The sequence below is a fragment of the Rhizobium sp. WSM1274 genome, from assembly GCF_025200775.1.
GTDB classification, from domain to species: domain Bacteria; phylum Pseudomonadota; class Alphaproteobacteria; order Rhizobiales; family Rhizobiaceae; genus Rhizobium; species Rhizobium leguminosarum_I.
Genome location: NZ_CP104141.1, coordinates 55,509 through 112,254, shown reverse-complemented (window position 1 = coordinate 112,254; position 56,746 = coordinate 55,509). Strand labels below are relative to the sequence as shown.

The window sequence follows — 56,746 nt, the reverse complement described above, 5'->3', positions numbered from 1 at the left end:
TATCTTCGCGGTTCACCTGGTTGACCAGCGCCTTGATGTCGGTGCTCGCCGGCAGATTTCCCCAGCGGATGTTTTCCGTCATGAACCAGGTATCGTGGCTCTTGAACGGGTAGGAGGCGCCGTCTTTCCAGAACTTCATATAGAGGTCGGTGGCTTTGACATCGCGGCCATTGCCATAATTGATGTCGCCCTTGAGGCGGCCGAGTACGTCCTTCGTCGGAACGTTGAACCATTGGCGCTTGCCGAGAATCTCAGCCATCTCGGCCTTGTTATCCATGCTTTCGCACCACTGCTGAGCCTCCATGACGGCCATCAGCAGGGCCTTGGCAGCATTGGGATTCTTTTCGATCCAGTCGGCGCGCAGTCCGAGCGCCTTTTCAGGATGACCCTTCCAGAGCTCGCCGGTAGTGGCTGCGGTAAAGCCGATGCCCTGGTTGACGAGCTGCTCGTTCCATGGTTCGCCCACACAGAAGACGTCCATGTTGCCGACCTTCATGTTGGCAACCATCTGCGGCGGCGGCACGACGATCGTCGAAACGTCCTTATTCGGATCAATGCCGCCGGCGGCGAGCCAGTAACGGATCCAGAGGTCGTGGGTGCCGCCCGGGAAGGTCATGGCGGCCTTGATCTCCTTGCCCTCCGCCTTCTTTTTCTCGAATGCGGCTTTCAGCTTGGAGGAATCGAGCTGCACGCCGGTTTCGGCATATTCCTTGGCGACGGAAATACCCTGGCTGTCGAGGTTGAGCCGGGCGAGGATCGCCATCGGCACCGGTTTATTGTTCTGCGTCACCTTGCCGGTATGCATGAGATAGGGGAGCGGCGACAGGATATGCGCACCGTCGATGCCGTTTGCCGCGCCGCCCAGCACGAGATTGTCGCGGGTCGCACCCCAGGAGGCCTGTTTGGCCACATCTGTTTCCGGAAGGCCATGCTTGTCGAAAAAGCCCTTTTCCTTGGCGATGATCAGCGGCGCGGAATCCGTGAGCGCGATAAAGCCGAGCTTGACACCTGTCACTTCAGGGCCTGCTCCGGCTGCGAAGGCGCCGGACGGAAAGGCCGTCTTGACAGCGCCGATGAGGGCGGCCGCTGCGGTCGTCTTGAGCATGCTGCGGCGGGTCATGCCGGTTGTAAAAATCCCAGTCTGCAAATTCTTTGTCATGCGCAGGTTCCCTCTGCTGGCTGAATTTGGACACAAAAAAAACGCCGCCGGAAATTGCGTCCAGGGGATGGGAGAATCCCGGAGCAAAAACCTTGCGACGTCGGTGTCTATTGTAGGCGCTTATGCCGCGCCTATCCGCGCCGGTCGCCATTGACCGATGCGTCTTAGGACCTGCAAGCAGTGTGCCAATTCCAGAGGAAATGGTAACGGCATGAAGCAAAAGGAGAAATGCGAAGAATTGACGAATGCCTATTTCTTAGGCTTTGTTATTTTCTGCTTCTGTTTTGTGCGACTGCCAAGTAATCGCGGCCATGAGAGCGTTCTATTTGTGCAGTGCACGCAATATGGCAGTAGCGACCACGCAGACCGCAGAGTGGATTCTACGCGCCTTATTCTGTCGGGAATGCCAGCCGGAAAGCTCAAGAAGGGAAGGTCAATGCGTGGCGATTGCCTCGCCGTCATCTCATTCATTGCAGCAAAGAGACGAGGCCGTAGAACGCTGCAGATATTGCTGCAGCCGCCGGCATCGTGACGATCCAGGCTATCACGATGTTGCCGGCCAATCCCCAGCGCACGGCTGAGACCCGACGAGCCGCGCCCACTCCAACGATTGCTCCGGTGATGGTATGCGTTGTCGAAACCGGAATACCGAGCCAGGTCGCTCCGAAGAGCGTCAACGCTCCGCCGGTCTCTGCGCAGAAACCTTGCATGGGATTGAGCCGGGTGATCTTCGACCCCATGGTATGAACGATCCGCCATCCGCCGAAGAGCGTTCCGAGAGCCATTGCCGATTGGCAGGAAATGACCACCCAGAACGGCACGTAGAATGTCGGGCCGAGATATCCCTGGCTGAACAAGAGCACCGCGATGATGCCCATCGTCTTCTGCGCATCGTTGCCGCCGTGGCCAAGCGAATAAAGCGAAGCGGATACGAACTGCATGGTGCGAAATGTCCGATCCACGGCAAACGGCGTTTGCCGGACGAATAGCCAGGAGACGGCGAGCACCAGCACCAGGGCAAGCAGAAAGCCGATGGCTGGCGACAGGAAAATGGCACCGACGGTCTTTAGAAGTCCGTTCCAGACGATCGAGCTGAAGCCGACCTTTGCCAGACCGGCCCCCACCAGCCCACCGACAAGCGCATGCGACGAGCTCGATGGAATTCCGAAGATCCAGGTCAGAATATTCCAGATGATCGCGCCCATGAGTGCGGCGAAGATCACTTGGGGCGAAACGATCGCGGGATCGATGATGCCGGTCCCCAGTGTTTCGGCCACATGCAGGCCGAAGAACAGGAATGCGATGAAATTGAAGAACGCCGCCCAGACGACCGCATATTGTGGCCGCAGGACACGGGTCGAGACGATCGTGGCGATCGAATTGGCCGCGTCATGCAGACCATTGAGAAAATCGAAGAACAGGGCGACGACGACCAGGCCGACCAGCAGCGGCAGAGCGAGGGAGGCATCCATTAGACGTTCTCGATGAGAATGCCGCTGATTTCGTTGGCGACATCCTCGAAGCGGTCGACGACTTTCTCCAGCTCTCCGTAGATTTCGCTTCCGATCAAGTAGGCCATCGCATTGCCGCCGGCGCCATGGCGCATAAACAGATCCTTCAAACCCTGGTCGTGGAGTTCATCGGAACGTCCCTCCACTCGGGTGACCTCCTCCGCGATGGCCGCCAGACGCTGCGCATTGGCTCCCAATCTGTCGAGGAGGGGTATCGCTTCCGCAACAAGGTTTGCCGCTTTGACGATTTCACCGCCCATCTCCTGTATGAGCGGATCGAAGCTCGTTTGCTCGAACAAGCGGATCGTCTTGACTGTCTTGTGCATCATGTCGATCGCATCATCCATCGACTGAACGAGGTCCTTGATGTCACCGCGGTCGAAGGGCGTGATGAAGCTTCGTCGAACGGCAAGAAGAACGTCACGCGTGACGTCGTCCGCCTCGTTTTCCAATGCGACGATTCGTTCGCAGTTTTTCTCAACGTCATTGCCCTTCAGGAGTTGATCGAGGGCATGGGCCGCGGCAACGACGGTCTTCGAGTGTTTGGAAAACATTTCAAAGAATCTGTCTTCCCGTGGCATCAGCTTGCGAAAAATGCTCATCATGCCTGCGAACCTTCCTCGTGCGGCCGATTGTCATAAATCTGTCATAAACACGCTCAGGCAATTGAAGCAACAAGCAAATTCGGTAATTCATTCCTTATGACGCCCAGCAAAAAAGGCAGGAAGCCGCGACCGGACAAGTCCCAGCCACTGCTGCGACAGCTCGCTGCTGTTCCTGAAACGCTGTTCGCCGGTTCATTCCGTCAACAATACGGCGCACTTTGCTTCCGCCACGGCAATGGCGGATCCGAGGTCGAAATCCTGGTGATCACATCGCGCGAGAGCGCACGCTGGGTCATCCCGAAAGGGTGGCCGATGAAAGGGAAAAAGCCTTTCGAAGCAGCAGCAATCGAGGCCTGGGAGGAGGCAGGCGTGCGCGGGGTGGTGAAGAAGAAGCCGGTCGGCCGCTATACCTATCTGAAAGAACTCGACAATGGCGATGTTGTGCCCTGTATCGTCGACATATTTCAGATTGAAGTCACGGACATCAGCGGCGATTTCAAGGAGCGGAGTCAGCGTATTCTCGAATGGGTGAGCCCCGATGAAGCGGCAAGACGCGTTCGCGAGATCGAGCTCAAGTCGCTGCTCGTCCAATTTGAGGCGCACGGCCGCAGGAAACGCGATCGCGGCTGACCACGGGCTTCTTCGCCGGCGCTGCAGCGCCGCGCGTCTTTATCGCTCGAATGGTTCGCCAAGCGATGCCACGCCGTTCAGTTTCAGCAGGCGGCGGTCAGCGGAGATGATGCCGAGCACGATGATCGTAACGAGATATGGCAGGCTGGAGAGCAATTGCGAGGGAACGTCCAGTCCGGTTGCCTGAGCTGCAAGCCCCATCAGCGACACCGCGCCGAAGAGGCAGGCGCCGAGGAAGATACGGCCGGTGAGCCAAGTCCCGAAGACGACGAGGGCAATGGCGATCCAGCCGCGTCCGGCGATCATCCCGTCAGCCCAGAGCGGGGTGTAGACCACCGACGCGTAGGCGCCGGCGAAGCCGGCCATCGCACCGCCGAAGGCGATGGCGAGGATCCGGACCGATATCACCGAATAGCCGATGGCGTGAGCGGCCTTCGGGTTCTCGCCGACGGCGCGGACGATGAGGCCAAGCTTGGTGTAGGCAAATATGACCCACAAAGCCAGCGTCGCGGCAAGCGAAATCCAGACGACGATGTCCTGGAGGAAAAGGCCACCGATAACCGGCAACTCCGAAAGCCCCGGAAGAGCAAGCTTTGGAAGCCCCCTGACCGTGAGGCTTTCATAGGTCTTGCCGAAGAGCGCGGAAAGGCCTTGACCGAGAATGCCGATGGCAAGGCCCGCCGCCACCTGGTTTGCCCGGAATCCCAGCGTGACGAAGGCGAAGAGCAGCGAAAGGACAGCGCTGCCGAGCCCGGCTGCGACGAATCCCAGGAGATGTCCGCCACCCTGGTAGACGATGATGAAGGCGAGCACGGCACCAAAGGCCATCAATCCCTCGACCCCGAGGTTGAGGACGCCGGCACGCTCGGCCACCAGCTCGCCGAGGGCTGCGAGAAGAAACGGTGTCGCAGCCGCAAGCATGCCGGCAAGAATGAACTCGATGGCGTTCATGACGGGCTCCGGTGGGCGGCGCGGCGCCATTCAAGTCGATAGCGCACGAAGGCGACGGCGATCAGATAGGCAAGCAGCAGGCTGCCCTGGAAGACACGGACGGCGGCAATCGGCAGGTTGGCCGAGACCATGGCATTGTCGCCGCCGATATAGATGACCGCCATGACCAGTCCAGAGATCACGATGCCGATCGGATGCAGGCCGCCGAGATAGGCGACGATAATGGCCGCATAGCCATAGCCACTCGCGACCGAACGCTGCAGCTGGCCGAGCGGACCGGCGACTTCGGCAGCCCCTGCAAGGCCGGCGGCAAAGCCGCCGATCAGCAGCGAAAGCCAGATCGCCCAACCTTCCCTGAAGCCGGCATAGCCGGCAGCCCGCGGCGCCAGACCGCCGACCTGCAGCTTGTAACCGATGAAGCTCCTCTGCATGAAGACCCAGGCCGCAACCGACAAAGCCAGCGTGATGAGGAACGAGACATTGACGCGGGTACCGGCAATCAGGGTCGGCACCATCGCATCGTACTGAAACATCACCGACTGGGGGAAGTTGAAGCCGTTCGGATCCTTCCAGGGGCCGAGCAACAGATAGTTCAGCAGCTGCGCCGCAACGAGGCTCAGCATCAACGAAACGAGGATCTCGTTGGCGTTGAGGCGCACGCGCCAGAAAGCGGTGAGAGAAGCCCAAAGTGCGCCGCCGATGGCGCCGAGCAGCAGCATTGCCGGCCAGATCCACTGGCCCGTCGCCTGAGGAAACCAGACCGGGATGGCAGAGGCGAAGATCGCGCCGAGTATGAACTGGCCCTCGGCGCCGATGTTGAAGACCTTGGCGCGAAAGCCGATCGCCAGCCCCTGTGCAATCAGAAGGAGCGGTCCCGCCTTTAAAAGCACCTCCGAAAACGAGGCCCAGGAAAGGAAGGGCTCGAAAAGCATCGCATAAACGACCGCGACAGGGTCGCGACCCATCAAGATGTATAGGCCGAGGTTGAGCGCGATCGCTATGACGAGTGCCATGACCGGCGCGAGCAAGGTCGCGGCAAGCGAGGCGCGCTCCCGGCGGACCAGGGTGGGAACGAAAGCAAGGGACCAAGCGCTCATTGCTAGACTTTCTCAGGCGAGGCTTGTGCCCCGATCATGTATCGGCCGATCTCCTCGGGTTTGGTGTCCCGTGTCGCGAGCGGCGGGCTGAGCCGGCCGTGATGCAGCACCTGGATGGAATCACAGAGCTCGAACAGTTCTTCCAGCTCTTCGGAAATGACGAGGATCGCCATTCCCTGATTGCGCAATGCGACCAGACGGCTGCGGATGGCGGATGCGGCGCCGATATCGACGCCCCAGGTCGGCTGCGCCACGAAAAGCAATTTCGGAGACAGCATGATTTCGCGGCCAACGATGAACTTCTGCAGATTGCCACCGGATAGAGTGCCGGCTTCCGCATCCGGGCCTGAAGTGCGGACATCGTACTGACGGATGCAATCCTTGGTGAACGCCAACGCCCGCGCCCTGTCGACGAGACCGTGCCGCAAAAGTTTGAGCGGATGGGCCGTCAGCAGGCTGTTGAGGGCGAGCGACATTTCGGGGACGGCGCCACGTCCGAGCCGGTCTTCCGGAACGAAAGCAAATCCGAGCATCCGCCGCGCGGCGGCGTCGAGCCTGCCGACATCGATCCCCATCATGTAGATCCGGTCGCGTTGGTCGCGCCCCAGCACCGTTTCGCCTGAAATCAACGCGGCAAGTTCGCTTTGGCCGTTGCCCGAAATACCGGCGATCCCGAGGATTTCGCCGGCACGCACTTCAAGGCTGATGCCGGAGAGCGGCACGGCAAAGGGATCGTCTGGCTGATAGTCCAAACCGATGATCTCCAGCCGCTTTTCACCGCCGGATAGCGGCAGCGCCGAGATGGGAGCGGGCATATCGCGGCCGATCATCATGCGGGCAAGGTCGTGGGCATCATGGTCACGCGGGTCGACATCCCCGGTCACCCGTCCGCCGCGCAGGATCGTCGCCCGATCGCAGATCGCCCGGATTTCCTCGAGCTTGTGGGAGATCAACAGGATGGAAACGCCGCCGTCGCGCAGCCGGCGCAGCGTGTCGAAGAGCTTCTCCACCAGTTGCGGCGGCAGGACGGAGGTCGGCTCGTCGAGGATCAAAAGCTTCGGATTGGTCATCAGGCTTCGGAGGATCTCCACCCGTTGCCGCTCGCCGACGGACAACGCATGCACATGGGCGAGTGGGTCGACTTCGAGCCCGAACTCCTGTCCAAGCGTCCGAATGCGGTCCTTGAGCTCAGCCTTGCGACCCGGCACGACCAGCCGAATATTCTCCAGGACGGTCAGGGTCTCGAACAGCGAAAAGTGCTGGAAGACCATGCCGATGCCGTGGCGCCTCGCCTCGGCAGGGGAGGCGAGGTGCAAGGGTTCTCCTTCCCATACGACGTCTCCGTCGTCCGGTTGCTCGACGCCGTAGATCAGCTTCATCAGCGTCGATTTTCCCGCCCCGTTTTCGCCGAGGATCGCATGGATCGATTGCGGGGCCACGTCCAGATCGATTGCCTGATTGGCATGGATCTGGCCGTAGCTCTTCGAAATACCGCGCAGCGACAGAAGCGGGGTCGTCATCACTTATTTCGGCAGCGGCGTGGACACGCCCTTGACGTGCCAGTTCATGGCAATGATTTCGGCGTCGGCCATGGCCGCACCCGATGCGACACCTTGGCTGCCGTCGGCCTTGATGATCGGCCCCGTGAAAGGCGAGAAGCTACCGTCAGCGATCTTTGCCTCGATCTCCTTGATCTTGGTCATCACGTCAGCCGGAACATCCGGGCTCCAGTCGACCACTTCGACGACCTTGTCGGCGACGCCGAGGAACGCATTGGCGCCCTTGAACGTGCCGGCGAGATGGGCGTCGACCGATGCCTTGAAGAACGGCGACCAGTCCGTCGAGATGCATCCAAGATAGGTTTTCGGCGCATATTTCTTCATCGAAGAGTTGAGGTTGAAGGCGTAGACGCCGGCTTCTTCGCAGGCCGAGATGACAGACGGCGTGTCCTGGGCGTTGGAGAAGATCACGTCGCATTTCTGCGCGATCAGCGCCTTGGCGGCCTCCTGCTCCTTGGCCGGGTCGAACCAGGAGTTCACCCAGACGACCGAGACTTCGATATCGGGCTTGACGGCCCGGGCGCCGAGGGTGAAGGCGTTGATGGAGGTGATCAGTTCGGGAATGGCGAAGGCGGAGACGGAACCCAGCTTGCCGGTCTTGGAAAGGGCTGCGGCAGCCATGCCGAGCAGATAGGTGCCCTGGAAATATTTGGCGGCGAACGGCGAGAAGTTCGGAGCAACCTGGAAGCCGGAGGCGTGCAGGACCGTGACGCTCGGATCGCGGCGGGCGATCTGCAAGGCGCCGTTCTGATAACCGAAGGAACCGGCGACCAGGAACTTGTTTCCGTCGGCGACGGTCTTGTTCATGATGCGGTCGGCATCCGGGCCTTCCGCGATATTCTCAAGCACGGTGATCTTGACCTTGTCGCCGTAAGCAGCCTTGATCGGCTCGAGACCGGCGGCAAGTGCATGTCCCCAGCCGACGTCGCCGATCGGCGACGGGACGACGAGCGTGATGCCGAGCGGCTCGTCGGCGGCCAAAGCAAGGCGGCTGCCGAGCACGCCGGCAAGGCCGGTGGCGGCAGCGGCCGTCATCAGGTTTCTGCGGGTCAATTTGGTCATGTTCTCAGTTCCCTCTTTTGGTTTTTTAAAATTCCACGGTGGATAGTGCGGCCTCGGCATCGGCAGCCAGCTTGGCCTCGTCGAGACCGGGAAATTCGCCCTTCTGCCAGACGATGCGGCCATTGATCATGGTCATGTCCGTCGCCATACCGATGCCGACGCGGGCAATCAGGCTCAGCGGATCGTGCCGCGTGCCGACGTAGTCCATGCGCCGGGTGTCGATCGCAAACAGGTCGGCGGCCATGCCGGGCGCCAGCCGGCCGATATCGCGCCGGCCGAGCAGGCTGGCACCCCCTGACGTGCCGTAGCCGAGGAAATCGACCGGCGGCGGCACGGGATGGGCGCGGCCGGAGGCGACGAGGCACTGCAGCATGTAGGCGGAATGCAGGCAGTGCATCAGGTTGGAATTGTCGTTGGAGGCGGCGCCGTCGCAGCCGAGGCCGATGCGCAGGCCGAAGGCGGCCATGGCGGGAATGTCGGTGACCTCAGCGCCGACGAGATAGACCGGTTCCGGGCAATGCGCGACACCGGTGTCGCTGGCGGCCATTGTCCTGAGTTCGTCGTGAGTGAGCTCCCAGCAATGGGCATAGAAGGCATCGGCCCCGGCAAAGCCAAGTTCTTGCAGATAGTCGACCGTGCGCATGCCGTGGCGAGCCTGGATGACCGGGCTTTCGCCTTCGCCGACATGGGTATGCATCATGACGCCGCGATCACGCGCCAGCGCCACCGATTCCACGAAGGTCTCGCGGTAGCAGTTCACCGGCTGGCAGGGCGCGACCACGACCTGGCGCATGCTGAAGGGGCTCGCATCATGATAGGTGTCGATCAGCCGCGCGCAGTCGGCGATGAACTCGTCGGTCGTTTCCAGCATCTCGTCCGGGATGGTCGAACCTTCCGACTTCGGCAGGGTGTTGCCGCCGCGGCCGGCATGGAAACGCATGCCGAGCAGCTCGGCTGCTTCGAACTGACGGTCGATCAGCCGCTTCCCGGCGTGCCGGGGGAAATTGTACTGGTGGTCGAAGGCCGTGGTGCAGCCATGCTTGATCATCTCGGCCATCGCCGTGACGGAGGCGTGATAAAAGCACGCCTCGTTGAGCTGCGAAAAGATCGGGTAGATGCGGTCCAGCCACTCGATCACCGAGAGCTTCGTCCAGTCGAGATCGGCGCGGTTGCGCACGAAGCACTGAAAGAAGTGATGATGGGTGTTGACGAGGCCCGGATAGACAAACCAGCCGCCAGCATCCTGCACGGTCGTGCCGGCAGGCAGTGCGTCCGCCCCCAGATTTTCGCCGATCGCCACGATCGCCGGACCGCTGGTCAGGAGATCGACATTGCGATGGACGACCGGTCCCTTGCCCTCGTCGACAATCACGGCCGCGCAGTTCTTCAGGAGATATCCAGCCATCTCACGCCTCGCCCGGTTCGATATGAGGTTCGGGCTTCAACTCGTGCAGCCGGTGAATACCTGGCATCTCGATAAATTTGTCGAGGGCGCGCAGCGCCCGTGACCAGAGCCGGATCGCAGGATAAGCATCCAGCGTGACGCCCCCATCGGGCGCCAGCGCCACATAGGGAAAGCAGGCGATGTCGGCAATTGTCGGCCGGTCGGCGGCGAGGAAGCGCATGCCGCCAAGACCCTGCTCCACAAGCCCGGCTTCAAGCTCGCGAAGGGCGGCGATGCCCAGAGCCTGCAGCGCGCCGATATCGCCGGGACGCAGCAGCATCTCATGGAGCCGCGCTGCCCCGAGACTTGCTGTCAGCCGGCCGGAGAAGGACAGCCATTGCTGTACCCGCGCCGCTTCCTCGGCCTTGCCGCTGCCGAGCCATTCGGGTGCTGCCTTGGTGGCGAGATAGACAAGGATCGCCGACGATTCCGTCAGGATCAGGTCGCTATCCTCCAGGATCGGAATGGAGCCTGCCGGATTGAGCGCAAGCAGTTCGGCGCCGCGATGCTCGGCGCCGGGATGGAAATCCACCGGCCGCAGGTCAAGCTTCACGCCGGTCAGCGCCGCCATCAGGCGCACCTTGTAGCAACTGGGCGAGAGAATGTAGTCGTAGAGCTTCATTGCGCCACCAGTTGTGCGCCATAGGTATAGTTGTGGCGCTTCAGCCAGCGCCGGTAGGCGATCGATGTCAGATCGGCCCGCGTCGGGATTTCCATGCCGGGGTCGAGCGGCAGCAGCCGCGGGATCTGGTTTTCGAGGATCGAACGGTCCTGCAGAAAGATCGTCTGCTGGAAGTGGATGAGGTCGATCATCGCGGTCTCGTCGTCGAAGAGCGCCATCCATGGCCAGACGTCGCACAGGTCCTCGGCCAGCGGCTGCACGAAGAGCGTGATGACATCCCATTCGCTCGGGCGCGGCGGGCAGGTCTTGTAAAGCACCGAGCAAGTGGGCGCCGGCACGCGGTACATGTATTCCGTGGTGATCCCGCCGCTTGCCGACTTCGAGGCCTGCGGCTGGTAGAACTTCACCTGCGTTGCCCAGACCTCGTCTTCTTCCTCGCGGATCTCGACCTTGTAGTTCTGGACCTCCGTATGCGGCTCTGCGCCGAGAATATCGGTATGGACGAAGGGGAAATGGGCGATGTCGAGGAAGTTCTCGACGGCACGCAGCGGCGAGCAGCGCACCCGCACCACGCCGACATCGACGAAGCGGCGACCGGGCTGGTCAGCCTCGGGAATGGGAAAAAGTTCCTTCTTCGGCTCGCCGAGGGAGGACCAGACATGGCCGTAACGGACGCGCACCGGCAGAACACGGCCATCTACGCCCGTCACCTTCGCATTGCCATCGGCATCGCGCGCCACTTCGATCGGCTCGCCCATCAGCGCCGTCGTGCGGCCGGCGCTGTCGAGCTGGCTGAAAAGCCCGACCGGATACCATTCGTCGATCATCGCCTGCATGGTCATTGCGCGATCTTCCTCTGAATATCCTCGGCCCGGCGGCGCAGGCTTTCGGCGGCCCGTGAAGCTCCGATACCCGCGGCAGGGCCGGCATCGCCCTTCAGCAGCACATGGATCAGCGTCTGTCCGTCTTCTTGGGCGGATAATAGCAGACAGACGGCCCCGGTGGATGCGTCGATCTCGACAAGACCATCAGCGCTCGTCTTGCCGCCGGCCGCCGCCTCGATCGCGGCGATGCCGGCGAACGCTGTCAGGGAGCGCAGGGGAACGAGGCCCTCCAGCCTCGGCGGCTTCGATGTGGGCGTACCCACGGCCACCCAGATCACGCTGCCCGCTTCCTCGACATCATGGGTGGCGACGCGGATGGTTTCCGGCGGCATCAGCCCCGGATGGGCCGGGATGCGGAGACAGTTTCCGGCCTGGCCATAGCTCCAGCCGTGATAGATGCAGGAAAGCGCCTCGCCGCGCACGAAGCCGTGAGACAAGCGCATGCCGCGGTGCGGACAGCGATCTGCCGATGCCGATATGCGCCCCGAAGCGCTGCGCCACAGGGCAATCGATCCGGCGGCCGTCCAAGCCGGCATCACGGTTCCGGCCGGCAAATCCCGGGAAAGGGCGACTGGCGTCCAAAAGCCCGTCGTATCGGAAGGCATGACTAGAATTCCCAAACAAAACCAAATGCTTGCCGATCAAGTCCAGCATCGGCGCCGAGGCTATTCCGCCGCAACCTTATCAGGTTTGCATAATTATTTCGCATTGGCAATATTGAGTAAATAATATGCACCGATGAAATGCGCGAGAGCCCGGACTAGGTCCTTTCGCCGCTGATCGCCGTTCGATCTATCCTCTCGACCCACACGTCGATAGGCCCGAGAGAGCATCCCATCTCCAGCATGTCGATCAACTCCTCCGGCCCAGCAACCTCAAGTTCGATCCGCATGGAACTCGTATGAGATACGGTGTGCGAGAGGCCAAGCTTGGCGGCATGACGCCGGATCCAGGGAACGAAGGAGGCAACCTCCAGATCACCGACAATCGTCATCCGTTCTAGAAGGTAGCTTGTATCTTGTCCCATGCTCACACTTGTTTTCCTACACCATAGCGCTTGAATGAACTTCGGGAAGCGGTCGCCGTCAAGGCGAGAATATGGCGTCGGAGTTTCCTTTGCAAAGCCCTGCGACGGCATACCAATTCCCCGGCACTTAAGGCTGCTTCGGAGCAACTCAAGCGGGCGGGCGACCGTCCGTAAGCATTGCGACAAAGGCCGTGACTTTGGGAGTGCGGAACCGAGCTGCCGGATAGACGACATAGATTCCTCCGGCCGGCAGGCTCCAGTCCGGCAACAATCTTGTCAATCGGCCGGCGTCTATATGCTCTCCAGCCAGAAAATCCGGAAGCACGGACATGCCTGCTCCAGCAAGCGTGGCCGCGAGAACCGCAGGCGTCGAATTGCTCATTAGGCTCTGCTGCATCCGCACAGTCCGCCGATCGAAATCGCCCTGGATAAACCTCCAGACCACCGGCTCCTTGAGGGCCAGGTTGGCGATAAACGGCTGGCCCGCCGCATCCTCTGGGCTATTCAAATTGAGCGTGGAGGAGAAGCTGGGGGACGCAACAAGAAACTGCCGGAACGAACCGATCCGTCTCGCTTGATGACTGGAGTCATCGAGCCAACCAACGCGGATCGACAGATCGATCTGATTGGCGAGCAAATCCATCTTCGTATCGGCGAGCAGAAGCTCCACCCTGCAAGCGGGGTACTTCTGGATAAACGCCCCAGCAATCGGAGCGATCGTGCTCGCACCATAATCGTTGGGCGCAGCAATGCGTAGCATGCCGGTCGGCTCGGCATTTGCGCGGGTGATTTCACCGACCGCGTCCTCGGCTTCGCGGAAGATCATGACGCAGCGCGCGTAGAGAAGCTTGCCGGCCTCGGTCGGCTCGACGCGTCGCGTTGTTCGCAGGAGCAAGCTGGTTTTCAACTCAGCTTCCAGCCGGGCAACCTGCTGGCTGACGACCGTCTTTGTGATCGCGAGGCGCTCGGCAGCTTTCGTGAACGAGCCGGTATCGACGACGGCTGCGAAATAGGCAAGCCGATTGAGGTTGACAGCCTCCATGACCTTCTTCCCCTTGATTGTAAGCTTTTGACATACATTCTGTCACATTTAACAATATTTATCACTCAATAGAAGTGCGCTATCTGTTGCCCATCGCTTCAAGGATGGTCCGATATGCATCTTACCTATCTCTACGATCCGCTTTGTGGCTGGTGTTATGGTGCGGCGCCGGCGCTCGACAATATGGCCAAGCTCGACAATCTCACCGTCGAGCTTGCGCCGAGCGGACTCTTCGCGGGCGAAGGCGCGCGGCCGCTGGATGAACGTTTCGCAGCCTATGCCTGGCATAATGACCAGCGGATCAACCGGCTCACGGGACAGGTCTTCAGCCAACTCTATCGCGATCAGATTCTCGGGGGCGCGGACACTATGTTCGACTCCGCCCCTGCGACGCTCGGGCTCATTGCGGTCGGCCTTACGCAACTCGACAGAGAGCGCGAAGCTCTGACGGCACTTCAAATCGCCCGTTATGTTGACGGCCGCAATACTTCGGAGATCGTTGTCGTGGCCGACGTTCTCGATCAGGCTGGGTTTTCCGATGCGGCCGCTCGTGTCCGGGCTCCGGACGAGGTTCTGCTCGACGCCTACCGCAACAGGATCGGGAAGTCCCGCCAACTGATGGATGCATTCCGGATGGATGGTGTCCCGGCGCTATTGATCAGCGACGGCGACAAGCGCCGCGTGCTGCGCAGCGATGCCTTGTTCGGCGGCTTTGACCAACTTGCTGCCGAGCTTCAGGCGGCGTGATCGTTCATTGTCAGCAGACCGTTCCATGAACTACCGACAAAGCCTGCCGGGGGGCAACGCTCACGGCAGCAGAAAATCGAAACTGGCGATCATCGGAGACAACCATGTATTCAAGGAGAGAAATCATGAAAACCACACTCGCAGCCGGCGCGGTGGCCGTTTTCGCGCCTGCCGGTCTCGGCAACGCAGCCGGATCAAAGCTGGCCTGGAAGCACTTCCCCGCCGGCCAAAATGGCTTCTTTCGCGCTCCGGTGCTGCTGACCGGCCCCAGCGAAGCGTTGCTGATCGACGGCGGCTTCAGCTATCCCGACGGCCATGCGCTGGCGGAAGCCATCAAGGCCACGGGCAAGACGCTGACCGCGATTTATGTCAGCCAGTCCGATCCCGACTATTACTTCAGCCTCAAGCCGGTCCTCGAAGCCTTTCCCGGCACAAAAGTGCTGGCCGCCTCCGATACGATTGCAGCGATCAAGGGCAACGTCGAGAAAAAGCTTGCCGTTTGGGGGCCGCAGCTCAAGGAGAACGGCCCGCAGACCCTTGCAGACATCGTCATGCCCGAAGCCTTCGACGCTCCAAGCCTCACAGTCGATGGTGAGACCGTCGAGATTGTCGCGGCCGAGGCGGGGTTAAGCAATCGCCGGTACCTGTTCGTGCCGTCGCTGAACGCCGTTTTCGGGGGCGTCATGATTTTCTCCGGCGTCCACGTATGGACGGCCGACACCCAGGCATCGGAGCAGCGTGCCGCTTGGGTGGCCACCCTCGACAAGATCAGCGCCCGCAAGCCGACGATTGTCGTTCCCGGTCACATGATGCCGGAAGCGGCAACCGATCTGTCCGCCGTCGAACACACGAAGAGCTATCTGCTCGCTTTTGAGGAAGAACGCGCCAAGGCCGCCGATTCCGCCGCGCTGAAGGCCGCCATGGAAGCCCGCTTCCCGGGTCTTGGTATGGGCGTTGCGCTCGACATAGGCGCCAAAGTCGCCAAGGGAGAAATGAAGTGGGGCTGAACAGCCGATCTTTAAACTGATCCGAAGGGCCTGGGAGGGCCCTTCACCTCCGGCAAGGCCGCAAAAGTGGTGATGCAGTCGTCAGGTCCGCATCTCATCAAGGCGTTCGATCCTTTGACAAACTTTGCCAAAATCGGTTATATTGCCTTCAAATGGAGGTTATCAATGGCCACGATGAACGTATCTCTTCCGGGCGCGATGAAGGATTGGGTGGAGGCCCAGGCCAGGACCGGGCGATATTCGAATGCTAGCGACTACGTGCGCGACCTGATCCGACGCGACCAGACGCGAAACGACAAGATCGCCGCCATGCAAAGCTTCGTCGAGGCCGGGCTCCAAAGCGGTGTTGGCGTTCGATCAAAGGATGAACTCTTTGCTGAGGCGATGGCTCGTACCAGCAAGTCATGAGTTTTAGGCTTTCTGCCGAAGCGGAAGAGGACATCATTGCGATCGCCGAGCAAGGTGTGCGTCTGTTCGGGGCAGGCCAAGCAAAGCGATACCACGATGAACTTTTCGCATTATTTGATCTGATAGCTGCCAATCCACGCATCGCGCGCGAACGGGATGAGATCGATCCGCCCGTTAGAATTCATCCCTTCAAAGCGCATCTAATCGTTTATCGGATCGAAAATGATGAAACAATTTTTGTAATACGAATTCGCCACGCGCATGAAGACTGGGCAACTGATTCAATTTAGCGCACCTCGGATGGAGCTGTGGGATTTGGTGTGTCTCAGCTTCGAATCGGGGAGGGCCAAGACCCGATCCCGAAGAGAAGCAAGGCCCCGTGAACGACATCAGATGCGATGTAAATGGAAGCTCGACAGCGCTTGACTTCAACACGCCGAATAGAGAAGTTCCATAATTCAGCTTATGCCATTTTACACAACCCGTGATTGTAGCCGCAAAGTTGAAGTGTCCTGTTTCTGCAAAGTTGGAATGTCATTCTCCCCGGGTTTGATGACGGTGGAGATTGCGGATGGGACTGATAGCGATGAGCGAGCGCGACCTGCAGCGGATCGAGATCCTATCGAAAGTGATCGCCGGCCATATGATGATGGTGTCGGCGGCGCATGTGCTTGATCTGAGCGAGCGCCAGGTGCGACGGCTGTTGGAGCGGATCCGCACTGGTGGTGCGGCGTCGATCCGGCACAAGGCGATCGGTCGGCCGTCGAACAACCGGATTAGTGACGGTGTTCGAGATTACGCGGTGACGCTGGTTCGCGAACGCTATGCAGACTTCGGGCCGACATTGGCGGCTGAGAAGCTTGCCGAGCGCGATGGACTGCATGTGTCGCGCGAGACGTTGCGCGGCTGGATGACAGGGGCCGGCCTTTGGCTGTCGCGCAAGCAGCGGCGGACGTTCCATCAGCCACGCTTGCGGCGCGAGGCCTATGGCGAGCTGATACAGATCGATGGCTCCGAGCACCGCTGGTTTGAGGACCGCAGTGACCCGTGTTCGCTGCTGGTGTTCGTCGACGATGCGACGGGCAGGTTGATGCAGTTGCGCTTTGTCCGTTCGGAAAGCGCCTTGGCCTATATCAAGGAGCGCCAGGAGCAGCAGTCGCAGCCTGATGTAAAGACCAACAGCGAGAAGAACGGCTATGTGCGACGTGCTCGCGGTCCGGGACGGCGGAAGGATTTCATGAACGATCCCGCCGTCATTGCCCGCCGGCGACAAGCGCTCTCTGACCTCGATGCGGCGGAATGACCGGCTGCTCCAACTGTCCAAGCTAAAGCCGCAGGGGAGCATCTCACCCGCCCCCTCCCTTCCCTTGCAACCCGGTCCAGCCGGTCCGGTCGGGGGCTTGCCTCAGCGCAAGTGGACATGCCGAGTGTCGCATTTCTAAATAGCTGAAGACGCGTCCGAAGTGACACTTCTACTTTGCACACAAACGGACATTCCAACCTTGCCGCCACATACACAACCCGTGATTGCTTTACCTTCGACTGGCTCATCGCGAGAACTCCAGCAAAGCGTATGCGGTGCCTAGCCTGGGTCCAGGAAAAGCTGCGGCCGCGGGCGAAGGAAGCTCCGGCGACCATTTTTCCACCCGGCGCTCGCCGGCGCGATTGTCGCGACGGCATCGGCAGCCGAGGGGGCGTCGAAGAGGACGATATCTGCCGCGCTGCCTATCGCAATGCCGTAAGCCTTTCTTCCCAGGAGGGTGGCAGCCTGTGTCGTGATCATGGCGAAGACGCCGTCGAGGCCACCGGGAGTGCCGATCTGGGCGATGTTGGCGTAAAGATTGGCCATGCGCATCAGGTTGACGTCGCCGAACGGCGTGAACGGATTCAGGACATTGTTGGTGGAGATGGTCGCGACGACGCCGAGCGTTGCTAGCCGGTGAGCGGGTGTCACGCCGCGCGGCACGAGATGGGTCGAACTCCGACCGGTCAGGAAGAGATCGGTGGCCGGCAGGACGGTCAATGCGATGCCAGCCTCGGCGAGACGGCGGCCGATCGGCTCCAACTCTTCCGGCGGCAAAGCAGAGAGCTTGGTGACGTGGCCGACCGAAACGCGCCCCTGGTAGTGGCGAGCGAGTGTCTCGGCTATGACGACAGGGAGATTTGAGCCTGCGGGATCGAGGTCGAAATCGAGATGGAAATCGACGGCGACGTCGTGGCGCACGGCGAGGTCGAAGATGCGGCGGATGTGTTCGGTCGGTTCCGGATCGGTGTAGGGGCAGCCCCCCACCAGATCGGCCCCCACCTTCAGCGCCTGTTCGAGCATGCCCTCCGTACCGGGATCGTTCGTCAGACCTTCCTGCGCGAATGCGCAGATTTCGATGTCGATGAGGCTGGTATAGTCGGCCTTCAATTTTCTGATCGCCTCAAACGAGCGGAAGCCGGCGCGCGGGTCGATCTCGACGAAGGTGCGCAGGCGAGTGGTGCCGTTGACGATCGCCTTTTCGATGACCGCGGCAGCGCGGGCATAGACATCTTCCTCGGTGAAGGCCGCCTTGGCCCTCGAGGTCTCGCTGACGGCCTCGGCGAGCGTCCCGGTGCAGAGATTGCAGCGGCTGAAAATGCCGGCCTTGTCGAGGTGAATGTGGGTCTCGATCAGGCCGGCGCAGGCGAATTTCCCTCCGGCATCATGGTGCGGCGCGTCGCAGACGAAGCGAGGTGCGATTGCCGCGACGCGGCCTGCCTCGAATGCGATGTCGGTCGGTTCGGTCAAGCCGGCCATACGGACATTGCGGACGACGAAATCGATCGCCATGGGGCCTCCTCAGACCGACAGAAGAAAATTGCGGGCGACGCGGTTATGATCGGCAATCAGCGCCTCGATATCGACACCCTCCGGCATGCCGTCGGTGACGCGCCATTCGCCTGCGATCATGACGCGATCAGCCGTGGTCGCGCCGCAGAGCACAAGGGCTGCCAGCGGATCGCCAGCACCGGAGAAACGCAATTCATCGAGCTTGTAGAAGGCTAGATCCGCCTGGCGGCCCGGCGCGATGATCCCGATGTCGTCGCGACCGAGCAGCCTTGCCGAGCCAGCGCTTCCCCAACGCAGCGCGTCGAGATGGGTAACGGCTTCGGCGCCATAGGTCAGACGGTTCAGCATCAGGGCATGGCGCACGCTTTCCATCAGGTTGGAATTGTCGTTGGAAGCCGAGCCGTCGACGCCAAGGCCGACTGGCACTCCTGCGGCTTCCAGCTCGCAGGTGCGGCACATGCCTGATGCAAGCACCATGTTGGATGTCGGACAATGGCAGATGCCGACGCCGTGCCGGCCGAGTTCGACGATCTCGGCATCGTCGAAATGAATGCCGTGGGCGAGCCAAGTGCGGGCACTCAGCCAGTTGCAGCGGTCGAGATATTCCACTGGCGTGCAGGCGAATTTGCTGCGGCAGAATTCTGCTTCCGCCCTGGTCTCGACCAGATGGGTATGAAGACGGCAATCGTAGCGTTCCGCCAGTGCCGCCGATTCGCGCATCAGTTCCAGCGTGACGTCGAAGGGCGCGCAGGGCGCGAGCGCCACCTGCGTCATCGCCCCTTCGGAGCGGTCGTGATAACGCCGGAGCACACGCTCGCTGTCGGCAAGGATCACATCGTCATCCTGCACGACATTGGCGGGCGAAATCACGCCTTGCTGGTCCTTGATATTGAGACTGCCCCGCGTCAGCGTGATGCGCATGCCGAGGCGAGCCGCCTCCTCGGCTTCGACATCCATCGCGTCTTCGAGACCGGCGGCATAGAGATAGTGGTGATCGGAGGTGGTGGTGCAGCCGGAGAGGAGGAGCTCGGTCAGCGCAAGACGGACGGCAAGACGGAAGGCTTCGGGCGTCATGTGCCTCGCCCAGATTGGATAGAGCGCACGGATCCATGGCCAAAGCGACTTGTTGATCGCAGCCGGATGGGCGCGCGTCAGCGTCTGGAACATATGGTGATGGGTGTTGACGAGACCGGGGATGACGACATGCCGGCCGGCGTCGAAGTGTGCATCGACGGGGGTCGAAGGCTGCCGTCCAGCTGCGACCAGCTCGACGATGCGGCCATTCTCGATGACGATACCTCCTTCGGCGCCTTCTGCCATGATGGCGAGCGGCGATCGGATCCAAAGTCGGCCCTTCATCTGCGGTGCTCCCATGCGCCATACATTGATGGAAAAATCAGACGACGAGCCGGCCCCCGCGGGCGATAATAGTGCCGCCGCGAAAGACGATGCGATCGAGGGGACGGGCAGCGACGGCTTCTGCCAGCGACGCTGCGGGCAAAATAACAAAATCAGCAGGTGAGCCGGCCTGGAGCGGGCCGACGGGACGGCCGAGGATTTCGGCCGGCGCCTGCGTCGCCAGGCGGAAGGCCGCCGCCAGATCCTCATCCGAACGGAAATCCTGGCGATCGCAGAGGATGCCGACACGCTCCAGCATGTCGCCATTGCCGAACGGCGACCAGGCGTCGCGGATATTGTCGTTGGCGCAGAACAGCCGGACGCCGGCGGCGGCAAGCCGCTTGACCGGTGGCATTGGCACGGCTCCTGGCGCGCTGGTCATGATCGCCACGCCCGATCTGGCGAGTGCGGCGGCAGTGCGGCCGAATTCGGCATCGTCCAACTCGCCGAGGCAGAAAGCGTGGCTGACGACCACCTTGCCTTCGAGGCCGAGTGCTGCCGTGCGATCGGCGATCTGGCGAAGTTCGAAGGCGCCGAGTGCACCGCCGTCATGCAGATGGATATCGAGCCCGACACCGTATTTGCCGGCGACGGAAAAGATCGCATCGAGATGGCCGGTCACATCGTTGTCGATCCCGGCGGGATCGAGGCCACCGACGAGATCGGCGCCGGCGGCGATCGCCGCATCGAGCAGCCCGGCCGTGCCGGGATCGCGCAGCACGCCGGATTGCGGGAAGGCAACGGTCTGGATATCGACGAGATGACCATGGCTCTGCTTCAGCGAGAGCACGGCCTCGAGGCCTTTCAAGCCGATTTCGGTATCGATGTCGACATGGCTGCGAACGGAAAGTGTGCCGTAGGCTGCGAGCTTCTCCAGCAGCGCGCCGCCGCGGGCTTCGACCGGCAGCGCCACCATGCGCCGCAGCGTTTTCTCCGCTTCGATCCGTTTGGCGACCGTATCGCCCGGAATATGCGGGATGAATGGCAAGCCAATCAGCGTCTTGTCCAGATGAATATGGCCGTCGACGAAGGGAAGGCAGAGCAGGCCGCCGGCAGCATCGAAACGCGGCACTGCGGGGTCGATGCCGGCGGCCGCGTTCGGGCCGATCGCGGCGATCCGGTCATTGTTCAGAATAAGCAAGACGATCTCGCCGGCTTCGGTCCTGGCGTTTTCGACTACGAGGCTCGGCGTCATCAATTCTTCCATCATCCGTTATGCAATCAGCCCGACCCGGCGCGCCGCAACGACGCGATAGAGCGGATCCTTCCACACCTCTTCCTCCTGCAGGGCAGAAAAGACCAGGCTGACATCGTGTTCGTCGTCCGAGGATACCGCGGCGCGTTTGATCTCCGCCCAGGCAGGCGCCTGTCGTCTGCGCATTTCTTCCAGCGCTTCGGCGGTGGGGAGCGCTGGAAAACCGATCTTCGGCACCAGTGAGGCGATCACCTGCCAGAAGGCGCGGTAGAAAGGCTCGGGATTTTCGAGGTGCGGAGAGACGAGGCGCAGCCAGTGCATGCCGGTGACGGAATGGAGTGCGGTGAAATCCATGGTTCCGGCAAAGAGGGCAAGCGAGGTCGCGGCCATACGGCGCGGTGTATCGGCGCTGAAAGCCAGACGGTCGATAACGGGGCGGAAGCCCGGAAGTGCGGCGACGGCGCGGATATTATGCCAGAGCAGATCGGTTTCCGGCTCATAATCGCGGATGCCTTCGATATTGCCGACATCGGCAAGCACGCTCCCCGGATCATCCGTATCGGGCGCGGCACCGGTCGCGGATGGCAGCGGCAGATAGCAGGCCGCCCAATAGCCGAGCGCAGTGCCAACCTCCTGGTCGTCCTTCTTGAGCACACCGTAGGCAAGGCGCATCAGCGGATGCGTGGCGCTGCCGGCAAGGCCGTTCACCATGGCGGGCAAATAGGTGCGGATGACGGCATCGATGCCGAGCCGGCGGGTTTCGTCGATGAAGAAGGGGCGGTAATCCGCCTCGCGCGTACGATCGCCGAGCGCCTCGGCCCATTGCGCCCTGATAATCGGGGCAATCGGCGGCGGCACGGGCGGAAGTGCATGGCTCTCGCGATATTGTTCGTACCATTGTTCCAGCCGTTCGGGCGAGGCGCCGAGGCGATCGAGCGCGATCAGCACCATCGGAACGTGGTTGGCCAGCAGATAGGGAAATTCGACGCTATCCTCGCGGGCCCGCAAAAGGATGGTCTCCAATCCCGAAAATTTAACGGCGGCAGCCTGTCTCATGCCAGAACCTCCCTTGATGTCGTAACGTCCTCGTCTATGCCGGGATCGAAATGCGGTTCGTCATAGGCGGCCAACGCTTCAAGATACCGGTTGGAGTCCTCGATGAACAGCGCTTTCACCAAGGCGCTGACGACGCGCGGCACACCGAATTTGAGACCGGTGACGCCGTTGCTGATCGGGCCGAGGCTCGCCAGCGCGCCGGTATTGAACATATGGATGCGCGAGACCCAGCCGGCTTCGGCATGCCTGGGCGTGAGTTCGAAACCAGGACCGAGATAGGGATGGCCGCCAAGCAGGGCGTTCTCCTCCCCCTGCGGCGGTTGGAAACAATCCTTCCAAAACGCTGCGGTGTCGGCGAGGCCGGCAAGCTCGGGCCGGAGCGCGAAATTAATCTCGTAACCGGTGCCGAGCAGGAGATGATCGGCATGATAAATGCCGTTTGCGGTCGTCAGCTTGACCTTGCCGCCGTCCATCGACAGTTCACGGACACCACAACCGAGTTGCATGGTGAAACCAGGGTGGCTACGGGCTCGCTCATATTGCTCCTGGGTCGGCGGCACCTTGAAATTGAAGTAGAGGTGGGCGAACCGCCAGCGCTCCAGATCCGGCAGGTCGGCGAAATGGCCGAGAAAGCCGGGGAAATTTGTCCAGGCAAGAACCTCGGTGCGCGGCAGATCGGTGCTCCGCGCAAACATCGTCACCTCTCGGGCGCCGGTTTCCAGCGCCGCCACCGCCCAGTCAAAGCTCGACGTGCCGCCGCCAAGGATTGCGACATCCCTGCCCTTGAGAAAATCGATCGGTATCGGCTCATTGCTATGCGTCCAGGCGGATTTCGGTAGCGCCTTGACCATTGCGGGTATGCGCGGGCCGCCGCAGCCGTCGATGCCGGTTGCCATCACCAGCCGGCGGCAGCTGACCGTGCGGCTGGTGCCGTCAGCATTTGACAGCGTGAGAGCGAGTCCGCCTTCCGCCTGATCGATCGAGGAAAGCGTCGTGTCGTTTTCGACGTCGATGCCGACGGTCCTTCGAAACCAGATGAGATAGGCCATCCAGTCCTGGCGGCCGATCTTGTCGAGCGCGTCCCAGGCGTCGGCGCCATTCAGCGCCTCGTACCAGGAACGCAGCGTCAGGCTCGGGATGCCGAGATCCGGGCCTGAGAGATATTTCGGCGAACGCAGGGTCTGCATGCGGGCGCAGGTGATCCAGGGGCCTTCGCGGCCCTCCTCGCTCTGATCGATCACATGAACAGACCTGATACCGCGCCGCTTCAGGGCGAAGGCGATCGACAGGCCGGAGAGGCCAGCGCCGCAGATCACAACGGAATGCAGCTCGTCCCGGTCTTCATCGCCCAGCGTCGGCCAGCCGGCACAGAGCGCCTCAATGCGCGCCATTTCATCATGGGCGCGGCATTCCAGCTCTCTCAGGCGCTCATCGGGCGTGGTCTTCATGAAGGTGCAGCTCGCCGCGTTGGACAGGACAGTATAGACGCGCAGGGAATGATCAACTCCCTGCTATTTTTTATGCAACGCGCACAAAATATGGACATTTATGCGCGAATATGTTCTAATTTGTGATTTTTAATGTTTGTGCTTTTTTGTCAAGTGCGCTTGAGTGCGATTTTGTTTGATGTATAGTGCCTCAAGCCAATCAAAAAAGGGGAGCAAAAATGAAATCGCTCAACAGTCTCACACGGAAATTGGCGATCGCGGGCCTCGTCTCGGTCGCATTTGTGGGCTCCGCTATCGGCGCCGACAAGAAATATGAGGGCATCACGCTCACGCTTGCCTCGCAGAACGACCAGTTCGCCGCCGTTCTGGCTGCCATCGCCCCCAAATTCACCGAAGAGACGGGGGCCAACGTCAAGGTCGACATTCTCGATTACGGCTCGCTGTTGACCAAGACCACGACCGATTTCGTCGGCGGCACCGGCGGCTACGACCTGGTGACGATGGATATCGTCTGGGCGGGCCAATATGCAGAAAACAAATACACCGTCGATCTCACCGAGTGGATGAAGCGCGACGCCGCCGAACTGAAGCTCGACGACATCTATCCGACGCTTCTCAACGCGCTTGGCCACTGGGGAGACAAGCAGGTCGCCTTTCCCTTTGCCGGTTATGCCAACGTGCTTGCCTATCGCAAGGATCTCTTCGATGCCGCCGGCCTGAAGGCGCCGACGACGATGGAGGAAATGGTCGAGGCCGCCTACAAGCTGACCGACCCCAGCAAGAAGATCTACGGCTTCGTCGCCAACGGCCAGAAGGGCCCGGCGGTCGCGCAGGACTGGATGCAGTACAATACCGAGATGGGCGGTTCGATCCTCGGTTCCGACGGCAAGCCAGCGCTGAATTCCGAAGCCAATATCAAGAGCCTGACCGTCTATAAGGACCTCTTCATGAAAGCGGCACCTCCCGGCGCCGTTAATTATGACTGGGGCGGACGCGAGGAAAGCTTCCGCCAGGGCATTGCTGCGACCATGCAGACATGGTCGGTCGGTGCGCCCGGCTATTATGATCCGTCGATTTCCAAGATCGTCGACAAGGTGGCGATCACGACGGCGCCCCGCGGCGCCGGTCTGCCGAAGGTCTATGGGATCGGCGGCTGGGGCATGGCGATCAACGCCGGCATCAAGGACACGCAGAAGGAAGCCGCCTGGGCCTTCATTAAGTGGCTAGTCAGTCCGCCGGTGCACAAGGAATTCAACATGATGGGCGCCGGCAGCTTCCTGCGCAAGAGCGAGATGACCGATCCCGATCTGCTGAAGAAGTTCCCCTTCCTGCCTGTCATCGCCGAAACCTTCGAGCATGGTGACGGCGAATATCGTCCGCGCATCCCGCAATATCCAGAGATTCAGGACCTGCTCGGCACCGCCGTCAACGACGTGCTCGTCGGCAATGCCGATCCCAAGAAGGCGCTCGACGCCGCTCAGGAAGCCGCTGCAAAGCTCTTCTGAGGACAATACGGTTTCCTCCCCGGGGCCGCGGCCTATGTCGCGGCCCTGCCGTTCGAGACCATTGATCCGATGCGCCTCAGGCTTCATGATCGGGTGAGCCCGGGCTCGATCCCGGTAGCGCGCATCGAACCAGGAACCTGATGGACATGACGTGACCCTATCCCTCACTTCCGCGCTGAAGCCCTCCCCGGCCTTGAGCGTTTCCTATCTGGAGCGCAGGCGGCTGTTCTTCATCCTGATGACGCTGCCGGCCTTCATCTACGTGCTCGTCATCGGCGTCTGGCCGCTGGCGCAGGGCATCTGGTTCAGCCTCTACGAATATAATCTGCTCAAGCCGGCGCGGACGCATTTCGTCGGCCTCGGCAACTATATCGACCTCCTCTCCGACCCGGTGACACGCGGGGCCTTCGTCAATACCGTCATCTTCACGGTCGGTGCCGTGACTGTCGAACTGCTGCTCGGCTTTGCCATTGCGCTGGCGCTCTGGCGCGATGACCGCTTCAATCGGATCTGCCTGGCGCTGATCCTGATACCGGTGACGATCACGCCGCTGGTGGTCGGACTGATCTTCCGGGCGCTGCTGCTCTCCGATTACGGGCTTGTCGGCTATTATCTCGCCGAGTTCGGGCTTTCCGATCCGCGTGGGCTTTTTGCCAATCCGAGTTCGGCGCTGGCGACCCTTATCTTCGTCGACATATGGGAATGGACGCCGTTGGTGGCGCTGATCCTGCTTGCTGGCCTGAAAGCGCTGCCGGGCGATATTCTCGAGGCATCGGAAGTGGATGGGGCAACGGCGCTGCAGCGACTGAGAATCATCGTCATTCCGCTGATGCTGCCTTCGATCCTGCTGGCGCTGACGCTGCGCACCATCGATGCCTTCCGCATCTTCGACAGCGTTTACGTGACGACGGGCGGCGGGCCGGGCAACGCGACCAACACGCTGATGCTGCATGCGGTGAAACAGGGTCTGGAATTCTTCAATATCGGCCGCGCCTCGGCGATCTCCAACCTGACACTGATCTGCATCGCCGTAATCGCGGCAGGCTTCATCCTGTTGATCCGCAAGGCGGACAGAAAGGCGAACGGGCGATGAGCACACGCACCTTGAGCCGCATCGGCGAGCGCGCCTTCATCCTTGTCATGCTCGCCTTTTTCCTGCTGCCCTTCCTGTGGCTGGCATCGACCGCCTACAAGCCGTCGCGCGACATCTTCTCGATCCCGCCAAGACTGACTTTTACACCGACCCTCGAGCAGTTCGCGACGGTCTTCCGCCTGTTCGACGTCTGGAGCCTCGTATCGTCAAGCCTGCTGATCGCCGGCGGTTCGGTGATCTTGTCGCTGCTTCTCGGCGTGCCGGCAGGCTATGCGCTGGCACGCTCGACCAGCCGCTATGCCATTGCGGTCGCCTATTTCTTCATGGCAATCCGCATGGTGCCGGCGGTGGCGGCGCTGATCCCCTTCTATTTGATGATGCGCGATATCGGGCTGCTCGGCAGTTGGGTCGCCGTCGTGCTCATCAACGCGATGCTGAACTCGGCCTTCGTCACCTGGATGATGTTTTCCTATTTCCGCAGCCTGCCGAAAGAGCTGGAAGAGGCGGCGCTGACAGATGGCTGCACTCTGTTCGGCTCCTTCTGGCGCGTGGCGCTGCCGGCGGTGCGCTCAGGCGTCGTCGCCTCCACGCTGTTCTGCCTGATGTTTTCTTGGAACGACTTCCTCTATCCGATGTTTCTCACTCGGCTCGATTCCAAGCCGATCTCGGTGGCGCTGCTTTCAGCCTATGGCACGAAGGACATCACCTGGGGCACGCTCGGCGCGCTGGCGCATTTTTCGACGATCCCGATCGTGTTGATCGTGCTCTTCCTCAACCGTTATTTCGTGCAGGGCCTGACAAAAGGCATTCACTAGCGCATCGGCCCGAAAATCGGAATGGATTTTCGGAAAGCACGATGCGTAGATTCAAAGTGTTACAGCGTCCTTTGCGCGTCTGAAAAGACGCGCGGCGCTGTAAAGAGACGATGCGCTCAAGCGCGGATCGCTGCTTCGGTGGCGGCATCGAAGACGTGAACGCGGGCGGGGTCGGCGGCAAGCGACAGGCGCTCGCCGATCTTGACGCGGCGGGTGCCGTCAATGATGAGGCGCAGGCGCGGGGCAGATAGCGTCACGTCGTCCTCTTCGGCCGAAAGCGACTTCAGCCGGTCGGCGGCCTCAACATCGACATGAACGAGCAGGTTGGCGCCGAGATCCTCGACGAAGGCAACGGTTCCAGTGAGACCGCCCGCGTCGACCGGTTGGAATGCTTCCGGTCGGATGCCGAGCACAACGGCACGCCCGGCGGCGGAGGCGATGCGCGGCCGCTCGGCGAGCACCTCGCCCGAAAAAACGATGGATACCTGGCCGAAGCGAGCCTCGGGGCCGTTCTCCGTCGCGAAGAGATCAGTCGCTAGCAGGTTCATCGCCGGCGAGCCCATGAAGCTCGCGACGAACAGATTGGCCGGCTGATCATAGAGGCTGCGCGGCGTGCCGAGTTGCTGCAGGACGCCGCTTTTCATGACGGCGACGCGATCGCCCATGGTCATGGCTTCGACCTGGTCGTGGGTGACATAGACCGTGGTGATGCCCGACATCTTCTGCATGCGGGCGATTTCGGCGCGCATCTGGCCGCGCAGGCGAGCATCGAGATTGGAAAGCGGCTCGTCCATCAGGAAGGCCTGAGGGCTGCGGGCGAGCGCCCGGCCCATGGCGACGCGCTGGCGCTGGCCGCCGGAGAGTTGGGCGGGCTTGCGGGCGAGATAGTCCTCGAGCTCCAGGAGCTTTGCCGTCTCCTGCACCTTGCTGGCGATGTCGGCCTTGTCGAGGCCGCGGACGCGAAGGCCGAAGCCGATATTCTCGGCCACCGTCAGATGCGGGTAAAGCGCGTAGGACTGGAAGACCATGGCGATATCGCGATCGCGCGGGGCAAGATCGTTGACGACGGCGCCGTTGATCGTCAGGCGGCCGTCGGTGATCTCCTCGAGGCCGGCGATCATACGCAGCGCCGTCGATTTGCCGCAGCCGGAGGGACCGACAAGCACCAGGAATTCGCCGTCGCGGATGGTCATGTTCAGGTTGCGGATCGCCGCATAGCCATCGCCGTAGCTCTTGCTGATCTGGTCGAAGACGATTTCAGCCATGCTCTTTCCTTGCCGAACGGGGGACCTGCCGTGGAACCTGGATGGGTCAGGTCGTGTAGACGCCGCCGGTGACGTTGACGCCCTGCCCGGTCATGAAGCGCGCCGAATTCGAGCAGAGGAAAACGACGACATCGGCCACGTCGTCAGCCGTTTCTAGCCGGCCGAGCGGCGTCTGGGCGATATAATCCGCAACGACGCGTTCGGGCGTGACGCCGCGCAGGCTCGCTTCCCAGGCGATCTCGCGTTCCTGCATGCCGGTCTTGACGAAACCGGGGCAGACGGCGTTGACGCGAATGCCTGAAGCCGCGAGCTCGCGGGCGAGCGCCTGCGTCCAGCCGAGCACGGCAAACTTGCTGGCGGAATAATGAGCCAGCAACGGGGCGCCGATCTTTGCGGCAAGCGAGGCAGTGTTGACGATGACGCCGGTCCCGGTGCTCGTGAAACGGCGAGCAGCAATCTGGTTGGTCAGGAAGATGCCGCGAATGTTGACGTCGAAATTATAGTCCCACTCCTCGTCGGTCAGTTCCAGCGCATGCTGCATCGTGGAGACACCAGCATTGGCGCAGAGGATCTCGTAACCGCCTGTCCTCTCGATCACCTCGGAAAAGGTCGCCTCGACGGAGGCACGCTTGCGAACGTCGATCGCATAGGCAGTGGCGCCGTTGCCGATCTCGGCCGCCGTCTGTTCGGCGGCCGCCAGGTTGATGTCGCAGATCGCCACCTGGATCGACTGGCGGGAGAGCGCGGTCGCGATCGCGCGCCCTATCCCAGTCGCTCCGCCGGTGACGATCGCACGCTTGCCGGATAGTTCTGGAAAGCTCGGAGATTGCATGCTCGCCCTCATCGACTGGAAACATCACCGATCATATAACAACAAAATCATACACAACAAGCAAAATTTATGTTTGAATTTGTTCGAGTCATTCGATACATAGGGAGCAACAATCAGACAATCGTAGCCACGAGTTGCGACGGCGGGAGGATGAGAACGATATCATGGACGCGGAACAGCAGATGGTCGCCGCAGCGGAAAAACCGAAGGTTCTGGCCCAGGTGCGGCATGCGCGCATCCTGGAGACACTGGCCCGCAAAGGCGCGGTCTCGGTCAGCGATGTCGCCTCCCAGCTTGCCGTTTCCGAAATGACCGTCCGCCGCGACCTGATCGAACTCGAAAAGGACGGCAGGCTAGTGCGCACCCATGGCGGCGCGGTGCGCAGCGGCAAGGCCTTCGAGCCAATCGCCAGCGAAACGGTCGATCGCGAGGAGCCGACCTTCGAATCCCGGCTGACGCGCAATGCCGCCGCGAAGCGGACGATCGCGATGGCGGCGGCAGGCGTTGCTGCCGGCGCGCGAACCCTGGCGCTCGACGTTGGCACCACCACCTATCTGCTGTCCGGCCTGCTGCTCAACCAGCCGCATACGAAGATCTTCACCAACAGCGTACGCAATGCCATGCAGCTCGGCACTGGCTTCGGCGAAGTCTATCTACCCGGCGGGCGCATGCGCGGCGAGGAAATGGCGATCAGCAGCCAGTCCGCCGTTTCGCAATTCGAGGAACTCTGGTTCGATATCGCCTTCGTCGGCGTGTCCGGGATTACGGCGCAGGGAATCTACGACTATTCCTTCGAAGACACCGACATGAAACGGGTTTATCTGCACCGCGCGACGCAGACGGTGGTGCTTTGCGATTCCACCAAGTTCAAGCGTATGTCGCTGGTGCACATCGCGCCGCTGCAGCAATTCGACATGCTGATCACCGATGCCATGCCGCCGGCCGATCTTGCCGATGCGCTCGCCGCCGCTGGCGTCGAGGTGCGCATCGCGCCCGAGGAGCAGCCGCTGCTTTGATTTGCCTTTCCCGCATCCGTCCCCAGCGGGTGCCCGTCCACTCGATTCCGCTTCAGGAGTTCTCACATGGTCTTCGATTTTTTCGGCGTCAAGAAGAAGGCGGTCATCGCCATGGCGCATATCGGAGCCCTGCCCGGCTCGCCCGCCTATGACGCCGCCGGCGGTGTGAACAAGCTCGTCGACGACGTGCTTTCCGACATCGACAAGCTGCAGGCGGGTGGTGTCGACGCCATCATGTTCGGCAACGAGAATGACCGGCCTTACGTCTTCCAGGCGCCGCCGGAAGGGCTGGCGGCGATGACCGCGATCGTCGAGCGGGTGAAACCGCAACTGACCGTGCCGTTCGGCGTCAACTATCTCTGGGATCCCTCGGCAAGCGTTGCGATCGGTGCGGTGACGGGCGCGAGCTTCGTTCGCGAGATCTTCACCGGCGTCTTTGCATCAGACATGGGCATCTGGCAGCCGGATTGCGCCAAGGCGGCACGGCTGCGACACAGCCTCGGCCGCGACGACATGAAGATGCTCTTCAACATCAACGCGGAATTTGCCCATTCGCTGGACCAGCGACCGATTGAACTCAGGGCGAAGAGTGCCGTGTTCTCATCGCTTGCCGATGCCATCCTGGTGTCGGGACCACTGACCGGACAGGCCGTCGATCAATCGGACCTCAGGCGCGTTTGCGAGACGGTCAAGGATGTCCCTGTCTTTGCCAATACCGGCGTCAACAAGGACAATGTGCGCGACATATTGAGCGTTGCCAGCGGCGTCATCATCGGCACGCATTTCAAGGTGGACGGCAATACCTGGAACCCGGTCGACGGCGACCGGGTCAAGCGCTTCATGGAGATCGTCGATGCGCTGCGCTAGGTGAAGGGACCCGCCATGTCCATCACGCTCGGCCTCGATATCGGCACCACCTCCACCATCGGCATCTTGATCGAGCTGCCGAACCGCGTGCTCGGCCTCACCTCACGACCGTCAACGCTTCATTCGCCGCAGCATGGCTGGGCCGAGGAAGACCCGGCGGAATGGTGGTCGAATGTCTGCGAGATCACTAGGGAACTTCTTGCAACGACCGGGATCGAGGCCGGGAAAACCTCGGCTGTCGGCGTGACCGGCATGCTGCCGGCGGTCGTGCTGCTTGATGACGCCGGCTACGTGCTGAGGCCGAGCATCCAGCAGAGCGACGGGCGCTGCGGTGAGCAGGTCGAGGAACTTAGGGCCGAATGGAATGAAGCGGATTTTCTCGCCAAGGCGGGAAACGGCATCAACCAGCAACTGGTGACGGCGAAGCTGCGCTGGATCGCCCGGCATGAGCCTATTGTTTTCGAGCGCATTGCCACCGTCATGGGGTCCTATGATTTCATCAACTGGAAACTGACCGGCGAAAAGGCGATCGAACAGAATTGGGCGCTGGAAGCGGGTTTCGTCGATATAAACACCGGCAAGCTCGACGACGAACTGATCGGGCTTGCCAGAGTCCGGCGGGACGCCATTCCCAGGAAGGCCGCTTCGCATGAGGTGCTTGGCCATCTGACCGACGAGGCGGCGAAGGCCACGGGGCTCGCACCCGGAACGCCTGTTATCGGCGGGGCGGCCGACATGATCGCCTCGGCCTTCGGCGCGGGGATCAACAAGGCGGGCGACGTGTTGCTGAAATTCGGGGGCGCGGTCGATATCCTGACGGCGACGGACGTCGTGCGGCCCGACCCGCGCATGTTCCTCGATTATCACCTGGTTCCGGGGCTTTACATGCCGAACGGCTGCATGTCGACCGGCGGCTCGGGGCTCAACTGGTTCATCAGCACCTTCGCCGGGCGCGAGCAAATCGCGGCCAAGGCGGAGGGAATATCCGTGTACCGCTATCTCGATCGGCTGGCGGCGGCATGCGCGCCCGGCGCGGACGGGCTGACGATCCTGCCTTACTTCCTCGGCGAGAAGACGCCGATCCATGATGCCGGTGCGCGCGGCCTGATTGACGGGTTGACGCTGTCGCATCATATAGGCCATCTCTGGCGGGCGATGCTGGAAGCCTACGCCTATGCGCTGCGCCATCATATCGACGTGCTGAACGACATCGGCCATCCGACAACGCGTTTCATCGTTTCCGACGGGGGGTCGCAGAGCCGGATCTGGATGCAGATCGTTTCCGACGTGCTGCAGCAGCCACTGCAGGGTCTGACCGGCCATCCCGGCTCCTGCCTCGGTGTCGCCTGGGTCGCGGCGATCGGTGCGGGGTTGACCGAGGATTGGTCCGGTGTGACGGCCTTTGTCGGCCAGGGTGAAAGGATCCTCCCCGATCCCGACAATGCAGCGGTTTATGATCGGGGTTATCGGACCTATCGTGGGCTTTACAGGCCATAGACCCAGCGAGATTTGAGCGTGACGACACCGGCAGAACGGGATTCCACGAGACAGGCAGTCGGGCGTGGCGGCATGATAACAAGCCCGCATGCGCTGGCGAGCGAGGCGGGTGCGGCGATCCTGCAAGCCGGCGGCAATGCGCTGGAAGCTGCGATCGCCATCGGCAGCACCATTGCCGTCGTCTACCCGCATTTCTGCGGGCTTGGCGGCGATTCCGTCTGGATCGTTGCCGATCGCAGCGGGCGGAAAACATGTTTTCTCGGCATCGGCCAGGCGGCGCGGGAACTGCCGGATTTCGACGGCAGCATTCCGCTGCGCGGACCGCTTTCGGCGCTGACCTCGGCCTGCGCCGTCGATGCGTGGCGGCACGCGCATGACTATTCCGCGCGGCACTGGGGCGGAAAGATCGATTTCCCCATGTTGCTTGCCGATGCGATCCGTCATGCCGAAGCGGGATTTCCTGTTACGCGCTCGCAGAGTTTCTGGCTTGGCTTCCGGCAGGCGGAGGCAGCCGGCTGGCCGAATTTTTGCGCACTTTTCATGCCGGATGGCGCGGCGCCCGAAACTGGCAGCCTGTTCCGGCAGGAGAATTTGGCGCTGTCGCTTTCGCTGATTGCCCGTGACGGCCCGCGTTCATTCTACGAGGGCGAACTCGGCACGAGGATTGCGGCGGGCCTGCAGGCCGCGGGCTCTCCGCTGACCAGCGACGATCTTAAGGCAACCCGAACGCGCGAAATGGCACCCGTCAGTCTCTCGTATCGCGATTTCGAGCTGCTTGCGCCGCCGCCGCCGACACAGGGTCTGTCGACACTGGCGATCATGGGCATTCTCGCCCATTTCGATCTTGCCGCGCATACGGCCGGCAGCGCCGATCATCTCCATTTCTGCGTCGAAGCCGTCAAACGCGCCTTCCTCGACCGCAGCGGCATTGCCGATCCCGATGTCGTGCCGCAGCCGGTGGAGGAATGGCTGAGCGCGCAGCATCTTGCGCAGGCGGCAGCCTCCATTGATCCGGCACGCGCGCTCGAATGGCCGGCGCCCTTTCACAGCGGCGACACCGTGTTCTTTGCCGCAACCGACGCAGAGGGCGGCAGCGTCAGCGTCTTGCAAAGCACCTATTTCGACTGGGGCAGCGGCATCGTGGTCGGCGATACGGGTATTCTCTGGCAGAACCGCGGGGCCGCCTTTTCGTCCGATCCTAAGCATGTCAATGGCATCGCACCCGGCAAACGGCCTTTCTATACTCTGAATCCCGGCCTCGGCCTGCGCAACGGCAAGCCCGCCCTGCTCTACGGCACACAAGGCGCCGACGGCCAGCCGCAGACGCTGGCAATGCTGCTAACCCGGCTGATCGACTTCGATGAGGAACCGGCAGCCGCGCTGGCGGGTCCGCGCTTTCTTCTCGGCAAAACCTTTTCCGACAGCCGTGACAGCCTGAAGCTGGAAAGCGACGCCGGCGAAGCTGTACTTGCCGAACTGGCCGCACGAGGCCACGTACTGTCACCGATCGAGGCGCAGAGCCCGCTTGCAGGTCAGGCAGGTGTGATCGCTATCGACGAGGACGGCATGGCGACCGGCGCACATGATCCACGTGGCGACGGATTGGCGATTGGGATCTCTTCCCGAGCATGAGTTATGGGGTTATGCGTCGGCGAGACGCGCTCAAACGCAAGGGCGGGCGTGAGCCCGGCTCTGTGAACGAGCATGAAGTGGCGAGAACGTTTCAGTGTGCGGTGCCTGGTTCCTCGTGTGCCCTCACGATGGCGTCCGCTTCCTTGCCGTATAGCTCCTCGAAGTGATCGAAGGTCTTGGAAAAGTAACCAATGCCCTGCGTCGCCGAGCGCAGCGCCCGCGCCAGATCGTCAAGTGCGCCGCCCGGAATAAGTGCGCGGAAAATGTCCCATCCCTTAGCGGTTTCATCCCGGTCGAAGCCGAGAACCTGACCCTTGAGAGCGGAGACGATCTGGACGAGGCTGCCGGAATAGATCGACGGAATGTGAATTTCGCTGCGGAAGACCGGTTGCATTAAAACGGCCGACCCTTCGGAAAGCGCCTGTCGCACTCCCATTTTCGACGCAGTCCTGAAGGCGTGTTCCGAACTGTCGACGGCATGGTACTGACCATCGAACAGCGTTACGCCGACATCGATGACCTCGAAGCCGAGCGGCCCTTTCTCCATCGCTTCGCGCGCGCCTGCTTCGACGGCAGGGATGTAGTTGCGCGGAACGACGCCACCCTTGACGGTTTCGCTGAAGGTGAAGCCCCGGCCGCGCTCGTTGGGGCGAATGCTCAGCTTCACATCCGCGAATTGCCCGGCACCGCCGGTCTGTTTGCGATGCCGGTAGTGAACCTCGGACGGCTTCGCGATTGTCTCGCGGTAGATCGGGCTGGGCATTCGATCGGTGACCTCGATGTGGAAGACGTCGGACAGAGTTCGGCAAAGATCACGCAGATGCACCGGCCCCTGGGCGCGGATGAGCTGGGCGCCCGTGCCTTCCTCCTGCAAGACTTCCAGACCGCGATCCGTCTCGGAAAGTTTCGCCAGCGTTTCGGAGAGCTTGTTTTCATCGCGTTCGCTGCCCGGGACCAGGATCCTTTCCAGCATCGGCGTAGGCGGCTCGGTCCATTCGGGCGAGGCGACCGGTGCGTGTGATGTCAACAGCGACGGGACGGGCAAGTGGTCGGACTTGACTGTTGCGAAGACATCCCCCGGTGCAGGCACGATCGCCGAGCTGGACCGTCCGTTTGCGGGATCCTGCACGGCGCCGAGGCTGGAGCCGCCCAGTAATGCGCCTTGCCGCAGTCCCTCGCTAAGTGCGCGCACCAGCACCGTCTTGCCGATATTCTGACGATGATAGGCATGGAAGCTCACAGCGGTCAGCTTGTTTTCATCGACATTGCCCGCACGAGCCAGGCGCTGTCGAAGAACCCCTACCGGCGGCGCCTCGTGGCGCAGCGCCTTCATCAGCCTCATCATGCCGTTGCCGTGACTTGCGGCACCGATCAAGATCGGGATAATTCTGTTTTCCCTGAGAACCCGCGATGAAATGGCATAGAGCGCGTCGCTGGGCGGCTCGCGGTCCTCGATCAGTTCCTCGAGAAGCCAGTCATCGAATTCGGACAAGTGTTCCAGGAGCTCGCTGCGCGCTTCGTGCTCGCGCTCGGCGGTGCTTTCGGGGATTGCGATCAGCGCCGAAGTCTGGCCTTCCCGGTAGCGCCACGCCCGTTCCGAAATCAGATCGCAACTGCCAATGATCCTATCCCCCTCGCGGATCGGAATCTGGCGAAGCAGAAGGGTCTGGTTGGTGTAGTCTTGAAGCGCGGCGATCACATCCCTCAGCCGCCCTCTCGGTTCGTCCATCCGGTTGACGAAGAGGATGCACGGCGTCCCCGAGGCTTCGACGATCCGCAGATAGGGCGCGGCGAGCACAGCCTCCTCGGGTGCCGATGAAACGCACAGTATGCAGGCGTCGCTGGCAAGAAGCGCGTGCTGTGCATGCACCAACGCTTCGTTGGGTCCTGGCGCATCCAGCGCACACCACGCCTCGTTTCCAAAGGTGAATTCTGTGAGATTCAATCCATAAGGGGACCTGGATTTTCTCGGCGCTCCCTCCAGGGAGCCGAGCTTTTCCACCACTGTTGATTTTCCGGTCTGCGAAGGTCCAAGCACGGTAAAGCAGCGCATCGGCATTCCTCCAACTGCCATAAACACGATATTCAACCATCATAGGATGCCCTGAACCGCTGCAAGGCGCCAGACACATTGCATCAGTCCCCCCGTTCCGTTGCGTATGGCCGCCCGAAGGTATCTATTGTCGACGAATGCCGGGCAGTTGGGAGTATGTAATGTCGGCAGTGCCTTTCTCAAAGATTTCAACGCCGCTCAACGCGCTGTTCGCTACAATCGGTCTCTTGGTCGTCGCCGCACTGACGACGCAGGGCCTTACTGGACAGGAAAGGCTTGTCTTTGAGCTGCTACTTGCGGCAATTTGGCTTGCCTATGTCCTCCAATTGAGCGGCACATTGCTTTCACGGCGATACCGCTTGTCGGGCGGGATCCCGGCCCTCGTGATCGATTTGCTCGCGGTTCTGGTTCCGGCTGCTGCATTCTTGTTCGTTGGGTCCCGCGATCGAAACCTCTATTGCGCCATTTGGCTTCTCAAGCCGTTGCGCGACTCGACCTTCTTCAGGCTGCTGGCAAAGGTGGTCGCGAATGAATCGCGCAATCTGCTTGGCGTGACATCGGTGTTCGGCATCGTTCTTTTTGGCGCGGCGTTGGCCGGTTATCTCATCGAGCGAGACGTCCAGCCCGATAGGTTCGGCAGCATTCCGCAGGCGATGTGGTGGGCGGTCGTAACGCTGTCGACGACCGGCTACGGTGACGAGATCCCGCAGAGCTTTGCAGGTCGAGTTCTGGCCGGATTGGTGATGATGAGCGGGATCGGTATTTTTGCACTTTGGGCCGGCATCCTCGCCACCGGCTTTTACGAAGAGGTTCGCCGCCAGGACTTCGTTCGCAACTGGCAACTGGTCGCTGCGGTACCCTTGTTTCAGAAGCTTGGTTCCGCTGCACTGATCGACATCGTTCGGGCGTTGCGACCGCGCATTGTCCCCGCAGGTGCCGTGATCTGCCGCAAGGGCGATGTTGGCGATCAGATGTTCTTCATTGTCGAGGGGCAGGTCACCGTGGCTATACCCGATCATCCAGTGGAACTCGGTGCCGGAAACTTCTTTGGCGAGATGGCGCTGATCAGTGGCGAACCTCGCTCAGCGACAGTCAGCGCAGCAACCGAGGTATCGCTGCTGTCGCTCTACGCCGTGGATTTCCAGATGTTGTCGAACAGTAGTCCGGAGATCGCGGAGACCATCCGCAAGACGGCGCTGGAGCGGCGGAGCGGGCCGCCGAAGGAATAATCCAAGCCTGATGGCTGCGGCATTGCCGCAGCCGGTGGGGGTTACGTGACCTGCCACGGGTAATTTCCTCCGGAATGGATTAGGGTCCCAGGCAGAAACGGCCAGCGCCACCATGACCACGCCGAGCATGATGCCAGCTCCAAGACCGAACGGCATCATGTCCGAAACGCCCGGCGCGATACTCGTATGTTACCGTTACATACTTGCGCTTTTACAATGCCCGGTCAGGATCGCGGTTGAAGGCAACTCCCGTGTCTCCTGGTTGGATAGGGCGGGAAGTGCTGCCGAGGGGGATTTCGATAACTCATCGAATAATACAAGAATACGGCAAATGTTGACGAAGCGAGATCTACTTCGCTCCGGCCTAGGGACGCGGCAGCCGCCCGGTATCATCGCGGCCCCGAATTAGCGTTTTGCCCCGACCCCCTGAGGTGGATGGTCGGCATCAACTTTCGGCGTTCGGGCAAGAGTACCGGTTCAAACAACGGGGTCACACTACAGACGATGGCGGACGATGTGGCGGGAATGATCCAAACTCTCAAAGTCGAACCGGCCAACATGATTGGAACGACTCGGTAACCATGGCGCACTCCCATGCGGTCAGCCTCCGCATAACGCGTCGGTGGCACGAAAAATCCACAAAACAATTCAACCCAGCACACCAGAGGAGAGTATCAATGCCAAATTTCATGAGACTCATCGCGGCAACGTCTGTAGCACTTTCGTCTGCCATGGCAGCCTACGCACAAGACCAAAGTCCCCTTCCCAAGGCTAGCGATGTGCTTGTCCGATACGGAGACGACGTCGAGGGCTGGACGGTCTATGCAAATCGAACCCGCGGAGATTGCTTGATCGTGCGCTCAGATGGCCCAAATTCGGTGCAAATGGGCGTTACCGCAAATCAGGAGGTCGGATATCTTGGCGTGTTCACGAAAGCGGATATCGGCCTTCAGAACGGGAACCAATCGCAAATCTTTGTCTCCATCGCCGGCCATCTTTATAGTGGTGTGGCCACTAGCACGAGCGGCGAACTCAAGGGGGGATATTCCGGCGGCTACATCCTGACAGACGACCCGAATTTCAAGCGCGACGTGGCGAAGCAATATGAAATGATCGTGTTTCCGGAAACCAAGGGGACCTTCGTCGTCGATCTGAAGGGGACTTACAAGGCGATGGCAATGGGCCGCAAGTGCCTCTCCTAGTGACCCACTCGCTCTGACCACTCATTTGCCTTTCATGGGGAGCATGAGGATCTGTAGGGCGGGATGGGACGGAGTATGTCGTCGTCATTGAATTTTGGCAGAGCCGGCGGGCGTGAAGAGGGCAAAACGGAAGGCAGCAAAGAGCAGTGCAAAATTGTGCGCTGAAGTCGAACGGATCGTGAACCCTCGTCACACACCTCTGAACACGCAGTAATGCTTGGAAGGTTCTATAAGGGACGCTCCATCAGGTTCATCATTTTCCGTTCATGAACATCATCGCGACGGAAACGAAGCCGTTTCGCTCATCCTCGTAGCCGGCGGCGATCATCTTCATGCGAAAGCCGATCATGTCCGCCCCTGCCTTGCCGTTGACTTCCATTTGATACAGGCTACCTCCTGCGTTTCGACGACGGTTCGAACGGATCTTCACCCTGCGCACCGGTTATGAGGCACTCGACAAGCTGCTTGAGCGGCTGTATCGAAGGAAGAACGAGTTGCTGAAGGTCCTGGAGCATCCCGGCATCCCGCTTCACACCAACGCATCGGAGAATGACCTACAAACGTTTGTCACGAAGCGGAAGATCTCTGGTGGCACAATGAGCCGCGATGGCCATGTTGCGCGCAATGTTATCCTCGACGAGACGGCATTGGAATTGAGGAGGGGCAATGTGAGCGGGTTTAGCTTTCAATATCCATCCGTTGATTGTGGTTTGGCGCCAGTGGTGTAAATTAGCGAGCAGCGTTAAGTTTTTATCACGTCGTTTCGAAGCCGGTCTGCGGATCGTTGCACGCCCATGATGAAATCGTGCCTCTGTCATATGCCCCTTCAGAGCCTGACCGAAAGAGAACTGAACGAAACCAGCCGGTCTGTCGCTTGCGGGGAACGAAGATCGCCAAGAAGTTCGACGATCATGGTGCGACGATTTCCCCGCTCAACTTCTTAGAAGATTGTCACCTCTTTCATACTGGGCTTCAACTCAGATATGCAGCGCGCTTCCCAAAGCTTTCAGCGCCGCCTCCATGACCGCTTCGCTGCGGGTCGGGTGCGCGTGGATGGTGCCGGCGATATCTTCGAGACGTGCCCCCATCTCGATCGCCAGCGCAAAAGCCGCCGAAAGCTCGGAGACCCCGGCTCCCACCGCCTGCAGGCCGAGCACGAGATTGGTATCGGCGCGGGCCACGACGCGCACGAAACCTTCTTCGGACAGCATCGTCATCGCCCGTCCGTTGGCGCTGAACGGAAACTGGCCGGTGCGAATTTCATAACCTTGCGCCTTCGCCTCTGCCGGCGACAGGCCGGCGCTGACGATCTCCGGGTCGGTGAAGCAGATGGCGGGAATGCATCGCTTGTCCCAGGCCCGCTTCTTGCCCACGATGATTTCCGCCACCATCTCGCCTTGGGCCATGGCCCGATGGGCAAGCATCGGCTCGCCGGTCACATCGCCGATCGCATAGATGCCGCGCATCGAGGTGCGGCAACGGTCGTCGATCCTCAGATAAGGGCCGACACGATCGAGATCGAGTTCTTCGAGGCCGGATCCTGCGGTTCTTGGACGACGGCCGACAGTGACGAGGATGCGGTCGGCCGGCAGGGTCTGCTGCCGGCCATCAGCCGTTTCGACGATCAGAGCCTGGCCATTGTCGGCAAGGCCGATCGCCTTGGCACCCGTCAATACCCGGATACCGGCTTCGGTCAGCTTGCGCATGACGGGCCGCACCAGATCGGCATCGTATTGCGGCAGCACCTGTGCCGTCGCCTCGACGACCGTCACATCAGACCCCATCTTGGCAAAGGCGGTCCCGAGTTCCAGCCCGATATAACCGCCGCCGACAACGACGAGTTTTTTCGGCAGCTCCGTCAGCGACAGCGCCTCTGTCGAGGAAATGACACGGCCGCCGAAAGGCAAGTTTGCAAACTCCACCGGATCCGAACCGGTGGCGATCACCACCGTCTCGGCGCGGATGATCTGCTTGCCGGTTTCCGTCTCCACCTCCACCGTCTTGCCGTCGCGGAAATGGGCTCGGCCATGGACGATCTTGACCCGCGCCTTCTGCAGCAACCCGGAAACACCGCTCGTCAACCGGCCGACGATCCCGTCCTTCCAGGCAATCGTCCTTATGAGATCGATCGAGGCGCCTTCGACGCGGATGCCCATCGGGTTCTTGCCGGCAAGCATCTTTTGCGTCGCTTCGAATTCCTCGGCCGCATGGATCAGCGCCTTGGAGGGAATGCAGCCGACCGTCAGGCAGGTGCCACCCGGCTTGCCGGCCTCGACGATGACGGTATCGATGCCGAGCTGTCCGGCGCGGATGGCGCAGACATAACCGCCCGGACCGGCGCCGATGACGAGGAGCTTGCAGACGATCTCTTTCATGGACCTCAGCCTTCGATAAAAATGAGCGCCGGCGTTTCGAGGAGCGTGCGGATGCGCTGCACGAAGTTTGCGGCATCCCAGCCGTCGATGATGCGATGATCGAAGCTGGAGGAGAGGTTCATCATCTTGCGCGGCACGAACTGCGTGCCGTCCCAGACCGGTCGTGTGGCGATCTTGTTGACGCCGATGATCGCCACTTCGGGATGATTGATGATGGGTGTCGAGACGATGCCGCCGAGCGCGCCCAGCGAACTGATGGTGATGGTGGAGCCGGAAAGCTCGTCGCGTGTTGCAGTACCCGAGCGCGCCGCTTCCGCCAGCCGGTTCATTTCGGCGGCGCAATCCCAGATGCCACGGGCTTCGGCATGCCGCGCCACCGGCACGGTCAGACCGGCCGGCGTCTGCGTGGCGATGCCGATATGCACGGCACTATAGCGCGTTATGATGCCGGCATCGTCGTCGAAAGTGGCATTGACGTCAGGCTGCTCGGAAATGGCCTTTACCAGCGCCCGCATCAGGAAGGGCAGAACCGTCAGCTTCGGGTGGTCAGGCCTGCGATCGCCGTTCATGGTGGCGCGCAACTCTTCGAGCGCGGACATATCGACTTCCTCCACATAGGTGATGTGGGGAATACGCGAAGTGGAGAGCACCATCTTCTCGGCGATGCGGCGGCGCAGGCCGGTCAGCTTGATCTCTTCGGTCGCCGTCTTCCTGGCAAAGCCGTTCTTTGCCGTTGCAGGCGCGGTCCCTTGGCTTAGGAATTGCTCGATATCCTCGCGCAGGATGCGCCCGGCCGGTCCTGTCGCCTGCACTTGCCTGAGATCGACACCGCTTTCCCTGGCGAAGAGCCGCACCGAGGGAGCGGCAAGCGGCTTTTCCGCCGGCGCCAGCGCAGGAGTTGGCGCTGCCGGAGCAGGTTTTGCCATCTCGGCCTTGGGCGTTTCGGCAATCGGCGTCTGCGAAATCCCTACGGGCTGCACCTCGCCGACATCTCCCGCCGTCTCAATCCGCACCAGCGGAGCCTTCACCGCGATACGGTCTCCGACCTCGCCGGCAAGCCAGATGACGGTGCCATTGACGGGAGACGGAATTTCCACCGTGGCCTTATCGGTCATGACAGCGGCGATCACCATGTCCTCGCGGACGGGATCTCCCGTCTTCACATGCCACTCCACGAGCTCGGCCTCGGCGACCCCTTCCCCGACATCGGGCATCTTGATAATGAATTCGCCCACGGCTCAGGCCTCCATGACTTCGGCAAGCGCCCGCCCGACACGGCCGGGACCGGGGAAATAGTCCCACTCCTGCGCATGCGGATAGGGCGTGTCCCAGCCGGCAACGCGCACCACCGGCGCCTCGAGATGATAGAAGCAATGTTCCTGCACCAGCGCCACCAGCTCGGCGCCGAAGCCGGATGTCAGGGTTGCCTCATGCACGACCACGCAGCGTCCCGTCTTCGAGACCGATTTGACGATCGTATCGAGATCGAGCGGCAGCAGGCTTCTCAAATCGATCACCTCGGCATCGATGCCCGCATCTTCGGCCGCAGCAAGCGCCACATGTACCATCGTGCCATAGGCAACGACCGTCACCGCCGATCCCGCGCGCCGCACTTCGGCCTTGCCGATCGGGATGGTGTAATGGCCATCGGGCACCTCTCCGAGGTCGTGTTTAGACCAGGGCGTCACCGGCCGCTCGTGATGGCCGTCGAAGGGGCCGTTATAGAGGCGCTTCGGCTCCAGGAACATGACCGGATCAGGATCCTCGATCGCCGCGATCAGCAAGCCTTTGGCGTCATAGGGATTGGACGGCACAATCACTTTCAGCCCGCAGACATGGGTAAAAAGCGCTTCCGGGCTCTGGCTGTGGGTCTGGCCGCCGAAGATGCCGCCACCCGTGGGCATACGCACGACGATCGGGCAGGTGAAATCGCCGTTGGAACGGTAGCGGATGCGCGCCGCCTCCTGCGTCAACTGGTCATAGGCGGGATACATGTAATCGGCAAACTGGATTTCGACACAGGGCTTCAGCCCATAAGCCGCCATGCCGATTGCCGTGCCGACGATGCCGGACTCGCTAATTGGCGTATCGAAGCAACGCGTCCTGCCATATTTTGCCTGCAGGCCCTGGGTGCAGCGGAAAACGCCACCGAAATAGCCGACATCCTCGCCGAAGACAACGACATTGTCGTCCTTCGCCATCGAGACATCCATGGCGCTGCGCACGGCCTCGATCATCGTCATCCTGGCCATGTCAGTACCCTGCCTTCTGCCGCTGGCGACGAATATGCGCCGGCATTTCGGCATAGACGCCCTCGAAAATGTCGCGCACCGAAGGCCTGCCGCCGGCATGCAGCGTCCCATGCGCCTCGGCCTGGCGCTGCGCTTCGATCACCTCATCCATGATTTCGGCTTCAGCCTGCACATGCCGCTCCTCCGACCAGGCGCCCTTGACGATCAGATGTTTCTTCAGCCGCAGCACGGGATCGCCGAGCGGCCAGGCCTCCGATTCCGTCTTGGGCCGATAGGCGCTCGGATCGTCGGAGGTCGAATGCGCGCCGACGCGATAGGTGACATGTTCGATCAGCGTCGGGCCGAGATTGCGCCGGGCGCGTTCGGCCGCCCAGCGGGCGACGGCATGGACGGCGAGATAATCGTTCCCGTCGACCCGCAGCGCCGGAATGCCGAAGCCGAGGCCGCGGGCGGCAAAGGTGCCGGAGCCGCCGCGGGCAATTCCCTGAAAGGTGGAGATCGCCCACTGATTGTTGACGATGTTGAGGATCACAGGCGCCTTGTAGGTCGAGGCGAAGACAAGCGCCGAATGGAAGTCCGACTCCGCCGTCGACCCATCGCCGATCCAGGCAGCGGCGATGCGGCTGTCGTTCTTGATCGCCGAGGCCATTGCCCATCCGACGGCCTGCACATATTGGGTGGCGAGATTGCCCGAGATGGTGAAGAAGCCGTGTTCCTTTGAAGAATACATGATCGGCAGCTGCCGGCCGTGCAGCGGATCACTCTCGTTCGAATAGATCTGGTTCATCATCTCGACCATCGGGTAGTCGTCGGCGATCAAGAGGCCCGCCTGACGATAGGTCGGGAAATTCATATCGCCCGTCTCGAGCGCCTTGCGGAAAGCGCAACTGACGGCTTCTTCGCCGAGATGCTGCATATAGAAGGAGGTCTTGCCCTGCCGCTGCGCCATCAGCATGCGGGCGTCGAAGGCACGCAGCTTCATCATGTTGCGAAGTCCGGTCAGCAACGCCTGATCGGAGAGCGACCCGGCCCAGGGGCCGACCGCCTCGCCCTCGCGGTTCAAAACGCGGATGATGGAATAGGCGAGGTCACGAATATCTTCGGATGCGACATCGACCTCCGGCCGCGGCACCGATCCGGCCTTGGCAATCTTGACGTTGGAAAAATCGGGCTGACCGCCCGGGCGAACGGCGGGTTCGGGGACATGCAGGCTCAAACGAGCGGAATCCACCATGTTTTTTCTTTCCTCCCTTTGCCGGCCTTGCCCCTCTCCTCCGGAACAGGGCCGGATGTGGTGCTTAGAGATTGCGGGCGATCACCATGCGCTGCACGTCGCTCGTTCCTTCATAGATCTGGCAGATGCGCACATCGCGGTAGATGCGCTCGACCGGATAATCGGCCATGTAGCCATAACCGCCATGGATCTGGATCGCATCGGAGCAGACGCGCTCGGCCATCTCAGAGGCGAAGAGCTTCGCCATCGATGCTTCCGACAGGCAGGGCAGCCCCGCCTCCCGAAGAGACGCTGCGTGAAAGACGAGCTGCCGCGCCGCCTTGATCCGCACCGCCATATCGGCAAGGCGGAAGGCAACGGCCTGATGCTCGACGATCGGCTTGCCGAAGGCGATGCGCTCTCGGGCGTAGTCGAGCGCCGCCTCGAAGGCCGCCCGCGCCATGCCGACGGCCTGCGCCGCAATGCCGATCCGCCCGCCCTCGAGATTGGCGAGCGCGATGCGATAGCCCTCGCCTTCCGCACCGAGCCTCAGCTCGGCCGGGATGCGCATGCTGTTGAAGGCGATCTGGCAGGTGTCGGTGGAATGCAACCCGAGCTTTTCCTCGACCCGGATCACCTCGTAGCCCGGCGTATCCGTCGGCACGATAAAGGCGGTGATGCCCTTCTTGCCGACATCGGGATCGGTGACGGCAAAGACGATGATGATATTACCGTTCTTTCCCGAGGTGATGAATTGCTTGGAGCCGTCGAGCACGTAGTGATCACTGTTACGCCGCGCCCGGGTCTTCAGGTTGGAGGCATCGGAACCGGCCTGCGGCTCGGTCAGCGCAAAGCCGCCAATCCATTCGCCACTGGCCAGTTTCGGCAGGAAGCGCTGCCGCTGCTCCTCGGTACCGAATTTCAGGATCGGCACGCAGCCGACCGAACTATGCACGCTCATGATCGTCGAACACGGCCCGTCGCCGGCGGCAATCTCCTCGAGTGCCGCGGCATAGGCAATCACGCCCGTATCCGACCCGCCATAGGCCTCCGGCACCAGCATGCCGAGCAGCCCGAGCTCGCCCATTTCCTTCAATTCCTCGCGTGGGAAGAGATGCTCCCGGTCGCGTTTGGCGGCCCCCGGGGCCAGCCGGTCGCGGGCAAAGTCGCGGGCGAGATCTGAGATCTGCTGCTGAAGGTCGGAAAGGATCATCTGTTCCGCCCTCCCCGCTCGTGCCGCTCGATGGCGACAGCCGTCGCCTCGCCGCCGCCGATGCAGAGCGCGGCCATGCCGCGCTTCAAGTCGTATCGCTCCAGCGCCGCAAGCAGCGTCACCAGAATCCGGGCTCCCGATGCGCCGATCGGATGGCCGAGCGCGCAGGCGCCGCCATGCACGTTCACTTTTTCATGCGGGAGGTGGAGATCGCGCATCGCCGCCATGGCGACGACGGCGAAAGCCTCGTTGATTTCGAACAGATCGACCTCCGACAGCGGCAAGCCGGTGCGATCGGACAGCTTCTGCAGCGCGCCGATCGGCGCGGTGGCGAAAAGATTGGGTGCCTGCGAATGGGTAGCATGGCCGAGGATGGTGGCAAGCGGCTTCAGGCCGCGATGCTCCGCCTCGGAGCGGCGCATCAGCACCAGGGCTGCCGCGCCATCGGAAATCGAGCTGGAATTGGCGGCGGTCACCGTGCCGCCCTCGCGGAAGGCGGGTTTCAGCGTCGGGATCTTGTCGAGCTTCGCCTTTCCGGGCTGTTCGTCGCGGCTCGCCACCTGCTCGGCTTTACCGGATTTTATCGTGACCGGCGCGATTTCGCTGTCGAAACAGCCTTCGGCAATCGCCTTCTGCGCCCGCGTCAGCGAGGCGATGGCGTAACTATCCTGCGCCTCGCGTGTGAACTGATAGGCCTCGGCGCAATCCTCCGCGAAGCTGCCCATCAAGCGCCCCTTGTCATAAGCATCCTCCAGCCCGTCGAGGAACATGTGATCCACGACACGCCCATGGCCGAGCCTGTAGCCGCCACGGGCCTTGTCAAGGAGATAGGGCGCATTCGTCATGCTTTCCATGCCGCCCGCGACTGCCATGGAGGCGCTGCCGGCGGCGATCAGGTCATGCGCTATCATCACCGCCTTCATGCCCGAGCCGCACATCTTGTTGACGGTGCTGGCCGCGGTCGCGAAAGGCAGGCCGGCATGGATCGCCGCCTGACGCGCCGGCGCCTGTCCCTGCCCCGCCGGCAGCACGCAGCCGAAGACGACCTCCTCGATCGCTTCGGCCGCAACGCCACTCCGCTCAAGCGCCGCTCGGATCGCGGTTGCTCCGAGTTCCGGCGCTGTCGCCTCCTTCAGCTCTCCTTGAAAGCTGCCAATCGGGGTGCGCGCTGCACCGACGATAACGATGGGGTCTTGCAGAACCATTTTTCCTCCTCTGGGCAACGCGCTCAGCGCGCGCCCATCCGTAATGCGCCGTCGAGGCGGATGACCTCGCCGTTCAGCATGTTGTTTTCCAAGATATGGCGCACCAGCCCGGCAAATTCCGCAGGCCGGCCGAGCCGTGGTGGAAACGGCACGCTCTTGCCGAGTGCTGCCTGAACCTCGGCTGGCATGTCAGCCATCATCGGTGTCTCGAAAATGCCCGGCGCGATCGACACGACCCGAATGCCGTGACGGGCAAGCTCGCGGGCGATCGGCAAGGTCATCGCCGCCACCCCGCCCTTGGAGGCGGCATAGGCTGCCTGACCGATCTGACCATCGAAGGCGGCAACCGAGGCCGTATTGATGATGACGCCGCGTTCGCCTTCCGCATCCGGCTCGGTCGTCTGGATCGCTGCGGCGGCCAGCCGGATCATGTTGAACGTGCCGATGAGATTGATGCCGACCGTGCGCGCAAAACTCTCCAGCCGGTGCGGTCCGTCGCGGCCGATCACCTTTTCGGCCGGCGCCACGCCCGCGCAATTGACCAATCCGCGCAGGCTGCCGAAGGCTTCGACGGCAGCGGCAACCACCGCGGCCCCCTCCTCGCCATCGGTCACATCGGCCTTGACGAAGCAGGCATCGCTTCCGAATTCCCGGGCGATTTCTTCGCCCGCTTGCATATTGAGATCGGCAATCGTCACACGCCCGCCAGCCTCCACAAGCGCGCGCACTGTTGCCGCACCCAAGCCGGAGCCGCCGCCGGTCACGATGAAACTTGCTCCACGGATCAGCATGAATGTCTTCCTCCCTGCCGACTGCGCCCCCTCCAGGCGCAACCGACGGATACGATTCTATTCGCTCCACCTATTGCAAGCGATGACAGAACTGCTTCATTATTTCGGCCAGTTTTGCCATAGCGAGGATAGAATGGCCGAGATCGAGCGACGCATGATCGCGCCAGCCTTCGTGGAAGAGGCACTCGACAGCCTGCGGCGGCTCGGCAAGCCGACGGCGCCGGTCCTTGCCCGGGTCGGCCTGGCGTCCCCGGTCGATCAGCCGGTTTCGGCAGAGACCTATGGCGCGCTCTGGCTGGCGATCGCCGCCAAGCTGGACGATGAATTCTTCGGCATGGGCGCACGGCCGATGCGCAGCGGCAGCTTCACGCTGCTCTGCCACTCTGTTCTGCATGCGCCGACACTGGGTCATGCGCTCCGCCGGGCGCTACGCTTCCTCGATGTTGTGCTCGACGATCCCCGGGGGCGGCTCGTCATCCGCGAAGGGCTGGCCGAGATCGAACTCAGCGACGCCGGCGGCCCACGTTCAGCCTTCGCCTACCGCACCTACTGGATCATCCTGCACGGCATCATCTGCTGGCTGGTCGGCCGGCGCATTCCGATCCGCCTCGTCGATTTCCGCTGCGCCGAGCCCAAACAAGGGGCCGACTACCGGCTCTTCTTCGGCGCCCCGGTGCGTTTCTCTCAAGCCATCAGCCGGCTCGGCTTCGACAGCGCCTTGCTCGACCTGCCGATCTCACGCAGTGAACAGGCCTTGAAGCAATTCTTGCGCGGCGCACCCGCCAATATTCTGGTGCGCTACCGCTATGATGCCGGCATCGCCGCCGCCGTCCGCCGCCGCCTGAGCCAGGCCACACCGGCTGCGTGGTCGAGCTTCGCCAAGCTTGCCGCCGATATGCGCATACCGCCCTCCACGCTCCGCCACCGCCTGCGCGACGAGGGACAAAGCTATGCCGCCATCAAGGACGACATCCGCCGCGACCTCGCCGTCGAACTGCTGCTGAACACACCCAAGACCATCGGTGAGATTGCCGTGCAGCTCGGCTATTCCGAGCCGAGCGCCTTCTTTCGGGCCTTCCGGAAATGGGCGGGCAAGAGCCCGGAGGGCTTTCGGCGGGAGGAAGCCCTCTCGCAATTGTATGAGCCATCGCATTCAAGAGCACTTTGAACCCGCCGCAACCCGCGCTACATATTTCAGCGGGAGGAGTGCCATGTTTGATTTTTCGCTCGGCGAAACCGCGGACGCGATCCGTGACACGACGGCGCGGTTTGCCGCCGATCATATTGCTCCGCTGGCTGCGGAGATCGACGAAAGCAACACGTTTCCGCGCCAGCTCTGGCCCGAGATGGGTGCACTCGGCCTGCATGGGATCACCGTCGAGGAAGAATTCGGCGGCGCCGGTCTTGGTTATCTCGATCATGTCGTCGCCATGGAAGAGGTTTCGCGCGCCTCGGCCTCCGTGGGGCTCAGTTACGGCGCCCATTCCAATCTCTGCGTCAACCAGATCCGCCGCTGGGCTTCGCCGGAGCAGAAGCGCCGCTATCTACCGAAGCTGATCTCTGGCGAACATGTCGGCTCACTCGCCATGTCGGAAGCCGGCGCCGGTTCCGATGTCGTTTCCATGCGATTGCGCGCCGAGAAAAAGGGCGACCACTATATCCTGAACGGCACCAAGTTCTGGATCACCAATGCGCCGCATGCCGATGTGCTTGTTGTCTATGCCAAGACCGATCCAGCAGCCGGCCCGAAAGGCATTTCCGCCTTGATCATCGAAAAGGGCCTGCCCGGTTTCAGCGTCTCGAAAAAACTCTCCAAGCTCGGCATGCGCGGCAGCGATACGGCCGAACTGGTCTTTGAGGATTGCGCGGTGCCGGCGGAGGCGCTGATGGGCCGGGAGGGAGAAGGCGTGAAGATCCTGATGTCCGGTCTTGATTACGAGCGCGCCGTGCTTGCCGGCGGGCCGCTCGGCATCATGCAGGCCTGCCTCGATGTCGTGCTGCCCTATGTGCGCGATCGCAAGCAGTTCGGCAAGCCGATCGGCGATTTCCAGCTGATGCAGGCCAAGATCGCCGACATGTATGTCGCGCTGAATTCGGCGCGCGCCTATGTCTATGCCGTCGCCCGCGCCTGCGATGCCGGCCGCACTACACGCACCGATGCCGCCGCCGCGATCCTTTTTGCCAGCGAAAATGCCGTGAAGGTCTCGCTGGAGGCGATCCAGGCGCTCGGCGGCGCCGGCTATACCAAGGAATGGCCGGTCGAGCGCTTTTTGCGCGACGCCAAGCTTTACGATATCGGCGCCGGCACCAATGAGATCCGCCGCTACCTGATCGGCCGGGAGCTCATTGCGTCATGACGGTGATTTCGACTGCGATCGACCGCGACAGCGAGAGCTTCAAGGCCAATGCCGGCAAGAACAAGGCCCTCATCGACGAGCTCTATGAGCGCTCAGCAAAGGCGCGCGAGGGCGGATCGCAAACGGCGCGCGAGCGCCATACGAGCAAGGGCAAGCTGCTGCCGCGCGACCGCATCCAGCTTTTGCTCGATGCCGGCAGCCCGTTCCTGGAGATCGGCACGCTGGCCGCCAATGGCATGTATGATGACGAGGCGCCAGGCGCCGGCATCATTATCGGCATCGGCCGCGTTTCCGGCCGCGAAGTAATGATCGTCGCTAATGACGCCACGGTGAAGGGCGGCGCCTATTTCCCGATGACGGTGAAGAAACATCTGCGGGCGCAGGAGATCGCGCTGCAGAACCGCCTGCCTTGCATCTACCTCGTCGACAGCGGCGGCGCCAATCTTCCGCATCAGGCCGAGGTCTTTCCCGACCGCGATCATTTCGGCGCGATCTTCTACAACCAAGCGCAGATGTCGGCCGAGGGAATCCCACAGATCGCCTGCGTGATGGGAAGCTGCACCGCCGGCGGTGCCTACGTGCCCGCCATGTCCGACGAAACGGTCATCGTGCGCAATCAGGGCACGATCTTCCTCGCCGGCCCGCCTTTGGTGAAGGCCGCGACCGGCGAGATCATTTCGGCCGAAGAGCTCGGCGGCGCCGAAACCCATGGCCGCCGCTCTGGCGTCGTCGATCATGTCGCCGAAAACGACGAACATGCGCTGCTGCTCGTCCGTGATATCGCAAGCACTCTCAACAGCGTGAAGGCCATTGATATCGACCTCAAGCAGCCACGACCGCCGAAACTCGATCCCGAGGATCTCTGCGGCCTGATCCCGGAGAATGTTCGCTCGCCCTATGATGTGCGCGAGGTCATTGGCCGGATCGTCGATGGCTCGGAACTGCATGAGTTCAAGCCGCTCTACGGCGCCACGCTGATCTGCGGCTTCGCCCGCGTCTGGGGCATGCCCGTCGCCGTCATCGCCAATAACGGCGTGCTGTTTTCCGAAAGCGCACTGAAGGGCGCGCATTTCATCGAGCTAGCTTGCCAGCGCCGCATACCTTTGCTGTTTCTGCAGAATATCTCCGGCTTCATGGTCGGCGGCCGCTATGAGGCCGGCGGCATCGCCAAGGATGGGGCAAAGCTGGTGACGGCGGTTGCGACCGCGAGCGTGCCGAAGGTCACGGTCATCATCGGCGGCAGCTTCGGCGCCGGCAATTACGGCATGTGCGGCCGCGCCTATCGCCCGCGCTTCCTCTTCACCTGGCCGAACAGCCGCATCAGCGTGATGGGCGGCGAACAGGCGGCCTCAGTGCTCGCCACGATCCGTCGAGACTCCATGGAGGCGCGCGGTGAGAATTGGCCTGTTGAAGAGGAGGAAGCCTTCAAGGCGCCGATCCGCGCCGGCTACGAGGCGGAGGGCAATCCCTATTATGCCACGGCTCGCCTCTGGGACGACGGCATCATCGATCCGCGCCAGACGCGCGATGTGCTGGGCCTTGCCTTTTCCGCCTGCCTGAATGCGCCGATCCCGAAAGGCCCGCGCTTCGGCCTGTTCAGGATGTGAGGCGCCAATGATGGAAAGTCTTCTCATTGCCAACAGGGGCGAAATCGCCCGCCGCATCATCCGCTCGGCCAAGATGCTCGGCATCCGCACCATCGCCGTCTATTCCGAAGCCGATGCCGGCCTGCCTTTCGTAAGGGAGGCCGACGAGGCGATCGCCATCGGCCCCTCGCCGGCCCGCGAAAGCTATCTCTCGCAGGAACGCATCCTCGAGGCCGCCCGGAAAACCGGCGCTGCGGCGATCCATCCCGGCTACGGTTTCCTTTCGGAAAATGCCGGATTTGCCGAAGCGGTGGAAAAGGCCGGTATCCTCTGGGTCGGCGCACCGCCCGCCGCCATCCGGGCGATGGGGCTCAAGGATGCGGCCAAGGAATTGATGCAGGCAGCCGGCGTGCCCGTGACCCCCGGCTATATTGGCGCGGACCAGAGCAAAGAAAGGCTGGCGGCCGAGGCGGATACCATCGGTTACCCCGTGCTCATCAAGGCCGTCGCCGGTGGCGGCGGCAAGGGCATGCGTCGCGTCGAACGCCCGCAGGATTTCGCCGAACGTCTCGCCTCCTGCCGCCGTGAGGCGGCCGCCGCCTTCGGCGACGACCGCGTGTTGATCGAACGCTATATCGCCAATCCGCGTCATATCGAGGTTCAGGTTTTCGCCGATACGCTCGGCAATTGCGTTCATCTTTTCGAACGCGATTGTTCGCTGCAGCGCCGCCACCAGAAGGTCATCGAGGAAGCCCCTGCCCCCGGCCTCGATGCCGCAACCCGGGCAGTGATCTGCGATGCGGCGGTGAAAGCCGCAAGAGCAGTGAATTATGTCGGCGCCGGCACCATCGAATTCATTGCCGATGCCTCGGAAGGCCTTCGCGAAGATCGCATCTGGTTCATGGAGATGAACACTCGCCTGCAGGTCGAGCACCCGGTCACCGAGGCAATTAGTGGCGAGGATCTGGTGCTCTGGCAGTTGAAGGTCGCTAGCGGCGAGCCGCTGCCGAAAAGCCAGGACGAAATCGCCATGAACGGCTGGGCCTTCGAAGCCCGCCTCTATGCCGAAAATCCTGCCGCCGGCTATCTGCCCTCGACCGGCTGGCTCGAACATCTCAGCCTGCCAGAAACAATCCGCGTCGATAGCGGCGTCGAGCAAGGGGATGAGATCACCGCCTTCTACGATCCGATGATTGCCAAGGTCATTGCCCATGGGCCGAACCGCGAGGCCGCACTTTCGAAGCTCGCAGCCGCCTGCGCAGGTATCGAGGTCTGGCCGGTCAAATCCAATGCCGGCTTGCTTGCCCGCATCGCCGTCGATCCGGATTTTCGCGCAGCTCGGATCGATACCGGCTTTCTCGACCGCCATGGCGATAGCCTGGTGGCGACGGAGCCGAGCGAAATCGCGATCGACACCGCGGCCACTGTGCTTTCAAGAAATACGGATGGTGATCCCTGGTCCGCGCTTGCCGGGTTCCGCATCGCCGGCGCGGATGACAAGAGGGTGCGCATCCGTATCGGCGAGCACCTCCTTTGGGGGCAATCACGTCGGGAGCTTGAGGCAAATGCCGTCACGATCGGTGAAACGATGGCGCTTTTCGACGCCGGCAATGCCTGGCCGATCAGCCTGCCTGTGGCAAGTGAAGTCGAGGCAAGTCAGGGTGCCGGCGATGGCGCGATTCTGTCACCCATGCCCGGCCTCGTCATTTCGGTGGATGTGGCCGACGGCGATCGTGTCGCCAAGGGGGACCGCCTGCTGACAGTCGAAGCGATGAAAATGGAACATTCTCTACGTGCGCCCTTCGACGGCATCGTCGAAAAGCTGCAGGTTTCCTCGGGGATCAGGGTCTCGGAAAACCAGCTGGTCGTCAGCATTGTGAAGGAGCAGGATTGATGGCCGGCCGTTATTTCGACGAGTGGACGGTCGGCGACCGCATCGCCCACGACATCCGCCGCACGGTCACCGAGACCGACAATCTGCTGTTCACGACGCTTTCCCACAATCCGCAGCCGCTGCATCTCGATGCCGATTATGCCACAGGCACCGAATTTGGCCGGATCGTCGTCAACGGCACCTTCACCTTTGCCCTCACCGTTGGCCTTTCGGTCGGCGACACCACGCTCGGCACGCTCGTCGCCAACCTCGGCTATGACAAGGTGACGATGCCGAAACCGGTCTTCATCGGCGATACGCTGCGGGTGGAAACTGAGGTGATGGAGCTGCGTCGCTCGAACTCCCGCCCCAATGCCGGCATCGTCACCTTCCGGCATATCACCCTGAACCAGCGCGGCGAGACCGTCTGCCAATGCCTGCGCATGGCGATGCTGAAGGTGAAGTCGTCATGAGGCTGCGCTCGCTGCTCTTTGCGCCCGGCGACCGGCCGGAGCGTTTCGAAAAAGCGCTCGCCTCAGGCGCCGATGCCGTCATTCTCGACCTGGAAGATTCGGTTGCGCCCTCAAACAAGGCGAAAGCGCGCGAGAGCGTGCACGAGTTCGTCCTGCATCATGCCGGCGAGACCCCTCTCCTGATCCGCATCAATCCCCTCGCCTCGCCAGAATTCGAAGACGACCTTACCGCTTTGAGCGGCCTTCATCCTTTCGCGATCGTGCTGCCAAAGGCCGAGGGTGCCGCTTCGGTGCTGAAGCTCGCAGGCTCTCTTGCATCTGCAATTCCCATCCTGCCGATCGCAACCGAAACGCCATCCGCGATCTTCGAGATCGGCAGCTACCGGGATGTCGCGAGCAGCCTCTGCGGCTTGACCTGGGGTGCTGAGGATCTATCTGCCGCGATAGGGGCTACGACCGCGCGCAGGACGGATGGCCGTTACACGCCGCCTTACGAGCTTGCCCGCTCGCTCACGCTGTTCGCAGCCCATGCCGCCGCCGTTGCGGCAGTCGACACCGTCTATCCAGATTTCCACGATGTGGGCGGTCTCAGGGCCTATGTCGGCCGCGCCCGGCGCGACGGCTTTTCCGGCATGATGGCCATCCATCCGAGCCAGGTCGAAACGATCAATCACGCCTTCACGCCGGATCCGTCCGAGATCGCCTGGGCGGAGAAAGTCGCCGCCGCCTTCGCCGCCAGGCCCGACGCGGGCGTCATCCAGCTCGACGGACGCATGCTGGACCTGCCGCATCTCAAGCTTGCCCTCCGCATCCTGGAGACAGCAGGCCGATAGCCAGCGAGCCGCTCGCTTGACTGTCTTCGGCCAATTAGTCTGACTTCGCCGTTGGCTCGGGGCGTCGATATAGCTTTCGACCAGGTCTTTCAGGAAGGTGAGCTTTGCATTGTCAGCCGTTGCATAGGCGGCCCCCCAGCGAGGCAATCGCACTCTCCTTGGAGCGACGGTATTGGGCGAAGAAGTCGAGCAGCCAGAAAAGGCTGGCCTCGCCGCCTGTCGTGTTCGTGGTGCCGATGGTCATACGCTGCGAATACCTTGTGAGCGAGCACCCAGTTCTCCGTCGGCGAAGATCAACTGACATTCGTCCTGCCGGTGCGCCGAGCTCAGATCGTGGTCCCTGTCATCGAGTCAAGCTCAAGCCAGGGAGCGCGGCTGGCATTCAGAGGGCTCAGGGATTGGCTCCGGTGGTCCCTACAAAGAACTGGTTGAGTTGCTTCATCTCCAGCGCATGAGCGCGCTTTCTAAGAGCGACTGCCTGTTTGAGCGTCGCTAGCTCATCCGTTATGTCAATGAGATGAGCCTCGGCGACGAGCATCTCTGCTTCGATCCTTCCCTGCTCTCTCAATTGCCAGACGTCCCGGATGCGGAATTGAACGATTATCGTGCCGAAAAGCGCCACGAGCGCGGAGGTCGCCATTGGGAGCCATTGGGGGATAACCGTGCTATAAGCCGAAAATAATGAAGAGAGGCCGCTCAGAACGATGATCCCCAATGTGAGAAAATTCCAGAGATACTGATTCACCCTGGAGGATCGCGCATACCAGTTTCGATGCGTCCGCAGGTCACGCAAAGCCTGCCTTTTGATCTCGACCATATCCGATGGGAGCATCTTTTCTGCTCTCTCTTGATCGATCTCCCGTCTTGCCGCCAGAATTACGTTGATGATAGCGATAGTTATCCCGAAGGTAATCATGAACCAGGCGATGTAGTGCAAAGGGACGTCATCGAGAATGACGTTTGGAAAAAACTCGGGTTTAAAAAATTCAATTAAAGTGCCAAGCGATACCAAGAATACAGAAAAGACAACCACTGCTATCGAAAGCATCGCCGCCATATTTCTATATCTGCCATTCAGTGTCAGTTTCCGAAGTTGGGCCGAGTCATCCTCATCCTTTCTGAGCAGGTCCATCGTCCTATCCTCGAGACTGTAGATTAACCACAGTCAACCTTGTAGCACGTCAGAAAGCAAGTAACGTTTGTGACGAATTACTTGATAGATCGAATTGCAGGCTACCCGCGATCCGGTCGATATGTCCGATGCCGCGAAACGGCCCCCGCCATATCGCCAACGTTCAGGCTCGGGTAGCCTCCGCCAGCGGTCGGTCGAGATCGCGGGCAATATATTCCTGGATCTGCCGGACGAGAGCGGGCAGGAGATGGTGCCCCGCTCAGGAGAATTGCTCGGTCGGTCCCGCCGCCGGATTGGTCAGCCAGCATGGTCCCTCGGCGGTCATGTACATATGGTCTTCCAGCCGAATCCCGAATTTCCCGGGGAAGACGATCATCGGTTCGTTGGAAAAACACATGCCGGCGGCAAGCGGCGCGTCGTTGCCTCGAACGATATAGGGTTCCTCATGGATCTCGAGCCCGAGGCCATGACCGGCGCGATGCGGCAAACCTGGCAGGCGATAGTCGGGGCCAAGGGAGTGTTTGGCAAGCACCTTACGGGCCGCATCGTCGAGGCTCGAGCAGGCGGCACCGATCCGGGCTGCGTCGAAGACGGCCTGTTGCGCCTCGCGCTCGATCCACCAGGCCCGTTCGAACGCACTTTCGCCGCCCTCCAGCATATAGGTCCTGGTGATATCGGAATGATAACCGTCGATCCGGCAGCCGGTATCGATGAGAATGACGTCGTCACGACCAAGGACCTGATCGCCGTCGGCGCCATGCGGAAGCGAG

Annotated in this window: 51 protein-coding genes and 4 pseudogenes (2 of these 55 only partly in view); 23 read left to right on the top strand and 32 right to left on the bottom strand. The window is 61.7% G+C overall.

All coding sequences use genetic code 11. The annotated features are described in order from the left end of the window. The 3 genes from N2600_RS32320 to N2600_RS32310 form a co-directional block, all read right to left on the bottom strand. A protein-coding gene (locus N2600_RS32320; RefSeq protein WP_260299803.1) for a CmpA/NrtA family ABC transporter substrate-binding protein crosses the window boundary here: on the bottom strand, positions 1–1,159 show its 5' portion. The gene continues 155 nt to the left of window position 1, outside the view; only the first 1,159 of its 1,314 coding nucleotides appear in the window; its start codon is at positions 1,157–1,159; its stop codon lies beyond the left edge, outside the window. Between the two features lie 467 nt (positions 1,160–1,626). Continuing rightward, a complete protein-coding gene (locus N2600_RS32315) occupies positions 1,627–2,631 on the bottom strand; it encodes an inorganic phosphate transporter (RefSeq protein ID WP_162117552.1) in 1,005 nt (334 codons plus the stop codon). After that, positions 2,631–3,275 carry a DUF47 domain-containing protein gene (locus N2600_RS32310; RefSeq protein ID WP_260299802.1) on the bottom strand — a complete coding sequence of 215 codons (645 nt, stop codon included), beginning with the start codon at positions 3,273–3,275 and terminating at the stop codon, positions 2,631–2,633. Before N2600_RS32310 ends, N2600_RS32315 begins: the two co-directional genes overlap by 1 nt. Positions 3,276–3,371: 96 nt before the next feature. Here N2600_RS32310 and N2600_RS32305 point away from each other — a divergent pair, with 96 nt between their 5' ends. Then, positions 3,372–3,905: an NUDIX hydrolase gene (locus N2600_RS32305; protein WP_260299801.1), complete on the top strand. Its 534-nt coding sequence runs from the start codon at positions 3,372–3,374 to the stop codon at positions 3,903–3,905. A 39-nt stretch (positions 3,906–3,944) separates the two neighbouring features. Here the strand turns inward: N2600_RS32305 and N2600_RS32300 are convergent, their stop codons facing one another. From N2600_RS32300 to N2600_RS32255, 10 genes are all read right to left on the bottom strand, one after another. Next, positions 3,945–4,856 carry an ABC transporter permease gene (locus tag N2600_RS32300; RefSeq protein ID WP_260299800.1) on the bottom strand — a complete coding sequence of 304 codons (912 nt, stop codon included), beginning with the start codon at positions 4,854–4,856 and terminating at the stop codon, positions 3,945–3,947. Continuing rightward, positions 4,853–5,953 carry an ABC transporter permease gene (locus tag N2600_RS32295; RefSeq protein WP_222334387.1) on the bottom strand — a complete coding sequence of 367 codons (1,101 nt, stop codon included), beginning with the start codon at positions 5,951–5,953 and terminating at the stop codon, positions 4,853–4,855. Before N2600_RS32295 ends, N2600_RS32300 begins: the two co-directional genes overlap by 4 nt. Before the next feature lie 2 nt (positions 5,954–5,955). Further along, positions 5,956–7,473: an ABC transporter ATP-binding protein gene (locus tag N2600_RS32290; RefSeq protein WP_260299798.1), complete on the bottom strand. Its 1,518-nt coding sequence runs from the start codon at positions 7,471–7,473 to the stop codon at positions 5,956–5,958. Positions 7,474–7,476: 3 nt separating this feature from the next. Further along, positions 7,477–8,574 (bottom strand): BMP family ABC transporter substrate-binding protein, encoded by a 1,098-nt coding sequence (locus N2600_RS32285; RefSeq protein ID WP_260299797.1) that lies wholly within the window; start codon positions 8,572–8,574, stop codon positions 7,477–7,479. Between the two features lie 25 nt (positions 8,575–8,599). Continuing rightward, positions 8,600–9,979, bottom strand: coding sequence for an amidohydrolase (locus tag N2600_RS32280; protein ID WP_170255240.1), 1,380 nt, complete (start codon positions 9,977–9,979; stop codon positions 8,600–8,602). A 1-nt stretch (position 9,980) separates the two neighbouring features. Next, positions 9,981–10,640, bottom strand: a complete 660-nt coding sequence (locus tag N2600_RS32275) for a glutathione S-transferase family protein (protein ID WP_260299796.1) — start codon at positions 10,638–10,640, stop codon at positions 9,981–9,983. Then, the gene (locus N2600_RS32270) at positions 10,637–11,482 is read right to left on the bottom strand and encodes an aromatic ring-hydroxylating oxygenase subunit alpha (protein WP_260299795.1); all 846 of its coding nucleotides are present in this window, start codon (positions 11,480–11,482) and stop codon (positions 10,637–10,639) included. Before N2600_RS32270 ends, N2600_RS32275 begins: the two co-directional genes overlap by 4 nt. Further along, a complete protein-coding gene (locus N2600_RS32265; protein ID WP_260299794.1) occupies positions 11,479–12,129 on the bottom strand; it encodes a Rieske (2Fe-2S) protein in 651 nt (216 codons plus the stop codon). Before N2600_RS32265 ends, N2600_RS32270 begins: the two co-directional genes overlap by 4 nt. A gap of 155 nt (positions 12,130–12,284) precedes the next feature. Next, the gene (locus N2600_RS32260; RefSeq protein WP_162117541.1) at positions 12,285–12,551 is read right to left on the bottom strand and encodes an acylphosphatase; all 267 of its coding nucleotides are present in this window, start codon (positions 12,549–12,551) and stop codon (positions 12,285–12,287) included. A 148-nt stretch (positions 12,552–12,699) separates the two neighbouring features. Beyond that, positions 12,700–13,593: a LysR family transcriptional regulator gene (locus tag N2600_RS32255; RefSeq protein WP_260299793.1), complete on the bottom strand. Its 894-nt coding sequence runs from the start codon at positions 13,591–13,593 to the stop codon at positions 12,700–12,702. A gap of 114 nt (positions 13,594–13,707) precedes the next feature. Here N2600_RS32255 and N2600_RS32250 point away from each other — a divergent pair, with 114 nt between their 5' ends. The 5 genes and pseudogenes from N2600_RS32250 to N2600_RS32230 all read left to right on the top strand — a co-directional run. Then, positions 13,708–14,340: a DsbA family protein gene (locus N2600_RS32250; RefSeq protein ID WP_260299792.1), complete on the top strand. Its 633-nt coding sequence runs from the start codon at positions 13,708–13,710 to the stop codon at positions 14,338–14,340. 104 nt (positions 14,341–14,444) lie between these two features. Next, on the top strand, positions 14,445–15,347 hold the full coding sequence (locus tag N2600_RS32245; protein ID WP_222293944.1) for an MBL fold metallo-hydrolase: 903 nt from the start codon (positions 14,445–14,447) through the stop codon (positions 15,345–15,347). Positions 15,348–15,512: 165 nt separating this feature from the next. Beyond that, positions 15,513–15,755, top strand: a complete 243-nt coding sequence (locus N2600_RS32240) for a type II toxin-antitoxin system ParD family antitoxin (protein ID WP_260299791.1) — start codon at positions 15,513–15,515, stop codon at positions 15,753–15,755. Then, positions 15,752–16,045: a type II toxin-antitoxin system RelE/ParE family toxin gene (locus N2600_RS32235; protein ID WP_017968612.1), complete on the top strand. Its 294-nt coding sequence runs from the start codon at positions 15,752–15,754 to the stop codon at positions 16,043–16,045. The genes N2600_RS32240 and N2600_RS32235 overlap by 4 nt, the downstream gene beginning before the upstream one ends. Before the next feature lie 281 nt (positions 16,046–16,326). Then, positions 16,327–16,893: pseudogene (locus N2600_RS32230) on the top strand (helix-turn-helix domain-containing protein); the annotation flags it as partial. A 444-nt stretch (positions 16,894–17,337) separates the two neighbouring features. On the opposite strand, the gene N2600_RS32225 reads toward N2600_RS32230, so the two are convergent. Genes N2600_RS32225 through N2600_RS32205 form a run of 5 tightly spaced genes read right to left on the bottom strand, consistent with a single transcriptional unit; the run spans position 17,338 to position 23,667 of the window. Beyond that, positions 17,338–18,570, bottom strand: coding sequence for an amidohydrolase family protein (locus N2600_RS32225; protein ID WP_260112152.1), 1,233 nt, complete (start codon positions 18,568–18,570; stop codon positions 17,338–17,340). 9 nt (positions 18,571–18,579) lie between these two features. Then, on the bottom strand, positions 18,580–19,929 hold the full coding sequence (locus tag N2600_RS32220; protein WP_260112151.1) for an 8-oxoguanine deaminase: 1,350 nt from the start codon (positions 19,927–19,929) through the stop codon (positions 18,580–18,582). Positions 19,930–19,966: 37 nt separating this feature from the next. Continuing rightward, positions 19,967–21,163 (bottom strand): amidohydrolase, encoded by a 1,197-nt coding sequence (locus N2600_RS32215; RefSeq protein WP_260299790.1) that lies wholly within the window; start codon positions 21,161–21,163, stop codon positions 19,967–19,969. Positions 21,164–21,181: 18 nt separating this feature from the next. Beyond that, positions 21,182–22,219 (bottom strand): questin oxidase family protein, encoded by a 1,038-nt coding sequence (locus N2600_RS32210; RefSeq protein ID WP_260299789.1) that lies wholly within the window; start codon positions 22,217–22,219, stop codon positions 21,182–21,184. Further along, the gene (locus N2600_RS32205; protein WP_260112148.1) at positions 22,216–23,667 is read right to left on the bottom strand and encodes an FAD-dependent oxidoreductase; all 1,452 of its coding nucleotides are present in this window, start codon (positions 23,665–23,667) and stop codon (positions 22,216–22,218) included. The genes N2600_RS32210 and N2600_RS32205 overlap by 4 nt, the downstream gene beginning before the upstream one ends. A 218-nt stretch (positions 23,668–23,885) precedes the next feature. Between N2600_RS32205 and N2600_RS32200 the strand changes: the two genes are divergently transcribed. The 3 genes from N2600_RS32200 to N2600_RS32190 all read left to right on the top strand — a co-directional run bounded on the left by N2600_RS32200 (position 23,886) and on the right by N2600_RS32190 (position 27,080). Then, positions 23,886–25,172: an ABC transporter substrate-binding protein gene (locus N2600_RS32200; RefSeq protein ID WP_024322518.1), complete on the top strand. Its 1,287-nt coding sequence runs from the start codon at positions 23,886–23,888 to the stop codon at positions 25,170–25,172. A 151-nt stretch (positions 25,173–25,323) separates the two neighbouring features. Continuing rightward, the gene (locus N2600_RS32195; protein ID WP_162117523.1) at positions 25,324–26,265 is read left to right on the top strand and encodes a carbohydrate ABC transporter permease; all 942 of its coding nucleotides are present in this window, start codon (positions 25,324–25,326) and stop codon (positions 26,263–26,265) included. Continuing rightward, positions 26,262–27,080 (top strand): carbohydrate ABC transporter permease, encoded by an 819-nt coding sequence (locus N2600_RS32190; RefSeq protein ID WP_260112147.1) that lies wholly within the window; start codon positions 26,262–26,264, stop codon positions 27,078–27,080. The genes N2600_RS32195 and N2600_RS32190 overlap by 4 nt, the downstream gene beginning before the upstream one ends. Positions 27,081–27,196: 116 nt before the next feature. On the opposite strand, the gene N2600_RS32185 is transcribed toward N2600_RS32190, so the two are convergent. After that, positions 27,197–28,345: an ABC transporter ATP-binding protein gene (locus N2600_RS32185; protein WP_170281469.1), complete on the bottom strand. Its 1,149-nt coding sequence runs from the start codon at positions 28,343–28,345 to the stop codon at positions 27,197–27,199. A gap of 46 nt (positions 28,346–28,391) precedes the next feature. Beyond that, entirely contained in the window at positions 28,392–29,177 is a 786-nt protein-coding gene (locus tag N2600_RS32180; protein ID WP_260112146.1) for an SDR family NAD(P)-dependent oxidoreductase, read from the bottom strand. Positions 29,178–29,341: 164 nt separating this feature from the next. Here N2600_RS32180 and N2600_RS32175 point away from each other — a divergent pair, with 164 nt between their 5' ends. From N2600_RS32175 to N2600_RS32160, 4 genes are all read left to right on the top strand, one after another. Next, positions 29,342–30,193 (top strand): DeoR/GlpR family DNA-binding transcription regulator, encoded by an 852-nt coding sequence (locus N2600_RS32175; RefSeq protein ID WP_260112145.1) that lies wholly within the window; start codon positions 29,342–29,344, stop codon positions 30,191–30,193. Between the two features lie 66 nt (positions 30,194–30,259). After that, positions 30,260–31,060 (top strand): BtpA/SgcQ family protein, encoded by an 801-nt coding sequence (locus tag N2600_RS32170; RefSeq protein ID WP_222385011.1) that lies wholly within the window; start codon positions 30,260–30,262, stop codon positions 31,058–31,060. Between the two features lie 15 nt (positions 31,061–31,075). Then, on the top strand, positions 31,076–32,557 hold the full coding sequence (locus tag N2600_RS32165) for an FGGY-family carbohydrate kinase (RefSeq protein WP_260299788.1): 1,482 nt from the start codon (positions 31,076–31,078) through the stop codon (positions 32,555–32,557). Between the two features lie 72 nt (positions 32,558–32,629). Then, the gene (locus N2600_RS32160; RefSeq protein ID WP_260299820.1) at positions 32,630–34,189 is read left to right on the top strand and encodes a gamma-glutamyltransferase family protein; all 1,560 of its coding nucleotides are present in this window, start codon (positions 32,630–32,632) and stop codon (positions 34,187–34,189) included. 91 nt (positions 34,190–34,280) lie between these two features. On the opposite strand, the gene N2600_RS32155 is transcribed toward N2600_RS32160, so the two are convergent. Beyond that, positions 34,281–36,242: an elongation factor G gene (locus tag N2600_RS32155; protein WP_260299787.1), complete on the bottom strand. Its 1,962-nt coding sequence runs from the start codon at positions 36,240–36,242 to the stop codon at positions 34,281–34,283. A 161-nt stretch (positions 36,243–36,403) separates the two neighbouring features. Here N2600_RS32155 and N2600_RS32150 point away from each other — a divergent pair, with 161 nt between their 5' ends. Both N2600_RS32150 and N2600_RS32145 read left to right on the top strand, forming a co-directional pair. Continuing rightward, positions 36,404–37,471 (top strand): cyclic nucleotide-gated ion channel, encoded by a 1,068-nt coding sequence (locus N2600_RS32150; RefSeq protein ID WP_260299819.1) that lies wholly within the window; start codon positions 36,404–36,406, stop codon positions 37,469–37,471. Between the two features lie 677 nt (positions 37,472–38,148). Then, positions 38,149–38,673, top strand: a complete 525-nt coding sequence (locus N2600_RS32145; RefSeq protein WP_222385006.1) for a hypothetical protein — start codon at positions 38,149–38,151, stop codon at positions 38,671–38,673. 253 nt (positions 38,674–38,926) lie between these two features. Here N2600_RS32145 and N2600_RS32140 read toward each other — a convergent pair whose 3' ends face one another. After that, positions 38,927–39,103 carry a hypothetical protein gene (locus N2600_RS32140; RefSeq protein ID WP_260299786.1) on the bottom strand — a complete coding sequence of 59 codons (177 nt, stop codon included), beginning with the start codon at positions 39,101–39,103 and terminating at the stop codon, positions 38,927–38,929. Here N2600_RS32140 and N2600_RS32135 point away from each other — a divergent pair. Then, positions 39,069–39,308: pseudogene (locus tag N2600_RS32135) on the top strand (IS66 family transposase); the annotation flags it as partial. The gene N2600_RS32140 and the pseudogene N2600_RS32135 overlap by 35 nt on opposite strands. A gap of 342 nt (positions 39,309–39,650) precedes the next feature. Here the strand turns inward: N2600_RS32135 and lpdA are convergent. The 7 genes from lpdA to N2600_RS32100 form a co-directional block, all read right to left on the bottom strand. Beyond that, on the bottom strand, positions 39,651–41,048 hold the full coding sequence (lpdA, locus tag N2600_RS32130) for a dihydrolipoyl dehydrogenase (RefSeq protein WP_260299785.1): 1,398 nt from the start codon (positions 41,046–41,048) through the stop codon (positions 39,651–39,653). Positions 41,049–41,053: 5 nt separating this feature from the next. Continuing rightward, the gene (locus tag N2600_RS32125) at positions 41,054–42,283 is read right to left on the bottom strand and encodes a dihydrolipoamide acetyltransferase family protein (protein ID WP_260299784.1); all 1,230 of its coding nucleotides are present in this window, start codon (positions 42,281–42,283) and stop codon (positions 41,054–41,056) included. 3 nt (positions 42,284–42,286) lie between these two features. Continuing rightward, complete coding sequence (locus N2600_RS32120; protein ID WP_260299783.1) at positions 42,287–43,300, bottom strand: alpha-ketoacid dehydrogenase subunit beta; 1,014 nt, start codon at positions 43,298–43,300, stop codon at positions 42,287–42,289. A gap of 1 nt (position 43,301) precedes the next feature. Beyond that, a complete protein-coding gene (locus N2600_RS32115) occupies positions 43,302–44,534 on the bottom strand; it encodes a 3-methyl-2-oxobutanoate dehydrogenase (2-methylpropanoyl-transferring) subunit alpha (RefSeq protein ID WP_260299782.1) in 1,233 nt (410 codons plus the stop codon). Positions 44,535–44,598: 64 nt separating this feature from the next. After that, the gene (locus tag N2600_RS32110; RefSeq protein ID WP_260299781.1) at positions 44,599–45,726 is read right to left on the bottom strand and encodes an acyl-CoA dehydrogenase family protein; all 1,128 of its coding nucleotides are present in this window, start codon (positions 45,724–45,726) and stop codon (positions 44,599–44,601) included. Beyond that, entirely contained in the window at positions 45,723–46,931 is a 1,209-nt protein-coding gene (locus N2600_RS32105) for an acetyl-CoA C-acyltransferase (protein WP_260299780.1), read from the bottom strand. The genes N2600_RS32110 and N2600_RS32105 overlap by 4 nt, the downstream gene beginning before the upstream one ends. Positions 46,932–46,954: 23 nt before the next feature. Next, the gene (locus N2600_RS32100; protein WP_260112133.1) at positions 46,955–47,722 is read right to left on the bottom strand and encodes a 3-hydroxyacyl-CoA dehydrogenase; all 768 of its coding nucleotides are present in this window, start codon (positions 47,720–47,722) and stop codon (positions 46,955–46,957) included. An 82-nt stretch (positions 47,723–47,804) separates the two neighbouring features. Between N2600_RS32100 and N2600_RS32095 the strand changes: the two genes are divergently transcribed. From N2600_RS32095 to N2600_RS32070, 6 genes are read left to right on the top strand one after another with little or no spacing between them, the layout of a single operon-like run. Then, positions 47,805–48,890 carry an AraC family transcriptional regulator gene (locus N2600_RS32095; RefSeq protein WP_260112132.1) on the top strand — a complete coding sequence of 362 codons (1,086 nt, stop codon included), beginning with the start codon at positions 47,805–47,807 and terminating at the stop codon, positions 48,888–48,890. A gap of 43 nt (positions 48,891–48,933) precedes the next feature. Continuing rightward, positions 48,934–50,079 (top strand): isovaleryl-CoA dehydrogenase, encoded by a 1,146-nt coding sequence (locus tag N2600_RS32090; RefSeq protein WP_260112131.1) that lies wholly within the window; start codon positions 48,934–48,936, stop codon positions 50,077–50,079. Further along, entirely contained in the window at positions 50,076–51,686 is a 1,611-nt protein-coding gene (locus tag N2600_RS32085; RefSeq protein WP_260112130.1) for a carboxyl transferase domain-containing protein, read from the top strand. Before N2600_RS32090 ends, N2600_RS32085 begins: the two co-directional genes overlap by 4 nt. A 7-nt stretch (positions 51,687–51,693) precedes the next feature. Further along, positions 51,694–53,559 carry an acetyl/propionyl/methylcrotonyl-CoA carboxylase subunit alpha gene (locus N2600_RS32080; RefSeq protein WP_260299779.1) on the top strand — a complete coding sequence of 622 codons (1,866 nt, stop codon included), beginning with the start codon at positions 51,694–51,696 and terminating at the stop codon, positions 53,557–53,559. Beyond that, a complete protein-coding gene (locus N2600_RS32075; protein WP_260112128.1) occupies positions 53,559–54,011 on the top strand; it encodes a MaoC family dehydratase in 453 nt (150 codons plus the stop codon). The genes N2600_RS32080 and N2600_RS32075 overlap by 1 nt, the downstream gene beginning before the upstream one ends. After that, positions 54,008–54,844, top strand: a complete 837-nt coding sequence (locus N2600_RS32070) for an HpcH/HpaI aldolase/citrate lyase family protein (protein ID WP_260112127.1) — start codon at positions 54,008–54,010, stop codon at positions 54,842–54,844. The genes N2600_RS32075 and N2600_RS32070 overlap by 4 nt, the downstream gene beginning before the upstream one ends. A gap of 60 nt (positions 54,845–54,904) precedes the next feature. Here the strand turns inward: N2600_RS32070 and N2600_RS32065 are convergent. Continuing rightward, positions 54,905–55,097: pseudogene (locus N2600_RS32065) on the bottom strand (efflux transporter outer membrane subunit); the annotation flags it as partial. 11 nt (positions 55,098–55,108) lie between these two features. On the opposite strand from N2600_RS32065, the pseudogene N2600_RS32060 reads away from it, so the two are divergent. Continuing rightward, positions 55,109–55,299: pseudogene (locus N2600_RS32060) on the top strand (hypothetical protein); the annotation flags it as partial. Here the strand turns inward: N2600_RS32060 and N2600_RS32055 are convergent. After that, the gene (locus N2600_RS32055) at positions 55,236–55,976 is read right to left on the bottom strand and encodes a DUF4231 domain-containing protein (protein WP_260112126.1); all 741 of its coding nucleotides are present in this window, start codon (positions 55,974–55,976) and stop codon (positions 55,236–55,238) included. The pseudogene N2600_RS32060 and the gene N2600_RS32055 overlap by 64 nt on opposite strands. A gap of 259 nt (positions 55,977–56,235) precedes the next feature. Continuing rightward, positions 56,236–56,746 carry the 3' portion of a M24 family metallopeptidase gene (locus N2600_RS32050; RefSeq protein WP_260112125.1) on the bottom strand. The gene runs 632 nt beyond the window's last position, so only the last 511 of its 1,143 coding nucleotides appear in the window; its start codon lies off the right edge, out of view; its stop codon occupies positions 56,236–56,238.

Coding starts and splice junctions, on each gene's coding strand:
- N2600_RS32100 (WP_260112133.1), bottom strand. CDS start 47,722: ATGCTGATCCGTGGAGCAAGTTTCATCGTGACCGGCGGCGGCTCCGGC.
- N2600_RS32265 (WP_260299794.1), bottom strand. CDS start 12,129: ATGCCTTCCGATACGACGGGCTTTTGGACGCCAGTCGCCCTTTCCCGG.
- N2600_RS32090 (WP_260112131.1), top strand. CDS start 48,934: ATGTTTGATTTTTCGCTCGGCGAAACCGCGGACGCGATCCGTGACACG.
- N2600_RS32115 (WP_260299782.1), bottom strand. CDS start 44,534: ATGGTGGATTCCGCTCGTTTGAGCCTGCATGTCCCCGAACCCGCCGTT.
- N2600_RS32280 (WP_170255240.1), bottom strand. CDS start 9,979: ATGGCTGGATATCTCCTGAAGAACTGCGCGGCCGTGATTGTCGACGAG.
- N2600_RS32180 (WP_260112146.1), bottom strand. CDS start 29,177: ATGCAATCTCCGAGCTTTCCAGAACTATCCGGCAAGCGTGCGATCGTC.
- N2600_RS32290 (WP_260299798.1), bottom strand. CDS start 7,473: ATGACGACCCCGCTTCTGTCGCTGCGCGGTATTTCGAAGAGCTACGGC.
- N2600_RS32185 (WP_170281469.1), bottom strand. CDS start 28,345: ATGGCTGAAATCGTCTTCGACCAGATCAGCAAGAGCTACGGCGATGGC.
- N2600_RS32225 (WP_260112152.1), bottom strand. CDS start 18,570: ATGGCGATCGATTTCGTCGTCCGCAATGTCCGTATGGCCGGCTTGACC.
- N2600_RS32285 (WP_260299797.1), bottom strand. CDS start 8,574: ATGACCAAATTGACCCGCAGAAACCTGATGACGGCCGCTGCCGCCACC.
- N2600_RS32095 (WP_260112132.1), top strand. CDS start 47,805: ATGACAGAACTGCTTCATTATTTCGGCCAGTTTTGCCATAGCGAGGAT.
- N2600_RS32295 (WP_222334387.1), bottom strand. CDS start 5,953: ATGAGCGCTTGGTCCCTTGCTTTCGTTCCCACCCTGGTCCGCCGGGAG.
- N2600_RS32080 (WP_260299779.1), top strand. CDS start 51,694: ATGATGGAAAGTCTTCTCATTGCCAACAGGGGCGAAATCGCCCGCCGC.
- N2600_RS32070 (WP_260112127.1), top strand. CDS start 54,008: ATGAGGCTGCGCTCGCTGCTCTTTGCGCCCGGCGACCGGCCGGAGCGT.
- N2600_RS32255 (WP_260299793.1), bottom strand. CDS start 13,593: ATGGAGGCTGTCAACCTCAATCGGCTTGCCTATTTCGCAGCCGTCGTC.
- N2600_RS32165 (WP_260299788.1), top strand. CDS start 31,076: ATGTCCATCACGCTCGGCCTCGATATCGGCACCACCTCCACCATCGGC.
- N2600_RS32110 (WP_260299781.1), bottom strand. CDS start 45,726: ATGATCCTTTCCGACCTTCAGCAGCAGATCTCAGATCTCGCCCGCGAC.
- N2600_RS32085 (WP_260112130.1), top strand. CDS start 50,076: ATGACGGTGATTTCGACTGCGATCGACCGCGACAGCGAGAGCTTCAAG.
- N2600_RS32315 (WP_162117552.1), bottom strand. CDS start 2,631: ATGGATGCCTCCCTCGCTCTGCCGCTGCTGGTCGGCCTGGTCGTCGTC.
- N2600_RS32155 (WP_260299787.1), bottom strand. CDS start 36,242: ATGCGCTGCTTTACCGTGCTTGGACCTTCGCAGACCGGAAAATCAACA.
- N2600_RS32310 (WP_260299802.1), bottom strand. CDS start 3,275: ATGATGAGCATTTTTCGCAAGCTGATGCCACGGGAAGACAGATTCTTT.
- N2600_RS32235 (WP_017968612.1), top strand. CDS start 15,752: ATGAGTTTTAGGCTTTCTGCCGAAGCGGAAGAGGACATCATTGCGATC.
- N2600_RS32150 (WP_260299819.1), top strand. CDS start 36,404: ATGTCGGCAGTGCCTTTCTCAAAGATTTCAACGCCGCTCAACGCGCTG.
- N2600_RS32205 (WP_260112148.1), bottom strand. CDS start 23,667: ATGAAGACCACGCCCGATGAGCGCCTGAGAGAGCTGGAATGCCGCGCC.
- N2600_RS32075 (WP_260112128.1), top strand. CDS start 53,559: ATGGCCGGCCGTTATTTCGACGAGTGGACGGTCGGCGACCGCATCGCC.
- lpdA (WP_260299785.1), bottom strand. CDS start 41,048: ATGAAAGAGATCGTCTGCAAGCTCCTCGTCATCGGCGCCGGTCCGGGC.
- N2600_RS32145 (WP_222385006.1), top strand. CDS start 38,149: ATGCCAAATTTCATGAGACTCATCGCGGCAACGTCTGTAGCACTTTCG.
- N2600_RS32105 (WP_260299780.1), bottom strand. CDS start 46,931: ATGGTTCTGCAAGACCCCATCGTTATCGTCGGTGCAGCGCGCACCCCG.
- N2600_RS32170 (WP_222385011.1), top strand. CDS start 30,260: ATGGTCTTCGATTTTTTCGGCGTCAAGAAGAAGGCGGTCATCGCCATG.
- N2600_RS32270 (WP_260299795.1), bottom strand. CDS start 11,482: ATGACCATGCAGGCGATGATCGACGAATGGTATCCGGTCGGGCTTTTC.
- N2600_RS32215 (WP_260299790.1), bottom strand. CDS start 21,163: ATGACGCCGAGCCTCGTAGTCGAAAACGCCAGGACCGAAGCCGGCGAG.
- N2600_RS32175 (WP_260112145.1), top strand. CDS start 29,342: ATGGACGCGGAACAGCAGATGGTCGCCGCAGCGGAAAAACCGAAGGTT.
- N2600_RS32220 (WP_260112151.1), bottom strand. CDS start 19,929: ATGAAGGGCCGACTTTGGATCCGATCGCCGCTCGCCATCATGGCAGAA.
- N2600_RS32260 (WP_162117541.1), bottom strand. CDS start 12,551: ATGGGACAAGATACAAGCTACCTTCTAGAACGGATGACGATTGTCGGT.
- N2600_RS32305 (WP_260299801.1), top strand. CDS start 3,372: ATGACGCCCAGCAAAAAAGGCAGGAAGCCGCGACCGGACAAGTCCCAG.
- N2600_RS32190 (WP_260112147.1), top strand. CDS start 26,262: ATGAGCACACGCACCTTGAGCCGCATCGGCGAGCGCGCCTTCATCCTT.
- N2600_RS32240 (WP_260299791.1), top strand. CDS start 15,513: ATGGCCACGATGAACGTATCTCTTCCGGGCGCGATGAAGGATTGGGTG.
- N2600_RS32160 (WP_260299820.1), top strand. CDS start 32,630: ATGATAACAAGCCCGCATGCGCTGGCGAGCGAGGCGGGTGCGGCGATC.
- N2600_RS32055 (WP_260112126.1), bottom strand. CDS start 55,976: ATGGACCTGCTCAGAAAGGATGAGGATGACTCGGCCCAACTTCGGAAA.
- N2600_RS32120 (WP_260299783.1), bottom strand. CDS start 43,300: ATGGCCAGGATGACGATGATCGAGGCCGTGCGCAGCGCCATGGATGTC.
- N2600_RS32210 (WP_260299789.1), bottom strand. CDS start 22,219: ATGAGACAGGCTGCCGCCGTTAAATTTTCGGGATTGGAGACCATCCTT.
- N2600_RS32300 (WP_260299800.1), bottom strand. CDS start 4,856: ATGAACGCCATCGAGTTCATTCTTGCCGGCATGCTTGCGGCTGCGACA.
- N2600_RS32200 (WP_024322518.1), top strand. CDS start 23,886: ATGAAATCGCTCAACAGTCTCACACGGAAATTGGCGATCGCGGGCCTC.
- N2600_RS32245 (WP_222293944.1), top strand. CDS start 14,445: ATGTATTCAAGGAGAGAAATCATGAAAACCACACTCGCAGCCGGCGCG.
- N2600_RS32275 (WP_260299796.1), bottom strand. CDS start 10,640: ATGAAGCTCTACGACTACATTCTCTCGCCCAGTTGCTACAAGGTGCGC.
- N2600_RS32250 (WP_260299792.1), top strand. CDS start 13,708: ATGCATCTTACCTATCTCTACGATCCGCTTTGTGGCTGGTGTTATGGT.